The sequence below is a fragment of the Acinetobacter sp. YH01020 genome (assembly GCF_013420275.1).
In the GTDB taxonomy this organism is placed as follows: Bacteria; Pseudomonadota; Gammaproteobacteria; order Pseudomonadales; family Moraxellaceae; genus Acinetobacter; species Acinetobacter amyesii.
This window is the reverse complement of the sequence record NZ_VOYN01000003.1, coordinates 57,672-115,342: the sequence shown is the minus strand read 5'-3', so window position 1 is coordinate 115,342 and position 57,671 is coordinate 57,672. Positions and strand designations below refer to the sequence as shown.

The following is a 57,671-nucleotide window of genomic DNA, read 5'->3' as shown; positions in this document are numbered from 1 at the left end:
ATCAAACGGAAGTTATATTTTGTTTGCTGTGCAACATACTGAAAACTATATTATTGCTTTAGACCGAGATAATGAGTTGGAATTAGCAACACTAGATAATTTGAGGTAAGGATGCCACAAAATAATCAATCAAAATACAATGCTGTTTTGAGTTTTGATCAACCCTTAAAAGTTTCATCAAAATATAATATTGTTCTGAGTTTTGATGAAAAAGGCTCCGGTGAACAACAAAACATAGGCGGTATAGGGTCGGTTCTTTTTGCATCAGGTCAACCTAACATTTACAATAGGAATAGTACAATTTCACCAACAGGTTGGTGGTCCAATGCGTTTGGTTCCCCCAATTTAAAGCTGTTCCATAAGTTTGTTAAGCCTGGCGGATTGAATGCCACGCGTTATGGCCAATTCACCATTATCAACAAAAACCGTTATGTACGGCCTGGTGGGTATGCTGCAACATTATATGGTAAGCCGTTAGTCGATAACCGTTTAAACTATATTCGACTATCTGGCATCAATAGTTTTGTGTCAGGTGAAGCGAAGGCAGCAAACCTACGTCGTTATGTTGCACCACAGGGTTTGGGTCAGACAGCATTTGGCTCAATTAAGATTGAGAACAAACTACGTTACTTGCGCACTACTGGTCGGGATAGTCTGGTATTTGGTCAGTTAAAGATCCAGAGCCTACGCACATATATCCCTACAGCTGGTTTGGGGAGCTTTGCTGCAGGTCGTGCTCGTATCAGCTTTAACCTGCAAAAAGCAACCGTGAAGCAGGAGAATGTATCAACCCTTTGGGGTGCTAAAACCTTTGTTGCTTTCGGCTTACGTTATGTAGAAGCCAATAGCACTTTTGATATGGCCAGATATGGTAAAGCCTGGATTGAATATAATCCGCGCTATATTGAGCCACGCGGTCTATTTCAGCAATTCCCATCCAATCACCAGATCGGCATGTCACGTTCTGTCGGTATGCTCGGGCATGATTCAGCGAGATTTGGTAGCCGGATTATTCCTGAAAATCAAACCTTACTTCCGTCAGGATTCAGCACTATTTTCGGTGAAACCGAAATTTATAACTTTGTGCAGCATATCTATCTGAAAGGATTTCTAACTGCAGGTGAAACGCACGATCAGCGTTGGGGTCGGCAAAAGGTATTTAATAGTACACAGTACCTTGCACCATTCCATTACGATCAGGACAAGACTACTGGTAAGTGGCAATATGAGGACTACACCACTAAAGAACCGTTACAGATATTTAATCGCAATCGCAGGGTACCGACTTTTGGTACCTTGATGCAGAAATTTGGTTATGCAGATATTGTTAATGGTGCACGTACTATACATCCGGTAGGTTTAGCATCACCGATTGAGGTTGAAGTAACTAAAACCATGGTGGCCGATGGTATTCGTCCATTCAGAATACCAAGCATTGAGCCGCCACATTTCAGCAACAACCATATTGTCTGGCTCAGTGGGAAGCGGTATAGCATTTCTGGCAGCCTATTTGAGCTATTTGGTATACCGCATGTCGAGAACACACGTCGCATCTATCGCTTTATTAGCCTGGGGCAGCAGTCCTTATTTGGCCTACCTATGGTATCCCATGCAATACGCAATATCCGTATCCCGGCAGATTACTCGATTGCAGCACCGGTAATCCCGATGCCAGAGGTTAAACACGGCATTCGATATGTTGAAGCACATGGAATTGATAGTGTGCGCTATGGTGCGGCATTTATTGAGGAACGCTTTACCAAAATATACCCACGCTGGATTGCGGTGGATCGTGTCGGTGAACCGCAGATACGAAATAAAACGCCACAGCTGAGGGCGCGTGGTATTGCTATGGACGAATACGGACAGGCATATATCGGTCTGTACACCCGGCCCTTATATGTTAATGGGCTGAATGCTCAGATTTTTGGCCGTACTACGGTTGCAGATCGAAAACAAATAGTAGATTTTAGAAATTATGGTGTGGCCATCCCTGAATTTACCAAGACACATAAAATTGAGGAAATCGGTGCAGGGAATTATCTACCTAAACGAATTTCACCCGATGGTATGTGGACTGATAACTTCCCAAAAAAAGGTGCTGAGAAACGGCACACAGTACGTCAAAACGTACTGTCACCTATTCACGAAAAACCAATGACGCTATATGGTACCGCAGTCGTGACGGCCAACACTATTCGCGTTGAGCCAGGATATTATGACCGCTTATATGGCAATCCACGTGTCGAGCATAAGAATCGCCGCGTGTATGTCGAAGAATGGAAAGAAAATTTAGTACCACCAAAACCACGTACTTCACCATTGACTATTTGGGTCACGGATAAACCACCGGAACAGGCAATTAGAAACCATCCACCACAGCAACTACCGTTACATCACATTGATGGTTATAGAGTGCCAGGTAAGGATAGACCAGGTATTGCTTTGGGTGTGCCAAGGATTAGCCATTATCACCAACGTGTATCTGCAGCGTTTGGTAGTCAGTTAAAGATAGGGGAGCATCGCGTATGGCTGCAAAGCAGCTTTATCCTTCCTAAGGGATTTAACAATATGCGTATGGGGCAATTGGGGCCGATTGGTACGCAGTACGTTTCCTTTATACGACCACCATTATTCACATTGTTTGGATCGGCAGAAATTGAACATATCGAGCCGCGCATTATGCCGCAACCAAAAGGGTTTAATTTATCTGAATTGGGCAAGCCTGCTATTGATCACTTCCATCGTGAAATCAAAATGCCTGGCTTGCTGTCACAGTCTATGGGTACACGATTAAATGGCGATACACCGTATATGTGGAAAGGCTTACGTGTCGGTGCGCATGTGCCTTTTGTTATGGGTGGCGGTGTGATGAGCCGTTACGGTAGCGCATGGATCAGTGATCGGGTGCGTGAAATACGCCCTGTAGGTTTAGACAGTGCATTGGTGGCTATTTATGATCGGGATAACTTTCAGGGTCGCTTACAAGTCTGGATGCGAAAATTTGAACCAGCCATCCCTAAACAGACAGTTCATGTCAGTGGATTGAGTTCGCTTGCGATTGGCATACCAGATATTAAACCTGCCGTACATTACATCCGGCCAGATGGTAATAGTGACAACTTCCGTAAAGGAGGCGGTCTTTTTTAAATAGTTGTGAGCAAAGAACATGCACGAACCAAAATCCTATGGCCTGTTTAGCTATGGTGAACCTTTAACGGATCAGGACCAGGCTTTTATTGACCACTGCGCCAAAAAGCTCACAAACTTTAAGTCCATATCCAATCTGGAAAGCCTGAAATATACCAGGATTCTACCGGATGGCGGCAGCGTCATCCTGACGGATAGTGGTGGTGTTTTTCGAGCCATAGCATTTAAACCAAGTACAAGGACCACAGCCACACAAGAGGACGGCTTCACGCACCTGGAAATCCCTTTTCTGTTTTCCGGTATTGTGCTGAACGCTATTTCTCAAGACGATTCTGGTATCGGCATTCGATTCAGTAATGAAACACGGCGCAGAATGACCAACTATGAAGGTATGGGGCCAGATTATCTGGATATGCAGCGATTCCGTTGTACCTATGCACCTGATTTTCAAATGTTCATTCCTGAAATACTGCGTAATCGACCCGGACGAACAGAACACAGTCAGTATCAACAGCAACACGCAACCTGGTATAGCGGCAGTATGGCCCAGGTAATACAGATTGTTGGAGCATACGGCCGTCAGGATTTCGAGAAGCTACCACAAGAGGATCTATACGAGCAGCTGCGTTATACCTTGCCTTTTGAAGTGAGCGAAAAGATCCTGCCAGAAATCGAAAACTGCTGCTTGCCTGGATACACTGGCCGAGCACCGATCAATGGACAGTATCAATACAACTTTCAATTTAATGATACCGACCTGGTAGCATTTGATGAGAAGCGTGAGCCATGGTTAATCAAGATTAATAATGTCGGGATATGGGCAATGCCTTTGCCATTGGTACCAGCAACGACGACTACAGCCTTCCGTGAGTATATTGAAACTATTGGGGATAATGAGATTGAGAAAATCCTGAATCGCTTTGGCGGTATGCCAAGCGGTGAGGGCTTTCCGTTGGGTGCAGAGTTTTATCGGTGGGTACGTGCCGGTGCGATTATCCGTTTAGGTGATACAGGTAAATTCTTTCAATATTCAGCTTATTCCTCCGCATGTGGCTGGAGTAGTAATCTGGATTGTACCGAAGCGATAAACACCTGTTTTGACTATTCAGATGATGGTTTCTGCTATGGCTATACTTTTATGATTCGCTTTCAGATGCTTTCGGCTGAGAATCGTGGCTGGGCCAAAAGTAAGCAGGTATCACAAGATTGGTCCACGTATGAACGCAACTTATTAAGTGAATATCTATCTAAGCTATTCAACGCATTAAAAGAAAGCACTGAACCTGGTCAACTTGTATCGATCCGTTACAAACTCAGACGTGTCGATGAATCTGAAATTATGGACCGGGCGCGTAGTCAAGATGGTGCGGCTGATATTGAGTATTGGGATAACTTGCACCTTGATCCAATCGCTCAGGGTAAAGCGAACCTAGCCATCACCAATGATGGTTACTTGCATGAAGGACGGCGCATAAAACTGCCTGAACCATTTGAAGGTGGCTGTGTTTCCATGAACTTTAAGCCTTTAGGTGATAAAGATACCTACCCATATATTGATACCATAATTTTTGCCTATTACATTGGTGACACCTTAAAGGTGATTAAGAACTATCGGGATGACCGCAAGTTTACAGAGAAAACGATTTCCAATTTTGAAGAAAGCATGATTGTTGGTAATTGGGAAGAAAAACGCCTGACAGGTGGTGTTTATAATGGCGGTGATTATTACTCCACAGATTTTGACGATCGCAAAGAGATTCCAACATATGTGCACACTACGACGATTGAAGGTAAAGATCAGGGGTGGGGTAAACCTTTTGCTAACTTTGGTTTTTACGGATCTACCGAAGGTATATTGACACGTAGACGCTATTACACCCATAAGCGCACAGAGCAAAGCACCGGCAATATTGGGATGCGTCAGGGCTTTATCATTCCCTATCTTAACCGCAATATAAGCTTTTACGGCCATCAGGAATGGCATGATCAAGGATCTTATCGGGAAACACTGCGCCAATATGGAATAACTGATCCCAATTCCTATGGCTTCTGGACCTATGATTTTTCCTGGCATTGGGTCACGATTGAACGCACCATGCCGCGTAATGGTAGACCGTGGCCGGTAGATAGTTTTCCGGTCTGGGCCGAAATCTATTATTACAAAACAGCGGAAAATTCAGACTTTGCCGATTATGGTGATTGGATCGGTGGATTACCTGCAGACGTATCCAATATCGTACACCCTCCAAATGGAATCAACCTTATTTCCTATGGGGGCGAACCTCCACCAGTAGAGGAATACACTATCAACAAGGACGGTGGCCGAGAAAACTTTTATAACATGGGGTGTTCGGTGATGGATCGTGCGGTGAAACTACATGATCAACCGCATACCGCTGATTTCTATTCACTCTCTCCTAATCCAAATGGAACAGTGGTTTATCAGGATGCTTGTAAGGTTGTCTTTGGTGATGCTGAATATGCCAATATCTCTTTAAAGAATCTGGCTGGCCAAAACTATCGCTTTGGTTACACCAGATTAAATGAAACTCATATATCCAAGGCTTTTATTGGTGTGATTAACGAATAGGGGGCCGTATGGCTACAAAAAAAATACCGGCCTTTCTTGGAATCAATAACGTCAAGGAAGATGCTGCACTTGAAATCAAGGGTGATTCACCTGGCTTGTTTGTCCGCGACGCGGTGAATATTAGTTTTAGTGATACTGGTCGGGCAGAACTAGCCAAAACTATGCAGCTGCAAAGCAGCAAGGCTATCCGTGATTTGTGGCAGTCACCCTTACACAAGGAGTGTTTTGCGGCTCTGGATAATCAGTGGGTTAAGGTTAATCCTGATACCTGGGAAACACAGCCATTAACTGAATGTGGTCAAGGGTCCTTGTTTCATATTGTTTTGAATAAACTGGTATGTATGGCTTGTGATAATGGACTTTTCACTTACGATGGTCAGACTGCCAAAAGCCTGACCATTGATACACCAGCTAGACCACAAGTAACGCAGGTCGCTGGGTATAGCTTAGATCAAGGGGATTATAGTTTTGCCATTTCCTGGCTGGTCAATGGGCTTGAATCCGCCTTATCAGAAATTGAAAAAGTGAAGCTGCTAGATAAGAGTGGTGTGCAACTGCAATTGCCGATGTGTCTGGACAGTAATGTAACGCATGTGCGGATCTATATGACCGATCCTGGTGGCGGTGAACTGCGACAGGCGTTTGAATTGCCGATTGACACCATGAGTGTTGATATTCCGGCTTTACCTGAATTGGGCCGGGTTGCGACTTTTCAGTACCTATCTCCAATGAAAAGCGGTAATTTCCTACGTTTATGGCGTGGTCGTTTATGGGTAGTGCGTTCCAATGTGCTGTATTTTTCCGAAGCCATGACTTACCACTTAACAGACGATAGATATAACTTTATCCAGTTTCCGCAGCGAATCCGTTTTATTGAACCTGTAGATGGTGGTATATGGGTGGGTCAGGCTGACCATGTAGTTTTCTTGCGTGGTCAGGACGTGCGCAACATGGCGATAGAGCAAAAGGCGTCACGTGCACCAGTCTATGCAAGCAGTGCCATGTTGCATAGTGATATGGTTAAGTCACTTTCTCAGGGTGGTACATGGTGTGCAGTGTGGCTGGCTGAGAATGGTTTTGTAGTAGGTACCTCAGAAGGACAGTTGGTTGAAATACAGTCTGATGCGATTTGTGGAATTACTGCAAATTCTTGTAGGCTTGTAGGGTTTGATAACCGATTAGTGGCAGTTGTAAATTAGGTTTTATTTACAATACAGGCCATAGCTATGGATGCAAAACTACAGCGCGCTTTAATGAAAGACGCACTCAATGAGAATTTTGACGAAACTAAAGAGGGTATTTTCTTCCCGAAGCATGGCTTTATGCTTTCAGGTGAATACATGGATCGGGTCAATGGTGGCGAAGCGACCTTTACAAAAAACCTGATTCCGAAAGAAGCCTTAATCCATGTGTTAAACGTGGCGATTGGATCTAAAGCAAAACCGGCAGGCTCATATCTAGCATTGTTTAACGGTGCTACTGCGCCGGCAGACAACTGGACAGCTGCCAACTTTGCTGCAACAGCCGGTGAAATCGTTTCACTGACTGAGGGTTATACCAACGCGACACGTCCTCAATTCATTCCTTCCGATTCAACCGATCAAAAATATATCGATAACTTTGGCAGTGTGGCCAGTGTGAATATTGCAACAACTTCACAGGTCAATGTCACTGGTGTGGCTTTACTGACTAATAACCAGCGTGGTGGCACAACCGGTGTGCTTCTTTCAGCCACCAAGTACCCGGCAGCGCGTGTATTCCAGAACGGTGATGTGTTTGAAATCGGTTATCGCATTACTGCAACCTCTTAAAACTTAAAGCACTGGTGAGTTGTCATCAGTGCTTTTTATGGAGCACAGCATGGCGATATATCGTGACGATGCACTTGAAGGCATGGTCTTCTCAGATAGTACTTGGCTGCGGTTAAGGGTTATCGCAGAGGATCGAATTGTTTTTTCAGATTCTAATCTTTCCAGGATCAAGGCTCATTTTGAAGATTCCTTTAGTCTGGCTGATGAAATCACGCAGACCGGTGCCATCTCCACCGCTGTAGATGGGTTTAGCCTATTCGATCAGATCACCGGACAACGTATTGCACGTGGCCTGGTATCCGATCAAGTGAAGCTATTTGATGCAGCCTATCGTTTTACAGCTGAAAATATTGAAGATCAGTTCACCCTAGATGATTTCACCCTGTCCACAACACTGGCATTGAGTACCGATTCCATTCACTTTGTGGAGTCTATTTCTGGTCAGCGATATTCAAGAATCCTGAGCAATGATCAATTTAAACTGACAGATCTGGCAAATACAGTCGCATCTGAGCAGGTCGTTGATAGCATTCTTTTAAGTAACTTCACTCAAGACAAGCTACGTGCTCAAAGTTATTTAATCGATTCGATTAGCTTTGGTGATCAGGATCTATCTAGTGTACAGCTGCACAGTCATGCTATCGATAGCTTACAACTTGGCGACAGCACACAATCCAAACTGACTGGTCAGACAAATAGCAATGATTACTTCTCTATTTATGATGAATTGAAAGACAGTAAAGCATATGGCCAAGCATGGACAGCTAATACAGATACTTGGGCCATGAGCCGCTACATGCCATTTTCTTTTGATGGCTTGACTGTCATTAACGACAAGCTATATGGATGGAATGACAAAGGTGTATTCCTGATGGATAAGCCTGATCATTTAATTCATGGCTTAATCGAAACTGGCAAGTTAGATTTTGGTGATAGTCTGGTACATCCTACAGCGGCTTATCTTGAATATGAAATGAGTGGTAAGGACAAGCAGCTGAGTATTGCTGTTACCTCTACCCAAAGCGGAAATCCTGCAACCTACACCTATATGCTGCCGAATGAGGAAGCTGATCACCTGACCAATGGACGAGTGTTGTTTGGCCGTGGATTACGAGGTCGTCATTTCTCCTTTGCCATTTCTATTGCTGCAACTTCTGCGCAGATTAATGCCCTATCCATGGACTTCACCAAAACGACTAGGAGAATATAATGAGTACCGATTCAAGAGTTGAGCCGGATGGGGTGATGGATGCAGCCATTACCACTGTAATGGATCAGATGGATAAGTTGGACAGTGTGGCCGGACGCTATCGCAATGAACTTTCACAATCCCTAGCAGGGATCAAAGAAGTTACTGTTACTCAGGTAGATCCACCGACACGAATGTCAGTACCAGAAACACCGGTACCAAATATAGACCTAACAGATGCTCCCCAATTTACAGCCATTGCACTCGAAAAACCTGCATTGCCTGAATTTCAAAGCATTGAAAATTTACTCAATGAGTTAAATTTAGATGATTTGAATATGCCGGAAGCACCCGTCATGCCAACCATGGAATTGCCAAGTGCACCAGGTATGGCAGAAATTCGGATACCTGATCGTCCTGAGATAGACACGGATATTCAACTACCTGAACCGCCAACCTTAGAACTCCCAGAAATGGATGATCTTAAGGAAATTGATATTCCAGTCTTTAAATTTCCTGAATTACCGGACTTTGATGGTGAGCCACCAAGCATTAGTGAAATTACGGTACCAGATGTTTTTATCGAATGGGATGAGCCGGAATATAAGTCCGAGATTCTGGATGAATTAACGGATTATATTAAGAAGGGGATTACTGAAGGCGGTACCGGTTTACCTGCTCCAATAGAAGAAGCCTTATTCAACCGGGCACGTTCACGTGAAAGCAAGGAAACTTCACGTGCAGTTCAGGAAGCCGTCAACGATTGGTCCACACGTAATTTTTCTATGCCGCCTGGCATGTTGGTAAAACAGGTTGCAACAATCCGGGAGCAGGGACAGTTAAGAGCCAGTGAATTAAACCGCGATATTCTGATTGAAGCCTCAAAAATGGAAATCGATCAGCTGCGCTTCTTGGTACAGCAAGGCATGTCACTGGAGCAGCTGACCACCAATATTTTCAACAACGTCACCAATCGGCTATTTGAGATTGCGCGGTACAACGCTGAAAGCCAAATCAATGTATTCAATGCACAGATTTCTTTTTTTAATGCACAGAATGAAGCATTTAGCGTATTGTCTGGCGTGTATAAGACCAAGCTAGATGGCGCATTAGCCAAACTGAGTGCGTATAAAACTGCAGTTGATGCACAGGTGGCGATTGGCCAAGTTAATGAGCAGTACGTCCAGGTCTACAGGGCCAAGATGGATGCGGTATTGTCCAACGTAGAAGTGTATAAGGCATTGGTACAAGGCGCATCGGTACGTGCTGACGTGATCAAAAATCAGTTTGATTCCTATCGTGCCGATGTTCAAGCCTATAGTGAACAGATCAATGCTGAAAAGGTCAAGGTCGAAGCCTATGAAGCACAGATTCGGGGAGAATCAACCAAGGCTACTTTATTTGATACCCAAGCACGTGCTTATGCGTCCACGATTCAGGGTGTACAGGCAAAAGCTGATGTGAAAGGCAAGCAGATCCAGTTAAAAATGGAGGCTGCCCGGGTCTGGATTGGTAAGTATCAAGCTGATCTGGAAGCATATAAGGCCGAACTGCAAGCCAACCTTTCCGAAGTACAGCAAAATACCGCAGCCTTTTCTGCAGAAGTCGAAGCATGGCGAGCATCAGCTGGCATGGAAGTCAGTCAGGCTGAAATGCAATCACGTTATGCTGACATGAATACTCGGACCAATATTGCTTATGCTGAAATGCAGCTTAAGGAATATGAAGCCAAAATGCAGAAGGCGATCCAGGAAGCCAATATTGCACTGGAATCTGCTAAAGCTATGGGGCAATACACGGCACAACTGGCAGCCGGTGCCATGAGTGCAGCGCATGTATCAGCCAGTATTAGTGGTAGTGGTTCAGCGAGTACATCCAGCTCACGTAGTAAAAGCGAGAGTTTCAGCGAAAGCCACAACTATAATTATTAACCCTGTAAGGCTAACGCCTATAGCTTAGATTGATTAACCATACATGATATTTATATTGGAATAAGTGTCATGTACGGCTTAAAAAAACGTTCAAAGCAAGATGAAAATGGACTAATTCAAGGTGCAGGTACCGGCACTTCTGATGATATTAAAAAAAATGTTCCAGCAGGTAGCTATATTATGCCTGCTGATTCTACCAAGCAGATTGGTACCAATAATTTAAAAAATATGGGTAGCCCCACGCCAGTTAATCTCAGTAACGGTGAGTTCCAACTCTCGCCTGACCAAGTTCATTCGGTTGGTGTGCAAACACTTGATGCCATGAAAAATCAAACACATGTACCTATTGATCAACCTCAATTGGGTTTCAAGCCTGGTCAAAATAAACCTGAGTTATTTTTTGCAAATGGTGGACTGGTACCAAGTGCCTACCCAAGTGCAGATGATATTCGTCGTGCACAACAAAATAGAATTGGTGGACCACAAATGCGTGATGTATCTGGTATCACTCGTGATGTGAATAGATCTTTACCAAGCACAACAGTAAATACACCATCAACAACCAGCTCACCATCAGCAAGTCCAAGCAATCCAGCACCAACACAAGGTGGGGGCTTTGGCGCAAGGTTTAATTCATTGCGTCAAGGTATTAATCGTGCTGCAAATACTGGACTGGGTAAATTAGGTACAGTGGGTACATTAGCAAGCACAGGTTTTGCAGTTGCAGATACACCAACGGAGCAGTATCGTGAGCGTTTTGGGTTGGGTGATTACAATCCTGAAGATTCCAACGAAATGCTTTTTGCTAAAGATTTAGGTGTTCGCGCATTGGGTGCTGCATCAGATTTAGGAAATGCAATGACACTGGGACAAGCTGGGCGTTTCTATGCAGATAAACAACGTATTGCAAACGAAGCAAAGGCAGCTCAACCTGAATTTAATGCTAAACAAGATGGCGGTCAATCCACGGATCCATTTATTGATAAGCCTGTTACAGCACCACAGGATAAGCAGCAACCACAGGATAAGCAGCAACCACAGGATAAGCAGCAAAATTCTACACAAAATGACCCTTATGCTATTCAGCAAAAAGGAAACAGCTTTAGCTATGTTAATCCTGGTGCAGCAGCTCAAGCACGAGCAGGTGGTATTCGAGAAGGCGAAGGGCTAGGACTCAAAGTAAGACCAGCGAATGACCCTCGTGGGGTAGCAAATTTATTTGCCAATACTCAAGAAATGGGACCGACTGAACAACAGATTCAAAATGCAATTGCTCAACGTGAAATGAATTTAGGCTTGGGTATGCGAGGTTATGGTAATAATCCTGTACAAGCACCTCAACGTAATGATGCACAGGAAGCTGAACGTCAAGCTGTAATTCGTGCAGCAAGTACACCGATTGCAGGGGCAAGAGGATTAACTGCGAATCAAGTTCGTACTTTGTCTGATTTACAGCAAGGTGAGGATAATCGTGCCAACCAACGCTATACCACCGATGCAAACAATCTTGCCGCTTTACAGCGTGAAGCCATGGGGCAAGCTGGACAGAACTATCGTACAGAACTAAGTGAGCAAGGTACTAATAACCGATTTAATGCAAATTTAGGCTTTGATGCACAAAAATTCCAAGCTACCAATGATTTAGCTAATCGAGAATTTAATCTTAATGCCACTGAAAAAGGTTTTGGCATTCGTAACTCAGCACGATTAGAGAAATTGTATGAACAATATGATTCTGCGAAATCGGATGAAGATCGTAAATCAATTCAGGAAAAAATTAATCGTTATGCAGGTAATAAAGCAGATACTGGTAAAGACCGTTATATGACTGTGGGTGGTGGTCAGGAATGGAACAATGAAGCTATGGCAATGGTTAATCGCCCGCAACAATTATTTGATACTCAGACACAGCAGTTCGTTAATACACCAACTCCATCATCAACTAATTTGCCAAATGGAATGACACGCCAAGTTGGTACAAGCAATGGGAAGCCTGTTTATGAGGATGCTCAAGGTAATCGCTTTATAGGTGATTAATTAGAATAGCCACTTTCGAGTGGCTATTTTTTTATACCCCATTTTTCCCAGTCACGATAGCCTGTTAATCCATGGTTCAAAATTTTTATAGATGGGTCTTTTTCCATTATTTCTAAGTTTTGTTTATATTGACTTGAAAATTTAAAATATTCAAAAGTTTGGTGTCCTCTTATCACATATTCAATGTGATAATTTCCATATCCCTTAACTGTTAAATATGGGTGCGTAACTCTTTGCAGTTGATTTCTAACTAAATCAAAATTACTTGGTTGATTACGACGATCAAACCAAAAAACGATATAAAAAATTACAATCAGTGTGCTAAGAACGCCTAAGTTACATAAAAAGTCATGCACTGTGACACCCCCCTATAAGGTTCGACCTTTTTCAACCCTTTATACATGCTATGCACATACCAATAGGAGTGCATCATGTCAGAATCTACCTTAAAACCTTTCACTGGTAAACTCGATGATAATACTGATAAAAAACAACAGCCAACATTAAAGCCATTTACAGGCGCACTTGATGGTGAAGATAAGGGTTTTCTTGGCCAAGCAAAAGATCATGCAGTCTCCTTTCTCGGCAAGGGTACGGTAGGTGTAGGTGAGGTAGCAGTCGGTTTAAGCAACATTATGTCCGATGGTGCTACAGGTAAAATACTCTCTGAAAAACTTGGGTACGACCCAAAAGCAGCCAAAAATGTAATGACAGGCTGGCAGTCTGAACAATACCAACAACAATTAAAAGATTCTGCAAATATTGGCAATCGAAAAATTGAGGAAGGTGACGACTTCGCAACAAAGGTTGGTAAAAAATTCGACAATGCGGTTGATATAACAAAAAATGCCATCAGCAACCCATCACTTATCACAAATACCGTTGCTGAATCTCTCCCTTCAATGTTAGCTGGTGCCGTATTAGGTCGTGTTTCTGGTATAGCCAATCCTGTTGTGGCTGGTTCTGTTGGCGAAGCTGCGGTGATGGCAGGTAGCCAAGCTGAACAAATTCGCCAAGAAACTGTAGATGGACGATTAACCGCAGATCAGTCTCTAGCAAGTGTGGCTACTGGTGCCATTGGTGGCTTGTTTAGCTATGTTGGTGGTCGCCTTGCTCAGAAAATGGGCTTATCAGATGTTGATACAGCCATGCAAACAGGGCGTTTAACCACGCAACAAGTGGGTGAAGAAATTGCTAAGACACCGATGAGGGCAATTCCAACTGCTGTGATCAAAGGTGCAATTTCAGAAGGCTTCTTAGAGGAATTACCTCAATCCGTTTCAGAGCAAATTTTACAAAACTTGGCATTAGATAAGCCTTGGCATGATGGTGTTGAAAATGCAGCAGTCATGGGTACTTTGGCTGGTATGGCAATGGGCGGTACAGTCAGTGGCGTGGGTAAAACTGGTGATTGGTGGAATAGTCGATCTGACACAGGACCTCAAGACAACCAACAGCAATCAGGCTCACCTAATCTACCATCGGCACCTCCACAATTAGGCTCAAGTCCAGATAGTTCTTTAACTGGCGAATATATCCCACGTGAAGATGTGTCACAGGGGGGTAACCAAGGTCGCACAGCTTTTGTTTATGATCAACCATCAATGAATGCTGATAATTTATTAAACAATAATGGCTTTGATTATGGCAGTGCAGCAACTGGTAATCCAGTCAGCCCAGATACACCACCAGCACCGAATGGTAATTATTTTGATGGTGATTATGGCAGTGAAGCAGCCTTTGATGATTTGTTGAATTCTGTACCACCATCCAGCCAAACACCTTCACAGCAAATGGGGATTAATCCCAATGATGGGCCTATGTCATCTGCAGCAGCTTTGGCCGTGGATACTGGTGTATCTTCACAGATGCAGCAAGCGGCTGCAGCAGCGGCACAGAATGAAAATAATAATTCACCTTTAACGACAGCAGCAGGTCTACTTAATGCGCCAAACGAAAATAGCTCAAGCAATGAATCGGGTACCGGATCTTCAAGTAATGGACCTCTTGGAGAAACAAGCAATTCGCAGCTTCGAGAAACATCAGGATCTATTTCCACCGTTGCAAACAGTAACGCAGATGACAGCAAAGACAACAACCTTGAGCGGCCAGGAGATACAGCACTCCTTTCAAACACTATCGGAAATGATGGAAAAGATACGTCAGGAAGAAACGATAGTGTCAATTCAGTTTCAGGAATTGGTGAGCCTTCACAAGCAGCACCAGGGCAACCAGATCGTAATAACCTCAACACCGTCGGGAATAACTCCGTTTTATCAGGCGAAAATGAAGCAGCAGCGACAAGCAGTTCTACTATCGGAACAACTACAGGTGATTCACAAAATCGAACTGTAGAGCCTATTCTAGGTGCCGACGGTAAAAATAAATGGTTTGGCAACCAGGATAAAGCCAATGCTTTTCTTGAAAAGAAAAATCTAGGCAATGATTACCAGGTGGTCCAAGACGGCAAGCGTTTTGAAATTCAGCCTAAAGTCCAAGCTCCGGTGCAAGATAAAACAGCTCCGGTACAAGCTCCGGTGCAAGCGAAAATTTCAGACCTGGAACAGCAGCTTGCCAATGAAAAGAGCGTGATTAAAAAGGTCCGTTTGCGTAAACAGATTACAGAGTTGCAAAACGGTTTGACAGAACAGGCGCAAAGCAGTGTAAGTTTGAATCAACCACAAAAGACTACTGTAGAAAATCTGAGTAGCGAATTTAAGAAAATTGAAGACGCTACCACACGGGTTAATGCAGTACGTCAACGTATACGTGAAGCAAATCCTGAAATTTTCACCGCTGAAAATGATCGTGTTCGTGAAACACATGGTTTAACCAATGCGCGTGTTACGATGATTGCTGACGAAATTGAAACTTCAGGCAGCTATGAATTGTCTGATCGTGAATATTACAAGGTTAAGAACAATCCAAATTATAAGATCAACTACAACCCGAAAACCTTTATTGGCAAAGTTACAGCCGTTAAGGACCCACATAGCGGCGAATGGGTAGGTCAGTCTGACAATACGCCGGTATCAGCAAACCCACAAAAAGATATTGAGCAGTTCATCACTGAGAACAAGTCTGCTTTCCCTAACAATTGGCAACGTGACGGCCAATGGTCAGCACAAGCACGTGCATCGATTGAGAATAAGTTAGATGAAATCTTGCCTAGCAATATTGATACTGCAGATTTTCAAAAGCAGGTTGATCAGGCTGTGGAATTTGCCAAAAAACAATATCCAACACTTGAACAGCAGCATGAGCAGAATCAACACCCGATAGACAAGTGGAAAGAGGAAATGAACAAGGCTTTAGAAAAAGCTGATTCTGAGCATCCACTTTTTAAAAAACTACAAGCTAGTGCTAAGAATGGATTGCGCTCTGTTTCAGATCGAGCGGTGGCATTACGTCAGGCACGTGAGATTGAGAAGAAATTAGAAGCACCTAAAGCTGAGCCTAAAAATCCTAAAGCATCTACAAACACTATTTTCACCGAAGATGCAGCAGAAAAAGCACGTGCATTATTGCGTAAAAAATTAGGTCAATTGAATGCTGGTATTGACCCTGAAATTTTACAAGCTGGTATCACTCTTGCTGGTTATCACATTGAAAAAGGTGCTCGTAGTTTTGCCGCATATGCCAAAGCAATGACCGAAGATATGGGTGATATGGTTAAGCCGTATTTGAAGTCTTGGTATATGGGTGTAAAGTTTGACCCACGTGCAGCTGACTTTGATGGCATGAGCACATCGGCAGAGGTCGAAAATTTTGATCTGAATGGAGATAACAATGAACAACCTGCAAGCAATACAAGCAATCCGCAAGGAACGTCAGCAGTACGAGGAGGACGAGGACGTACTTCACAATCGAATGCTCCACAAGCAAATAATCCAAATGTGGAAACAAGAGTATCCACAGGAAGTGGAACGTCTAACCAAAATCAATCTATTGGACGATCTCGCATACGTGACACAGGAACGGATGTGGAGAACGATGGACGAGTATCTGGACGCGGGATGGAATCCAGCAGACGCAAGGATGCAAGCGGAACTGGACAACTATCAGTTGATCAACCCACAAGATTAGAATCGCCAGCAGCAGTAGCCAATACTGCGACTGATTTCTACATGGCTGACCCAGATATTATTTTCGGTGGTAGCCAGAAACAGCGTTTTGATAAGAATAAAAAAGCACTCGAGCTATTAGAAGAACTCAATGCAGAAGGCCGTCAAGCAACAGCAGAAGAACAAGTGGTGTTAGCAAGTTACACCGGTTGGGGTTCGTTTGGCCAAGACCTATTCCAAGGTACATGGAACACGCCAGTTTTTAAAGATGGCTGGAAAGATGAAAACCTTTGGCTGCGTGAAAAATTAGGTAAAGAGTCTTGGGAGTCAGCAAAGGATTCCGTTCTGAATGCTTTCTTCACTGATCCATACACCGTCCAAGCAATGTGGTCTATGGCTGAAAAGATGGGCTTTACTGGTGGGCGTGTTCTTGAACCGGCGGTAGGTACTGGTAACTTTATCAGTTTAATGCCGATGCACATTAAACAGCGTAGCCAGGTGACAGCGATTGACCTGGACATTACCACCGCTGCGATTGCAAAACAGTTATTCCCTGAAAGCAATGTGCAGAACATGCCATACCAGAAGTCTAAAACACCAGACAACTTTTATGACTTGGTGATTTCTAACGTGCCTTTCTCGAATGATGTGAAGATTGCAGACCGTCGTTATAACCAATTCAATCCAAACTTACACGATTACTACTTCCTAAAAATGCTAGACCAGGTGCGTCCAGGTGGTATCGTGATGGCGATTACTTCATCCGGTACGATGGACAAACAATCCGAAGTGATTCGTCGTGAGATGGGCAAGCAATCTGAACTGATTACATCGATCCGTTTACCTGCAGGTGCGTTTAAAGATTTTGCCGGCACTAATGTTGTAACCGATATTATTGTGCTGCGTAAACGTACTGAACCTTTGACCATGACACCGGATGCAGATTGGATCGGATTATCCGAAGTTAAAACGTCAACTAAGCCAGTGAAGGTCAATAGCTTTTACGCCAATAACCTACGTAATGTTTTAGGGACTATTGATTATAAAGGCGGTGATCCACGTTTTGCCGGCATGACGGTACTTAGTAATGGTGAAGCCTGGCTGAAAAAGGAACTTAGCCAATTGTCTGATCTGGTGAGTGAAAACACATTATTGCCACGTCATAACGATGATTACCTGACTTACTATGCAAACAAGGCCGGTGAGCGCACCAACACATTAACCATGAGTAATGGCGAATTGATGTTTGTCTATGGCGACCAAATGGTTAAAGCTACCGATCTTTTTGAATACAAAATCAAGGATGCCAAGAAAACCGCACAACGTCAGAAATCAATTGAGGACCTGGTAGCGATTCGTAAAGCCTACATAGATTTGACCGATGCAGAACGCATCGAACAGGACAATGTAGAGCAGCTGCGAAAAACCTTGAATAAACTTTACCAAGCATACACCAAAGAGCATGGTCCATTGGCTGATTCTTTTGGTTTGCAATACTTCCGTAAACTAAGCGATGCGTATTACTACAGCCTAGCGGCTTTAGAGGTGAACGGTAAACCGGCTGAGATTTTAAAGCGAAGTGTTGTTCGTGGAGCCGCTGCTCTTGAGAACCCAACAGTATCGGATGCCTTTGTAGTGGAACGGAATAAATCCGCTGCGCCTAGTCTGGCCAACATTGCAAAAATGGCTCAGGTATCAGAGGATCAGGCACGTGCTGAACTACTAGAAAAGGGTGCGGTATATGTATTGCCGAATGGCGATATTATGCCAAGCGATATGTACCTATCTGGAAATGTTCGCCAAAAATTAGAAGAAGCACAAAACGCAGTTGCAGAAGGCAATACTGACCTGCAGCGTAACGTCGATGCACTCAAAGAGATCATTCCAGAGGACATTCCATACTTCAACATTGAAGCTAAAATGGGTGCAACATGGGTGCCATTGTCGGATTATGAAAAATACATTGCACACATGCTCGGTATGACCGATAGCAACGGCATTACTGTGACATTCCCATCAGGTAAGTGGAAGGTCAAACTTGATCCTATTGCAGCACGTCGTACCGAAGCCACGACCAACTATGGCTCTAAATACAAGTCATTCCAAACGGTGGTATCTGCTGCACTGTCTAACCAGAACATTACTGTGAAGTATAAAAATGCTGATGGTTCTGAAAGTGTAGATGTGCAAGCCACGGAAGAAGTGAACGAGAAAATTTCCAAGATTAAGGAGGATTTTGCAACCTGGTTATGGTCCGATCCTGAACGCCGTGTGCAATTAGAGAAGGAATATAACCATGCATTCAATGCTTGGGCGACACCTAAATATGATGGTTCGTTCATGTCGATGCAGGGTATGGCGTTAAGCCTTGGTAATGGTCCGTTTAACTTGCGTCAGCACCAACAGAATGCAATCTGGCGAGCGATTGTCAATCGTCGTTCCATTAATGCGCATGAAGTGGGTACCGGTAAAACCTTTACCATGGGTGGTATTGCACTTGAATCACGCCGCTATGGTATTGCTAAAAAGCCATTGATCTTAGCCCACAATGCCAACAGCGCAGCCGTAGCCAAAGAAATTCAGATGATGTATCCATCGGCGCGTGTACTGTTTATCAGTGAATTAGGTAAAGCAGTCCGTCAGATCCGTATGCGTCAAATTGCCAATGATGATTGGGATGTGGTGGTGATGCCACACTCGATGATTGATAAGCTCACTTTGTCTGAAGAAACCTTGATGGCTATGGCTGCTGATGATATTGCAGCACTAGAAGCAGAGCTTGAAGAAGCACTGGCCGAAGAAGGTGGCGCAACTTTAGATGAAGTCTTGGCGATGGATAGCGAAACCGTCAATAAAAAAATGGGCTTTAAAAACCCGACTGCCAAACAGCTTGCAAAACAACGTCTGAAACTTTTGGAGGACATTCAAAAGCAAGCCATGGATTCAAGTAAAGCCGATGCGGTGAACTTTGAAGAACTTGGTGTAGACATGATCATGGTGGATGAGGTGCATGAGTTTAAAAAACCAAGCATTGCCACACGTATGAACATGAAAGGTTTAAACACAAGTAGCAATAAACGCTCAGTGAATTTGCAGTTGCTCACTCGTTATGTGCGCCGTATGAATAATGGCGGTAACGTGCATACCTTTACCGGTACACCGATCACCAACACCCTGACTGAAATCTACCATCAGATGCGTTATGTGATGGAAGAAGAAATGCAGAAACTCAATGTCGCGGCCTGGGATGGTTGGTTTGGTAGCTTTGCAACAGACATTACTGATATTGAATTATCTGCAACCGGTGAATATCAATTGGTCACTCGTTTGGCCGGATTTGTAAACGTACCTGAACTGCGCAAAATGATCGGGCAGTTTATGGATATTGTTTTTGCCAACGACATGCCAGAAATGCAGCCACGTAAAACCAAAACCGGCAAAGTATTGTCAGATGAAGGTTTAACTGAAGCAGAAAAAGCCGAGTTGCTAAATGGCCGTACCGAAGGTGCCAAAGATCGTCCGTATAAAAAAGTGATTAACGTCACCACGGAAATGTCGCCGAAACAAGAGAAAGCCCTAGAGCGTATTCAAGGACTAGCTAAGGAATGGGAACAAGCTACCGGTAAACAAAAACGTGAATGGATGCGTGACGGTGATCCACGTGCACCACTTTCAATCAGTACCGCTGCGAAGAAAGCCAGTTATGACGCACGTATTGGCGATCATGATTTCATTGGCCAGGAAGGGAAAACCGAAGATTTTGAAATGTCGAAGGCATCCCAGGTCGTAAAAAACGTGATGGAGGTATATCACTCACACCCACTTGCAAGCCAGGTCATTTTTGCAGATACCGGTTATAACACTACAACCGAACGTAGCACCGGCCAGAAAGATGACAAAGGTAAAACGATTCGTGAGCGAGTTAAAGTCTTTTCACCGATCAAGGATATTGTAGAACGCCTGGTTCAATCGGGTATCCCACGTGAACAAATTGCCATTGTCGATGGTTCAGTCAAAGCCGAAGCACGTAAAGCGATTGCCGACAAGGTGAATACTGGTGAGATCCGTGTGGTGATTGGCTTAACTCAAACGCTCGGGGTAGGTGTGAATATGCAGCGTAACTTACGCGCCATGCACCACCTGGACGCGCCATGGATGCCGGGTGAACTTGAACAGCGTAATGGTCGCGGTTTGCGTCAGGGCAACCAATGGAACACGGTACTTGAGTATCGTTACATCACCGATAAGTTAGACGGTAAATCATGGCAAGTCTTGGCCATTAAGGACCGTTTTATCAATGCCTTTATGAAAGCCGATGGTAATGTTCGTTCGATTGAAGGTGATGCTGCTGCGGATAACGGTGAAGATAATGCAGGGGATATTATGTCCTCATTCTCAGAAGCCTCCGGCGACCCACGTGTACTGCAACGGATCAAGATGAAAGAAAAACTTGAGAAGCTGCAACGAAAAGAGCGTTTGCATACACAGGGTATAGCGGATATGAAGCGTACCATTGGCAACACGCAACGTCGTATTGCTCGTTTTGATGAGCAAATTGCCGAGTATGAAAACAATGCTGTTTTGGATCGTATTCAAAAACTAATGCAGTCACAGTCTGAAAACTTCTCCGCAGAGGTGGACGGCAAGAAATACGACAAGCACAAGGAAGCATCGGACGCGATTCAACAATTCATTGCCGACCATGTACGTACTGGCTCATCACGAATCACATTAGGCAAGTACGGCAATGTCACTATGTCGGTTGAATGGGATAGCCTGCAACCACAAGCAACATTATCGATGAAGATTGGGCCGATTGAATTTAAGGGTAATACCTTACGTGGCATCGAGGGTAAGTTACGTGGTGTTAGCCAAGATATTCAAGCTATTGAAGATGCAAAAGCATCGGCGCAACAGACCATTGATAGCCTGTCAAAAGCAGTCGAGCAGCCGTTTGGACAATCTGATCAATTGGCACGTACTCAAAAGCAGCTTGAAAATATTGAGCAAGACTTGGAAAGCAACCCGGTAGCACCGCCGATCTGGTTACGCCGTGGTACGCCAATTGATTCAGAAGTGTATTACAAAGGCAAACTGTTTATCGTGTCTGGGCACCGTTATACCAATGACGGTTGGTTTGTATCAGCAGATGATGCGAAAGGGACCATTGAGATTCCGTACCTGGAAGCAACCGACAGTGTAGGTATGCCGATTTATGAGGAAAGAGAATTTGAAGCGCCAAATATTAATGACAAAACAAAGGCAGACAATGATGTAAAAAATGAAATTAATGACTATAGCCGTGACAAATTAAAACCTGATAACGAGCGTAGAGGTACTTCACCTTTATCAACTTCATTTTTGCCGCTTTCTAAAAATCGGGCGGATCGTCTTGTAGTGGATATACTCTCTAGGATTTCTAAAGGGGACACGCCAAATAAATCTAAAAGTGGAATCAGCGGGATAGTACAACCCAAATTTCCGTTTGTTGTAGTTGAATCGTTTGAGGCTTTGCCAAAAACGATACAGCAAGAAAATTACTATCAAGGTGAGCAAGGAGAAACCAAGCGGTATGATGTAATGGCTGTTTGGCATAAAGGCACACTTTATATTAATGCTGGAGATATCCGAGGAAATCATAATACACAACAAACTACTTATGAAGCATATGAGGAGGTTTTAATACATGAAGTAGTTGGACACTTTGGAGTTCAGCAATTATTTGGTCAAGAGTATAAGACAAAATTTCAGCAGCTTTTTAATGCACTTGGTGGCATAGAGGGTATTCGTAAAATAGCCAAAGATAATGGCGTTGATATGAATCAATTTGATAATGCCTATATTAAGCCATTTAAAAAAGGTGTTGAGGAAGGTTACTATGATCCACTGGATGCTCAGCAAGCAACCGTAAGTGAACTATTTGCTTTTGTTGCACAAAATGCTGAGTCGCGTCCTTTTGTACGTCAAAAATTAAAAGAAGTCATTGGTTATATTCGTCAATGGTTCCGTGATCGTGGCTTTGATAAATTTCTTTCACGTTACAATGACGCTGATTTAATGATGTTTTTATCAGAAGCTCGTAAGGCTGTAGTTGATCGAAGCTATTTTGGTAAATATAAAAATCAAGAATTTTCATCTAAGAACAATTCTGATACTCCACTTTATAGCCGTCGCACTAAAAGTAATTCAGGCTCTACAACTCAACAAGTACGAGACGTGTTGATTGATCGTTTTGGTAAAGAGACCATTGATGAGCTTGAACGACAAGGTAAGCTTGAGATTATTCAGGATTATCAGGTTGAAGGTGTTGAGGGCTTCTATTACAACGGTAAAGCGGTACTCGTTGCATCGAATCTGACTGCTGAAAGCACAGTGCCAACATTCTTACATGAGTTGGGTGGTCATGCTGGTTTTCAGAATATGATGAACCAGAAACAATATAATGAATTGATGAATCAATTTAATAAATTGGTTGAGCAGGGTAATCCTGTTGCTTTAGCTGCAAAGATGCTTGCAGAACGTGAACAAGGCTCTGAACGTCAGCAGCTTGAATATTTACCATATTTATTAACCCTTTCATCTACTATGCAACAACGTAATGTGATTCAACGGAATGCACTGCAAAAGTTGATTAACAATATTGTTTCGTATGTAAAAGCATGGGTATTTGATAATTTTGGAATCAATCTTAATTTGAATCCTGATGATATGCTTGCATTATCAGAGCGTATGATTGGGCAAATTAAACATCAATCATCATTGGATTTAATTCGTCAAAAATATCATGGTACAAATCAATGGATGACAGCACCAAACGGTGCAAAGACACATCTTTCAGAACAACAATGGTTACAAGTCCGCACACCAGAATTTAAGAAATGGTTTGGTGATTGGGAAAATGATGCAGCAAATGCTTCACAGGTATTAGATGAAAATGGAGAACCTAAAGTTGTATATCATGGTACAGCATCTGAGTTTAATGAATTTAAACAAGGCCATGGCATATTAGGTGATGGTATTTACTTAACTGATAGTTTTGATACAGCAGATGTATACGCCAATATCCGTGGGGAAAATGGCTTTGTACTTCCATTATTTGTAAACATTCGGAATGCGTTCAAAACTACAGGTAATGTTTCACGTGATGAAGTTGTAGAAGCGACAACTTCTGGGAAATATCAGGGAATTGTTCATCAGTTTGAAAATCAAGAATATATTGTTGCCTTAGAGCCTAATCAAGTAAAAATGGCTGAGGGTAATAAAGGCACATTTAATAGTGAAAGTTCAGATATTAGATTTAGCCGATCTTCAAATGATGTTGCTGATCGCCTAAGTGAAAATATTAAAAAATTGTACAGTGGCAACTTTAAACTACCAAGTATGGCTGATGCAATGAAATATGGTTTGATGTTTCTGAGTCGTATGCAGATCACAGATATTTATAAAAAAATTCTACCTCAGTTATCTGTATATAATGACTTGGTGCATCAGATGGATGCTGATAAAAATGATATAGCTGCTCATGCAGATAATATTGTGCGTGAGTGGGCTAAGTTAAATAAAAGAATCGATAAGAATGACCCTAACTCTAAAACAGAAGAAGAAGCATTGGCTGACTTAATGCATGAAGCTACTTTGGCTCAGATCGACCCAGCCAAGCCATACCAGTCAGGTGATGATAAAATTAAGTATCAGCAATTATATAAAGCTTACAACGCTTTATCTCCTGAAGCTCGAACAATGTATAAAAAAGCACGTGATGCTTATAGTGGGCATTATGCCAAAGTACGTGAGGCGGTCAGGGAGCGTATTTTAAGGTCTGCTTTGAGTAGTGAGAGAAAAGCTGATTTATTGAAAAAAATCGAAGGTTCTTTTGGTCAAATTAAAGGTGTTTATTTTCCATTGGCTCGTTTTGGTCAATATGTCGTTGTGGCACGTAATCAGAATGGTGATGTGGAGAGCATTAGTCGTGCTGAAACTGAAAATGAGGCGAAGGCTTTACGTGAGCAATTGATAGAAAAATATCCTCAATTAAAAGTGGATTCTGCTATCCGTGATCAAGAGTATAACGCCTTACGTGATAAGGTTGGGCGTGGCTTCATGTCAGACCTGTTTGATGAGGTGGGTAATCTTGGCTTAGATGCAAAAAAACAAGCTGAATTTGAAGATACATTGGGGCAGCTATATTTATCTTCCATGCCTGATTTAAGTTGGGCAAAACATGGTATTCACCGTAAAGGAACTGCGGGATTTAGTAATAATGCTAGACGTGCTTTTGCGCAAAATATGTCAAGTGGGGCAAGTTATTTGGCTAAGTTGCGCTATGGTGATCAACTTACAGCACAGCTAGATGAAATGGAAGAATATGCTAAGGCTCAAATCAAAAAGGATCCTGGTTATAAGCAGCCTTTAGCATCCGCGGTCATCGATGAGATGAATGCACGTCATGAAAATCTAATGAATGCAAAAGGGAATGCAGTATCTTCACTTTTAACCAGTATGGGGTTTATCTATTTTCTTGGGTTGTCACCAGCAGCTGCAATGGTGAATATTATGCAGACCCCACTTGTTGCATATCCAATTATGGGAGCAAAATTTGGATTTGATAAAGCAGGTATAGCACTTTTAAAAGCGTCTAGCGATTATGCTAAAGGTGTTGGGTTTGAGATGCCTGATTTTACGGACTTGGAGAGTTTCAGAAATAGTCTTAGTGATTCAATTGATCCAGATATAGCAAAAGTATTAAAAGAACATGAAAAGCAGGCTTATGAAAAAGCTGTTTCTGCTGGTGTAATTGATGTAACACAGGCACATGATTTAGCAGGGATTGCTCAGGGTGAAGATAGTGGCGTGATGTGGAAGATGAGACCTATCATGCGCGCGGCATCTCTTATGTTTCATCATGCTGAACGTTTTAACCGTGAAGTGACTTTTATCGCTGCGTATCGATTATCTAAAGAAAGCGGTATGGCAGATCATGATGCATATAAACAAGCAGTAAAGATGACTTACGATGGGCATTTTGATTATTCAGCTTCTAACCGTGCCAGATTTATGCAGGGTAACGTAGCCAAAGTCATTTTTTTGTTCAAGCAATTTGGACAGAATATGATCTATACCATTGCACGTCAGTCTTACATCGCTCTAATTGGTAAAAACCACACTAAAGAGGAAAGAATAGAAGCTGCAAGGGCGATCAGTGCAATACTTGTAACTCACGCTTTGGCAGCAGGTGTTCTTGGTTTGCCAATGGTAACTACGTTATTAGCTGTAGCATCCATGTTTGGTGGTGGAGATGATGATCCATGGGATGCAGAGGTTGCTTTACGCAATGGTTTAGCTGATATGACGAGTCCGAATTTCTCAAATTTGGTGATGAAAGGATTATCACGTGGTACATCAGCAGATCTGTCTGGTCGAGTTGGTTTAGATAGTATGTTTTTAGCTAGAGCACCCGATGGTTTAGAGGGGCAAAAGCTTTATGAACAGTTAATATTAGGCAATATGGGTGCAACAGTCGGAATGGGGGCGAATATTGCAAAAGGTATACAAGAGCTTGGTCAAGGGAATTATGCACGCGCACTAGAAGAAATGTTACCTACTTTTGCTAAAAATCCTTTTAAGGCATATCGCTATGCGACTGAAGGTGTACAGGACAAAACAGGTGTGGATATTTTGGATGGTCATCCAGTATCAGGTGCAGGAATATTCAGCCAGACAATTGGTTTCTCACCAAGTCAGGTGCGTACAGCATATGAAGGTAAATCAGCGATCTATCAACAACAACAAGCTCTGCAAAAACGTAAATCCAAATTAACAGCAAATTGGGTCCGAGCTAAACGCAATGATGATCAAGAGGGCATGGACTCTGCATGGAAAGATATTCAGGAATTTAATGAGGTTAATCCTAAGTTACGGATTAACCGTATAAATTTAATGCAAAGTTATCATCAAAATGCCAAACGTATTCGTGATGCTGAAAATGGCGTTTATCTTTCTAAGAAGTATCGTGATATTGGTGATTATGGACGATTTGCTGAAACGGATTAGTAAAAACTACAAAGCGACTGACTAGGTCGCTTTGTTCATTTTATATATTGAATAAAAATTTAAACTAGTGAAAAATTAAACTCACTTTATAAACAGATGAAATAATTATGATTAATTATGATTTAATTTTTGAAGAACTTCAGGCTATGCATCCAAAAGGTGTAAAATTTTTCAAAGATCATACATCCCAAGAGTTTGAAGAGTTGAATGACTTTTTAGAAGATAATAAATTTGAACTAGGTATTGAGATAAAGCCTCATCGGGAAAGTCAAACAGGGCATAGATCAATAGATGCAATTATGGTTAAAAAACTATAATCTTCTTGTACTTAAACTAGCTGAAAAGCTACCTGATGACGATCCATCGAAAAGCAAAATGTTAGAATTAATTAATCAATTGAATTAAAAAAGCCGACATTAAGTCGGCTTTTTCGTTGTAATTTATATAAGTATTTGTTTAAAAAAAAGTTGCAGGATCTTTAAATTGCATCCACGATTGGATACAAAAACGGTCAGTACTTGAGCAGGATTGTTCATCAAACTCCTCAAGCGTGATTACTGTACAGTACTTTCCTGATGGTATTTTTAGATTTTTTTCATCTTTAGAAACAATATTCTCTACATTATAATTAACTTTAAGTTGATTCGTAGAAGCTGAGCCATCGCCATTGAAGTTAGGAAAATACTCTCCTATAACGTAGCCATTCAAACTAGATCCTGAATAAGATTCAGACACAGCATACAAACGAATACGCAATGAACCTGAATATGAATCATTTTGCAAATTTGAATCTGCGTATTTAATTCCCCATGTTACTTGGGTTTTTACTGGATTGTTGTCAGATAGTTTGTAGCTTATAGGTCCATAAAACTCCAGCCCTTTGGGTGATGAGCCTGAGTTTTCTCCACAAGTTAATGAAGAAGATGGAGGGGTAATTATTCCATTATCCCAATCAACATCATTTTTTTGTTCTGATATTTGTTGATTTGGTAGTGATTGAATAATTGAAGAACTAACAACCATTAAAACGGTAAATGATATAAATAAAATAACCGTTGCACTAGATAAAGGGGTAAGCCAAGATTTCTTTTGATATTTATCATTTAAATTTTCTTTTACATATTTTGGTTGTTTTCTTGCATAGGCAAAATACCAAATAATGATATACCAAAAGCCTAAACCTCTTGAAATGATCGTTACTTTTTCAATATCATCCCAAATAAAAGGTGTAGCGAAATTTATAAACAAAATAAAAATAATGGTAAAAATTATCCAGTTTTTAGCAGTATTTGCATCTTCTAGCTTTCCAAGAGCTTGCCAGTTCTTCATCTGCAAATATGAACCGAAAATTGGCGTAAACAATAAGCTCCAATTAGCAGCAGCATTAGGATTCCAGAGTTCAACGCGTTTTTTTATTGGTCGTGGAGAGTCAGTTTTTTCTAGTTGCGGTGGTGCATGTGAAGCTTGAATATTTTGAATCTCTAATTTATTGCCACAATTACTACAAAATCTCGCACTATCTACATTCTGTTGTCCGCATTGATTGCAAAACATATCCCCACCAAAACTTTAATAATTATCTGAAATCACGATAGTTTAATTTTACAGCAGTATCAACCCCCTGTAAGGTTCGCTAAATAACCGCCTTTAAATAAAACTCTACGAAATAAAGTAGAGTTTTATTTCGGGGCAAGTTATGCAAGAAAACACAATTCCATGGATCATCAAAGTTGTGCCTGCCGTAGTGGGGGCTATTCTTGCCCTGGTATTAAGTGGTGACATTGATAAAAACGGAAAAATTCAAGTTTCTTTGGGTGTTATAGGCAAGTTTTTATTCAGCGTTTCAGTCAGCCTTTATGGCGGTTCAGCATTTATTGAATATTACGAATTATCAAAATATTCTCACATGGCTCAAGGCTTTGTGATGCTTATGTTTGCAGTTTTTGGATTATTAGGGATAGGCATTCTTTATCAGTCCATTGCACTGATGCAGGGTAAGCCTTTATCCGAGGTTATTAGTGAGGTCAAAGCTGCCTTTATTTCAATACTTAGTAATGGTAAAGGTGATAAACAATGAGCGCAGATCAATCACAACAAGTTGCTCAGGTATATTCATGGCTTCGTGCTATGTCTGGTGGCAAATTAAGTCAATCTCAGGTTGTAGCTGGTGATCAGATTATTGAGAAAAATGGCTTAAATGTTTTTGCAAAACTTATTGGCTTTGAAATACCTACACCTTTAGTAAATGGACAGCGAGATATTTCTGAGAATGGTTATGCAATTATTAGAGATGCTGAGGGGTTTCGTTCAACAGCTTATTTAGATACAGGAGGTGTTTGGACTATTGGCTTTGGTACCATTAAATACCCAAATGGCACATCAGTTAAAAAAGGCGATACTTGCACGAGAAATGAAGCTGAACAATGGCTTAAAAACGATTGTGTATGGGTTGATGCTTGTCTTGATAAAAATGTCAAAGTCAATCTTAATCAAAACCAATTTGATGCATTGGCTTCTTTTGTCTACAACATAGGCGAAACCGCATTTGTAAAAAGCACAATGCTTACTCTTATTAATCAAAACAGTTTGACCTCGGCTGCAAGTCAATTTGATCGTTGGGTGTTTGATAATGGAAAGCGTATTCAAGGCTTAGTCAATCGTCGAGCAAAAGAAAAATCATTATTCCTAAAGGTGGCTTAAATGATTGATGCTGTGTTAGGTAAATTTTACAAATACATTATTTTAGGCTTGATGATATTTATCTTTGGATATGTTTTTTATGCCAATTCTCTTGCTGGAAAATTGGCAAATGCTGAAAAAGTTAAAACTAAAGCAGTAGCTGATGCTATTAAGCCTTATCAAGATGCAATTGATCAGGCTCAAGAGGAAAAAGCCGCCATTATGCAAACATGGTCAGCTAAAATTATAGAGGTAGAACAAAATGCGATTAAAAAAATACAAGATGCGAATGCTGCCGCTCGTAGTGCTGACTTGGCTGCTAGTGGGTTGTCAAAGCAACTCAGTGAAGCCAACAAACGTTTGTCCAGTGCTCCCAAGCAAACCATCATTAACTACACCATTGCCAACTCAGAGCTACTCGAAAGTTGCACAGCAGAATATCGAAGCTTGGCAGAAAAAGCTGATGGACATTCACTGGACGCAATGAGGTTATACGATAGTTGGCCAGTTAAGTGAGGGCTTTGCTGTTTCAAGATACTATAAATTCTGCTAAAACCCGATATAATCATTGTGTCAGGTGAATTTAGATAAAAATAGACTAAAATCATAGTGTGTCAGTTTTTGTGTCAATGCTACTTAATTCATTGATATTTATAAAATGTTATCCACCTTGACATCGTAGAGGTCTCCAGTTCGAGTCTGGATATACCTACCAAATTCAAAAAGCAGAATCAGAATGATTCTGCTTTTTTTATCTGAAATTATTAGGGTCTGTTGACATTTACTGTTCATAATTAACCCTATAAAGGTAGCCATAAAAATATACAGGCTAAAGCAACAGAACTTTGATAATTCCTTTTGAGCTTGTCATATCGAGTAGCTATTCCTCTAAACTCCTTTAATCTGCAAAACATATTTTCAACTAAATGCCTGATTTTATATAAATACCAGTCCATATGGTCATTGTTCGATTTGCTATTCGTTTTCCTTGGTATATTCGCTTTGGTGCTTGTTTTCCTGATCTGTTCACGCAGTGGTTCTGAATCATAGCCTTTATCTGCGCATACGACTTATGTCTCTTTTAAATCTAATGTTGATATTAAATCAGGTGCAACTTTAACATCATGTGTGGTTCCATCGGTAATCATGAAATCAATAGGATTGCCATGTGCATCAACAATCAAATGTATTTTTGAGGAGTTTCCTCCTACACTTTTAGAAATAGATTGATTCGATATGCCGGCAGAATGTTGATGAGCACGTACATGAGAGCCATCAATAAAAATCCACTCCATATCGGGGCATGAGGCTAGTAATTTGAATAATCTAAGTAACTTACCGCTGCTTGACCAACGATTAAAACGTTTGAAAATAGAGTTTGAATGACCAAAACAAGAAGGAATATCTCGCCACGGACAGCCTGTTCTAATTCTATAGAGAATAGCTTCAATAAAATTGCGTAAATTTGAGTTGTGGTGAATGGATAAATTACGCAGAATAACTTTCAACTTTTGCCAGTGTTGATCTGTCAGCCTGGTACGAGGCATAGCGAATAGTAAAATTGGGTTTGGCGATTTGATTTTACTACTTCGCTATTTTTTTAAGCTAAAAGTGTCAACACACCCTAATTAAAGTGTTATTAAGACTATAGTTAAATCAAATCTACTTATATGTAAGGTGTTCTTCGCAATCGTTTTCAATCGTATTTGGCTTGAATAGATTCATATGGATTGAGTCGTAAAATCATCATGAGATGGAATTGGGTGTAAATACATCAATTTGGATATTGATTGTTTAAGTGATTAAGCCAAACTTCTTTGGCTCATATTTCTGCGTTTATGACTATATAGCAGTGCTTTATACAATGTATGCTATAGCGGATTATTTGAAACAAAAAAGCCGCATTCTATGCGGCTCTTAATTGAACAAATAAATTATGCATCTTCAGTTTCTAAAATTTCGAAGTCATGGGTAATTTCTACACCACCATCCATCAGCATTTTACTAGCAGAACAGTATTTTTCAGCAGAAAGTTCAACCGCTTTTGCAACTTGCTTTTCCTTCACGCCATGACCAGTGACTACAAAGTGCAAATGAATTTTAGTGAATACAGCAGGAATAGTGTCGGCACGTTCTGCATTTAATTCACAACGAACATCAGTAATGTCTTGGCGTGCTTTCTTTAAAATCGTCACAATATCGAAAGATGCACAACCACCAAGTCCTGTTAAAATCAGTTCCATTGGGCGCGGACCACGGTTTTCACCGCCATATTCTTGTGATCCATCCATCATAACAGTGTGACCACTTTGAGTTTTTGCTTCAAAAGCAACATTCTCTAGCCAATGAACACTAGTTTGCATTGCAAGTCCCTAAAAAAAGCTATAAATTTACGCAGTACCTGTACACTAACATAAATTGAGTTGATAAGGAATTTCAACTCTTACGTGTGACAAGTTCACTTTAGGTCTTGTGCGATCTATAAATTATCCATATTCGGAAACTGTTAGCATGACTTCAAACTTTTCACAACTTAGCACAGATGCGCTATCTCCGGGGCAGTTACCTGAGTCGGTGAAGGCATTATTAAAACGTGCATATATTAATCGTTACCCAAAACGTACAACAATCATTGATGCGGGCTCAGAATCTAAATCTTTGTATTTAATTCTTAAGGGTTCAGTATCTATCATTTTACGCGAAGATGATGAGCGTGAAATTGTGGTTGCGTACTTAAATGCGGGTGACTTTTTTGGGGAAATGGGTCTATTCGAAGCAAATGCACAACGTACTGCAGAAGTACGTACGCGAGATGTATGTGAAATTGCTGAGATTACCTATGAAAACTTTCATGAATTAAGTAAACAATACCCAGACTTAAGTTATGCGGTATTTGCACAGCTTGTACGCCGTCTTAAAAATACGACGCGTAAAGTAACTGACCTTGCGTTTATAGACGTGTCAGGTCGAATTGCACGTTGCTTAATTGATTTATCTTCACAACCAGAAGCAATGATTTTGCCGAATGGTCGTCAGATTCGTATTACTCGTCAAGAGATTGGTCGTATTGTGGGTTGTTCCCGTGAAATGGTTGGTCGTGTTCTAAAAACACTTGAAGAGCAAGGCATGATTGAAACTGATGGTAAAGCGATTCTAATTTTTGATGCATCGCTTGAAGAGAAAAGCCAATTGGCTTCAGATGATTTCGACGACGAAGAATAATCAGTCTTCCGAATCTAAAAAAGCAAACTCAGGGGTTTGCTTTTTTTATGTCTATTCATTTCTCACTATTATAGCGGAAGCAACCTTTCGCACATTTTTTGACAAATAAACAGAAAATTATGATTTAAACAAAGCCGATATCTTAGGTAAGCTACTTCGTGACTTATATATTGATATTTAAAATAAAGAGGGAATTTGTGGCATGCAATTTAAACCATTGGCACATAGCGGAATTTTAGTTCCAGAAATTTGTTTAGGCACTATGACGTTTGGTGAACAAAACACCCAAGCAGAAGCTTTCGAGCAACTGGATTATGCTTTAGAGCGTGGTCTTAACTTTTGGGATACTGCAGAAATGTATCCTGTCCCACCGAAACCTGAAACCCAAGGTTCAACTGAAACTATTATTGGTAACTGGATTGCAGCTCGCGGTGGACGTGATAAATTAATCTTAGCTTCAAAAATTGCAGGGCCGTCACAAGGCGGTAGTCATATTCGTGACGGGCAAACTAAATTTATTGCTTCGGAAATTGAGTCTGCACTGGATCATTCTCTTCAGCGCTTACAAACAGATTATCTTGACTTATACCAGTTGCATTGGCCGCAACGTCCAACCAACTTTTTCGGTAAATTGGGTTATGGCAATGCCGAAGCAAACAGTACGCAAACTATTACCAATTTAGAAGAAACATTAGTTGCTTTAAGTCATGAGGTGAAAAAAGGTCGAATTCGCTCAATTGGACTATCTAATGAAACGCCATGGGGAACGTTAAAATTCCTACAACTTGCAGAAAAGCATGGTTTAGAAAAAATTGTCAGTGTGCAAAATCCATATAGTTTGTTGAATCGTACTTATGAAATCGGTTTATCTGAAATTGCACACTACGAAGGCGTGGGCTTATTGGCATATTCACCTTTAGCATTTGGTTATCTAACAGGTAAATTCCGTCATGGTGCACGTCCTGCCAATGCTCGAGTGACACTATTTTCACGCTTCAGCCGCTATTCAAATGCGGAGAGTGAATGGGCAACAGAACAATATGCACAATTGGCTGAACAGCATGGTTTAACGTTGACACAGTTAGCACTAGCATTTATTAAGCAGCAATTTTTTGTCACCAGTACAATTATTGGTGCGACAAATCTAGATCAGTTGAAAGAAAATATTGATGCGTTTGATGTGAATTTATCAGAAGACATTTTAAAAGGAATTGAAGATATTCATCGCCAACAGCCAAATCCTGCACCTTAAGCTGAACTTTTCAGTGGATTATGTAAAAGCCTGCATGTAAATGTGGGCTTTTTGGCATTTATGTGATTTAAGCTAGTGGAAAATCATTGAATTTTTTCTCAGAAAGTCAGTTGAGTTGACAAGAAAATTGTTTAAAAAAACATATGTATTTAAACAACATAATAAAGTACTAAATTCTGCAATAAATGACTTGAAAACTATTCTATTTATGCCAATATTATAATTGAGATTTATCTATATCTTAAAATTAACTCATTGAAAAATATTTAAAAAATGTATTTGAAATTTTAAATATGACTCCCATATATGCTTCAAGTACAGAATTTGTTGTGAGGTATAACAAGAATGCGATTTGAAAAATTCACAAACCGTTTGCAGCAAGCATTATCCGATGCACAATCATTAGCAATGGGGAAAGACCATACAGCCATTGAAGGAATCCATATTCTTTCGACATTGCTTGAGGAGCCTTCGAACCAAAGCTTGTTACAACAGGCAGGTGCTAATCTTCCTGAGTTAAAAACCAAACTTCAGCAAGCCCTACAGGATACTGCCACCATTGCGACGCCTACAGGGGACATCAACCTAAATCCTGAAGCAGTCAAGGCGCTGAATTTAGCCGACAGTTTTGCTCAAAAAGCTGGTGATGAGTTTCTTTCTACAGATTGGGTGATTCTCGGTTTAGCTGAAACGGGTAAAACCAAAACCTTATTAAATAGTGTAGGCGTAACGACAGATAAATTACGAAAAGCGATTGAACAAATACGAGGCGGTGAACAAGTCATGAGTAATAACCACGAAGATCAACGTGATTCACTCAACAAATATACCTTAGACCTCAATGCACGTGCATTAGAAGGTAAGTTAGATCCAGTTATTGGTCGTGACGAAGAGATTCGCCGTACCATTCAGGTTTTATCACGCCGTAGCAAAAACAACCCAGTACTGATTGGTGAGCCGGGTGTGGGTAAAACTGCGATTGTAGAAGGTTTGGCACAGCGTATTGTCAATGGCGAAGTTCCTGAAAGTCTGAAAGGTAAACGTGTACTTTCACTCGACCTTGGTTCATTGCTTGCGGGTGCAAAATACCGTGGTGAATTTGAAGAACGACTGAAAGCAGTTCTAAAAGATTTAGCCAAATATGATGGCGAGATTATTCTTTTCATTGACGAACTACATACGCTTGTTGGCGCAGGTAAAGGCGATGGTGCAATGGATGCTGGTAACATGCTTAAACCTGCATTAGCGCGTGGTGAGCTACGCTGTGTAGGTGCGACAACACTTGATGAATATCGTCAATATATCGAAAAAGATGCGGCATTAGAACGTCGTTTCCAAAAAGTGATCGTTGATGAACCGAGTGTGGAAGACACCATTGCGATTTTACGTGGTCTAAAAGACAAATATGCAACCCATCATGGTGTGCAAATTTTAGACTCAGCGATTATTGCTGCGGCAAAAATGTCGCATCGTTACATCACAGACCGTCAGTTGCCAGACAAAGCCATTGATTTGATTGATGAAGCAGCATCACGAATCAAAATGGAAATTGACTCAAAACCTGAGCCACTTGACCGTTTAGACCGCCGTTTAATTCAATTGAAAATGCAACTTGAAGCCGTGAAAAAAGATGCAGATTCAGTCTCAAAAGCTGAAGTTGAGCACCTAGAGAAACAAATTGCTGAAGTTCAAAAAGAATATAGTGATTTGGAAGAAGTGTGGATTGCGGAAAAACGTTTGGTTGACGGCACGAATCAGGCTCAAATTGAGCTAGATAAAGCACGTACTGCCTTTGAAAAAGCACAACGTGAAGGTGATTTAGCAGAAGCTAGCCGTTTGCAATATGGTGTTATTCCTGAGTTGCAAAAACGCTTGAATGAAGAAGAAGTTGCCGAGGTGAATGAAGAACCGAAACTGATTCGTACCAAAGTCACTGAAAATGAAATCGCTGAAGTGGTAAGTGCGGCTACAGGTATTCCTGTTGCGAAAATGCTGCAAGGTGAACGTGAAAAACTCTTACACATGGAGGAGTTCTTACATAACCGTGTAGTGGGTCAAGATGAAGCTGTCGTAGCAGTGTCGAATGCGGTGCGTCGTTCTCGTGCAGGATTATCCGATCCAAACCGCCCAAGTGGTTCATTCTTATTCCTTGGGCCTACAGGTGTAGGTAAAACTGAGTTAACCAAAGCTTTAGGTAATTTCTTATTTGACAGTGATGATGCGATTATTCGTATCGACATGTCAGAGTTTATGGAAAAGCATTCGGTGAGCCGTTTAGTAGGTGCGCCTCCGGGCTATGTGGGTTATGAAGAAGGTGGTGTGTTAACCGAGGCTGTTCGTCGTAAACCTTATAGTGTAGTGTTGTTTGATGAGGTTGAAAAAGCACATCCAGATGTATTTAACATCTTACTTCAAGTGTTGGATGATGGTCGATTAACAGACTCACAAGGACGTGTGATTGATTTCAAAAACACCGTGATCGTGATGACCTCGAACTTAGGTTCAACCGATGTTCGTGAATTAGGTGAAAACCCGTCGAAAGACGAAGTTCGCGCTGTGGTTATGGCTGCGGTATCTGAACATTTCCGACCTGAATTTGTGAACCGTATTGATGAGTTGGTGGTTTTCCACTCTTTACAAAAAGCGCAAATTCGTGGCATTGCGGATATTCAGTTGGATCGCTTACGTTCTCGTTTGGCAGATAAAGACATGAGTCTGGCGGTTGAAGATAGTGCCTTTGAATTACTTATCGATGCTGGTTTTGACCCTGTGTATGGCGCACGTCCTCTGAAACGTGCTATCCAACAACAAGTTGAAAATACATTGGCACAGAAAATCTTATCAGGTGCCTTCCAACCGGGCGATACGATTGTCGTTCAAGCGGAAGGAGATCACCTAACTTTTGAAAAGTTAAAACTCAACTAAAAAGCACAAATCTGCTACATCCAGTTGTAAAAACAGAAACCCGGTTTAGGCCGGGTTTTTTAATTTTACGCTTGTCGTAATTTTCGTTTAAATACGTAAAGTTCATTGCATTTCATCATTTTCACCCACTAATATGACGTCCGCACACATCCAACGAGATGACTGTGTTCTGTAAAACAAAAACAATATCGCTCGTTCATCATGAATGAATGGCAACAGGGAATTATGATTATGATGGAATTTAAACTGCTTAGGCAGATCAAAAAAGAACCTTATAGTTTATATAAACGTACAGATGACATCACTGTTCAAGAACTCAAACGCATGTATGGTATTTACCAAAAATATTATGCCAATACCCGTTATGAAATTTTTGAACGCGACTTCTTAGAAAAAACCGGTGTTTTTTTCATTATTGAACCGAAAAATAATCAAATTGTCGGATTCTCGACGGTTATGGAGCGTGACTTTATTGTTGATGGTAAAGCCCGACATGCTTTTTTCAGTGGTGATACCATTATTGAGAAAGAGTATTGGGGGAATCGTGCATTAACTCGAGCAATGTTCCGTTATATTATTAGTTTTAAATTTCGTCATCCAAGAACCCCTGTATATTGGATTTTAATCTCTAAAGGCTTTAAAACTTATCTGCTCTTAGCCAATAACTACTACAGCTACTATCCACATTATGGTGAGAAAAATGCTCATCTCAAAGACTTTGTCGAATCGTACTGTAAAGAATATTTCTCAGAATACTATAACCATGAAACAGGTCTGCTGAATTTTGGCGAAGACTACCAGCCACTCAAAGCAGATGTTGCGCCTATCACCCATGAGATGCGCGAAAACAATACCAAGATTGCTTTCTTTGAAGGTAAGAACCCAACGTGGGTCGATGGAACTGAACTACCGTGCATTGGTGAATTACGTTGGAGCGATTTATACCGTTATGTAAATCGATTCTTAACCAAGACCACCAGTGTAAGTAAACATGACAGCAAGTTACGTTATAAGTCACGTACATTGCATATTGCGACAGGTTCAGACTCGAAGGTGGCCTAATGGGATTGCTTCTCACCACTGCACATCAAGTTTTGAATATTGCCTGCCGTAAAGCATTTCAATGCTATACACAGCAGGCAAATCAGCTGGAAAATGTGCAACGTAAAAAATTAAGTCATTTTTTAAAGCAGCACATTTCGCAAAATCTAAGCTATGAGCAATTTTCCAAAAAATATCCGCTTTCGCGTTATAGCAATTGGAAAAGCCAAATTGAACAATCCAGACAAAGTGGCAAAAATTGTTTGGGGCCTGAAAAAATTGTCCGTTTTCAACCGACCAGTGGGTCGAGTGAAGCAATTAAATTCATTCCCTATACTCAGGCTTTTTTAGATGAATTGGATGAAGCTATTGGGTTATGGCTCACCAATTTATACCGAACTCATCCACAACTTAAAAATTCAACGCATTATTGGTCGGTTTCATGGTTGCCTGAAAGCCAGCGAAAGCTTTTAGAAAATAGTAATTTGAATGATGACAGTGCGCTGCTTAATCTGTCGAAGCGAGTGTTGAGTAAAATTACCCAGTCGGTACCGACTGAAATTGCGATGGCGAATTCAGCCGAAGATGCCATGTTTGCAACCGCGGTGTATCTCGTTGCAGATAAGCATTTAGGCATGATTTCGGTATGGAGTCCTACATTTGCATTGCAATTGCTGGATATTATTCAAGAACATCAAGCTGAAATTGTACAGGTCTTAAAAACTGGACAATGGCAACGTGATGGTTTGAGTTTTCTGCAAGTTCCTAAATCTTGTCAACAATGCTATCGCTTACAAGACTTGGATTTAACCCAAGCAACGGCGTGGAAAAAACTGTGGCCTAAACTCAGTCTGGTTTCGAGTTGGGATACAGCGAGCGCAGAGCAATGGGCAGTACAGCTACAGCAACGAATTGCAGGGGTGGCATTTGAGGGTAAAGGTTTATGGGCAACTGAAGGCGTAGTGACGATTCCATTTGCAAACCGTTTTACCTTAAGTTATCAGTCACATTTTTATGAATTTATTTTGCAAGACAGCCAAAAAGTGGTGCCATCTTGGCAACTGAAAATAGGCGATATCGTTAGTCCTGTGATTACTACAGGTTCAGGATTAATTCGTTATGTGATTGATGATGAATTAGAAGTCACCGACTTTTATCAGCAAGTGCCATGTTTTAAATTTTTAGGTCGAAAAATGACGGTTGATTTGGTCGGAGAAAAGCTCGACCACAATGCAGCAGTTAAAGTCCTTGCAGAGTTTAAACAAGTGGATTATTTACCAATTAGTATCTTGGGTATCGAACAATGTTCGGTTAAAAAACCGCATTATGTTTTACTCAGTGAAGGCAATGTAGACAAACAACCGTCTGCTCAAGCGCTAGATCGGTTACTAAAACATAATTTTCATTATGAATTGGCACGGGATTTGGGACAACTTGATGAACCAGAAGTGGTTCATGTGCAAGATGCATGGGATTACTACAAAACATTAGCCATGAATAATGGCATGATTGAAGGGAATATTAAGCCTGAACCACTTAAAAAAATGAAAACAAAAATAATTGAGTATTAATATGGATATCGATGTGTTAGATGCACCGTTCGACGAAACGGTGCTATATCATTCAAAGAACGAGACTAAGTTTGCGGTTCGAAACGCGACGGTAGAAGATGATGTGCAACTAATGAAAATTAGTGCAGAGACTATGCCAAGCAATGGCATCACATTATCTTATGCGCGTCACCCCAGTTATTTTGATGCCAGCCACGCACAGTATAATCGTCCAGATTTAAAAGTGGTTGTCCCTGTGGAAGATCCATCTATCGTGATTGCGATGATGAATTTGGGATGGCGTTATTGTTATATCAATGGTCAGCCTGACCTGATGCGTTATGTCGCCGATTTAAGAATGAATCCAGCGTATCGTGGTGCTAAAGTCATGCGCTTATTGATGGACTATCTCCATGATGAAATACCACAAGACACGATTTTTGAAAGTGTGGTTTTAAACGACAATATTGTCGCTGCCAGTATTTTACATCATGAAAGATCTGGATTTCCGCTGCCATATTTTTATGATGAAATTCGAACCTTTACCGTTTCACAGGCAGTGAAACCAAAAACTTTCAATCAATATCAATTTAAAACCCTGACTGCTGAACGTGTAGATGAAGCGAATGATTTCATTTTAAAAATGAAAGACCATTATAATTTTTTACCTAGCTATGATTTTAATGCTTTGGTAGATGGTCAAAATCCATTTTGGGCATGCTTAAATCTAGATGACTTCTATTTGATTTACGATCAGCACAATCAGTTGGTTGGACTTTATGGCTTATGGAATCAAAAAAGTTTTAAACAAACTCGAGTGATCGATTATTCAAGGTCATTAAAGTTGATGAAACCTTTTTATAATGCCTATGCCAGTGTGCGTGGTGTTTTATCACTGCCAAAAATTCATGGAACCTTTGATTATTTAATGTTGCATAGTCCGCTATGTCATCCTGAACATCTGGACGTATTTGCAAGTTTGATTTTTCATGCAAAACAGCAGACAAAGCAACGTGGTAAAGAAACCTATTGTATTACTTTGGCAGAGAAGGACCCGCGTATTGAGTGGATGAAAAATACGACCTCACATGTGTTAAAAGCCAAGCACTATTTTCATAGTTTTAAAGCCAATCCATACGCTGCTTTTGATCGTAAACGTATTAGTTATTTTGAAGTTGGGCGTATATAGAGGAAGTGATAACGATCAAAAAATCAATTAAAACTGCCAAATCAATCATTTAAAATCATTCTAATTGTGTACTTATGTAACTGAGTTCTTCAGTATACTGCGCAAAGAATAATCAGAATGAGAAAGACATGTCGAAGTTGATGTGGGGAATTGGCAGTTTAGCGGTGCTTTCAGCAGCAGTGGTGGGAGGGAATTTATATGCAGATAAATCTCTTGCCCAATTTTATACACAGAATAATTGGCCCGCAGCTGTACAAGATGTTGATGTAAAGTACAGCAATTATCAGATGGGCTTGATGGGTGGAACAGTCGATTGGGTATTAACCCTGAAAACAGACCCGTGTAAACCGAAAGAAGTGATCGTGTTGAAGGGTACCGATCAGATTCAACGTGGGTTGAAAGGCTATAACATCAACTCGAATTTTAAGATTGTTCAACAACAAAGTACGTCTGAATATGCCAAGCTTTTTGGTTCGGATTTAACGGCAAAAACCTTGGTCAATTGGATTGGTCAAAGTAAAACAGATTTACAGATTCCTGCATTTAAAACGACTGCACAAGGTGCAACGGTACAAGCTGATGCCAGCCAATTGCAAATTCGAATCAATAGTTTACCGGGGCAAGCCACTAAGGTATCTGAGCTTTCAATCCATTTACCTGTGGTTCGGTTGAGTGAAGGTCCAATGCAAACCATGGTGCAAAATTTTTCGATGAAGACCAATCAAGGTTTAAATCAGGAAAATCTTGAAAATGGTTTTCTTGAAATCCAAGCGGGTTCTATCAAACGTTTAGATCAAAAGTTCTCAGGCGGCATGCGTGGTATGCAACTGCGTTGGGAGACCGAGCTAAATGAACATGATGTGGACTTTGAAGGCTATTTAAAAGCAGATGAGATGGATTTCCCAGGTTCACCGGTCACCAAAGATTTCGCACTGAATTTGGCATTGCATAAAGTCAATTTGGATAAAGTTCGAGCATTTAGTGAACTTTGGCATCAAGTGGAAAACTCATGCGATGCAGTGGGTGAATCAAGTGAAGAAATGACTCAAGCTTTCTTAGCAATCGCAAGTCAAGGTTTTGATTTTGAGTCTAAAGATAACTCGATCAGTATTGGTGGAGGTACAGCCTCTGCAAATGTCGTGGGGAAAGTCATGCCGGGTCACCATGCTTCAATGGAGTCTTTTATCAAAATGGTGCCAAGCTTACTGGATTTTCAAGCAGACTTAAGTTTTGATAAAAATATGATGACTGCAATCATGAATAACTTTTTGCAATTACAGGGCAAAAGTTTGTCAGGACAGGAAGCTGAAGCCATGTTTGCTGGTTTTGAAACATCAGGGCAAGGCAAGCGCGATGGCAATAACATGGTCATGAGTATGCAATATAAGTTTGGTCAAAAGCTTTTTGGTCAAGCCATACAAAAGAAATAAGCAACCAGTCGTTAGTCGTTTAGTTTGAAAATATAAAACCGTCATAGATTGGCGGTTTTATATTTTTGGCTACAGAATTATGATTTTCAGTTTATCGGAACACAGCGGCCTAGCCATTGTTGAACAGTTGAAAAGTTGCTAGCGTCAATGGGCAACTAGCCAATGAAAACAACAATAGGAAAGACACCATGTCACACGATTATTTTTTTAGACGGAAACTTGTTCATTCATCCATGCCTAAATGTTCTTGGGTAAAACACAGTCTTGTTAGTAGCATTTTTTTAATCGCTGTTCAGTCTATGGCTTTTGCGGGGGCGTCAATTTCAGATCAACGCTTGTCGAATGAAACGCAAGGGAAAAAAAGTTTAGTGAAGAAACCTTAGATATTATTGAGAGTGAGGCAGCTAAACCCAAAGAAGAGCAGCAGAAAAATTCAAATCATAAATCTAATCGTAATAATAAGATCATTCAAGAGACGCAGCTTGAAGGCTCAACCATGAGTGATTATTTGCTTCAAAAGAAAAGGGCAGCGGATCAGGTCGGGTTAATACAATCTCAAGAAGTCGCACCGATTAACCGTATTGTGCTGCAAGAGCGACACGAAAATATTCGAGTAACGTATCCAGATGGCGTCGTGGTTGAAATGAAGCACTGACGTGCTTCATTTCATAGATCAGGAATTTCTAAAGTCAAACCTTAGATTTGTGGATGAGTGATTTTCCATGCACGGTGAATTTTGGTATTACGTTTAAAGTCTAGGCCAATGGTTTCATTGCTGATTTCTTCAACGTCAAACATTACCATGATCACATCGTCCATCTCAAAACCACGGTAGTTGTTTGAGAAGTAAAGCGTTCCGTCAGTGGTTAAACGGTTCATGGCACGTTTAAGCAAAGACATATGGTCGCGTTGGACATCAAACGTACCATAGAACTTTTTAGAGTTAGAGAATGTTGGTGGGTCAATAAAGATCAGGTCATATTGCTCGTGACCTTCTTTTAACCATTCAAAACAGTCGCTAGAGAAGAACTGATGTTGTTCATCTGCATGATCTACAGTCAAACCATTCAGTACAAAGTTCTCTTTAGACCAGTTTAGGTAGGTATTTGATAAATCGACACTGGTCGTACTTGCTGCACCGCCAAGCGCCGCATGTAAGCTCGCTGTAGAGGTATAGCTGTATAAGTTTAGGAAGTGTTTGCCTTTGGCTTCTTTGGCAATGCGTAGACGCATTTGACGATGGTCAAGGAACAAACCTGTATCGAGGTAATCTGTTAAGTTCACCAAAATCTTAGCTTTGCCTTCTTGAACGATAAAACGTTTAGACGCAGTACTTTGTTTGGTGTACTGATTTTTACCTTCTTGGCGCGCACGTGTTTTAATGAAAATCGCATCACGACCTAAGCCTGTCACTGCACGAATCGCTTGAAGTGCTAAGTTAAAGCGTTTTTTGGCTTTTTCAGGGTCAATTTTTTTCGGTGGTGCATATTCTTGTACGTGTAAACGATCACCATACAAATCTACCGCGACATTAAAGTCAGGCAAATCGGCATCATATAAACGTAGGCAGAAAATATTTTCTTTGACTGCCCATTTTTTAAGATTCTGCATGTTTTTTTGCAGACGGTTAGTAAAGTCTTCTGCACCTTCAATTTTTTCAAATTGTTGCGGTTCCCAATGCTCTAGGAAAGGCTTTTGAACTGCCGCAGGTTTAACTGTACCAAAACGGACGTAAATTGGCAGCTTACCATTCATCAAACGCAAAATTTGCGGATCATTAAAGGCAAGGACATCGGCCTGTTCAACTTGTGCTGCAATAATCGCAGCAGGCTGGTTCGGGAAGTTCTTTTGTAACAGTGCCGATAGACCTAAATACAGTGCGCGGTTAGAGGCTTTATCACCTAAACGCTCGCCGTATGGCGGGTTAGTGACAACAAAGCTTTTCTTACCTGTTGCTTGGAAATCTGGCCAGTCTGCAAGTGTACGTTCTTCAATCTTAATTTGATCAAGTACAGATTCGAAACCTGCCGCGATAATATTTTGTTTAGTCGCTTTTACCGCTTCCCAGTCGGCATCAAATGCATAGAATTGTGGGAGAGGGTTTTCAAGTGCAGCTTTATGACGTTCAGCAGCTTCGCCTTTGATCGACATCCAAAGTTCATGGTCATGACCATTCCAACCATTAAAACCAAAACGACGAAGAAGGCCTGGCGCGCGGTCAGTCAAAATCATTAAAGATTCAATGATAAATGTCCCTGAACCACACATTGGGTCCAAGATAATATCGGGTTGATGCTGTTTAAGTTTTGCTTTCTGTAAGATGGCAGCCGCTAAGTTTTCTTTAATCGGTGCATCTGTCATGTAGCGACGGTAGCCGCGTTTATGCAGAGAGTCACCTGATAAATCTAAGCAATAAGTATGTTCAGTTTTGCCAGCTAATACATACAATGTAATTTCAGGTTGCTTAATGTCAATGCTAGGACGTTTGCCCACAGCTTCCATAAAGGAATCGACCACACCATCTTTGACACGTAAAGTTGCGAACTGAGAATTGACTTTAATGTCACGTTCGATGTGTAAACGAACAGCAAATGTACTTTGTGGTGCAAAAATAAGTGACCAGTCAAAGTTTATTGCACCTTCATAGAGCTCTTCCGCTACATCACGTGCATCATGCGTGAACTCTAATTCATGTGTATGAATCGGGGTGAGTACACGAGAAGCCAAACGTGACCACATGCAAATACGGTACGCATCTTCAAGTGTGCCTTTGAATACAAGACGACCCGGGAACTGTTCAATATTTTGAACACCTAAACCTTCAATTTCCTCGCGGAGTAAGGTTTCCAGTCCATCTGCACAGGTAACCCAATATGTAGAAAGACGCGGTTTCGAATTCATGTAAATTTCCAAAGGCAAAAAAGCAATCGCATATTTTAACGTATTTTCGTGGATTTGGGCGGACGATATTGCGCTGAAACTGGAGAAATATCGGTAGATTTGAATGACTTTATCAAATTTATTCTGTGTACATTGTGAGAAATATCACTTAATGGTACAAAAATTGCTATAACTCTGATCAAAATTCGATCTTTATAATTTTGATATCATTAGGGGTATTTATGACAGGGCTGGCAATCAATAGTCAATCAAACGCATTTTCAATTGCAACTTTAATCTATGCACGCTTACGTCGTGTATCAGGTCGAGTTATTGACGCATTATATGTGGTTGAGAATGTCGAATATGCACGCTTTGTTTCTAATTTGGCTTTGGAAACGGCTGATCCTGAATTATCTCGTTTAGTTGCACGTTTATATAGTGAGTTGAATTTGCATGAAGTTGCAGTTACAGCACCAGAAGAACCAATAGTTAGCTCAGTTCAATCTGAAACAGCAGAAATATTAATGAGCTAACCGACTGCGGAAGACATCTGTAAAGCACAGGTTGCACATCGTTATATTGGCGCATTGCGTTAATTCAATCCCGCTGTGAGCAGCAGCATAAATTTCCTGCTGCACGCAGCCTGACGTATCAACTCTCTTTCTTTATTTCACAAGTTATTTAACTGCGCAGAAGGCGGCTGTTTATAGCTGAACTTTATCTGTTTGAAAGTATCCAATTCAATCAAAAATAAGGACAGATGAAAGCCCTATTTGAAGGCTTTTTGAAAGGGGAAAGGTGAAGTTTAATTTAAAACGTTTAATTTATCTAATTGAAATGATAGATAGGAATTTGAAAATTCATTTTGAATAACATCATGAGTTTGCATTGAACGTTGAAAACTTCAACTGCCATTTGCCAAGATTCTCTGTATAATGCGTTAACTTAACGATAAGGAATCTCTCATGCACTTGGCGGCATTGCATACACCGAGCCAGATTCAACTCAACCAAGATGGTAACTTAAAACATTTCCTCACCATCGAAGGCCTTTCTAAAGAAACTCTCACAAAAATATTGGACACTGCACAGTCCTTTTTTAATGACCAAAATCAGCTGATTACCAACAACCTTTTAGAAGGCCGTACGGTGATGAACCTGTTTTTTGAAAATTCAACACGTACCCGAACTACTTTTGAAGCGGCAGCAAAACGTCTGTCTGCAAACGTATTGAACATTGATATTGCACGTTCAAGTACATCAAAAGGCGAGACACTGCGTGATACCTTGTGGAATTTAGAAGCGATGGCGACCGACATTTTTGTGGTTCGTCATTCATCGTCAGGCGCGCCGCACTTTATTGCCAAAGATGTTTGTCCGCATGTGGCAATCATCAATGCAGGCGATGGTCGTCATGCGCATCCTACGCAAGCCATGCTGGATATGTTGACGATTCGCCGTGAAACCAAAAAGAATTTTGAAGACATTTCCATTGCCATTATTGGCGATATTAAGCATTCGCGTGTTGCCCGTTCAGATGTCGCTGCATTGCAAACATTGGGCTGTAAAGATATTCGTGTCATTGCGCCAAATACTTTGCTGCCTTACGGTTTTGATGATTATGGCGAAGGCATTCGTTTGTTCAACAATATGGAAGACGGCATTCAAGACTGCGACGTGATTATTACTTTACGTATTCAAAATGAACGTATTGATTCTCCTGCGCTGTCATCTCAAGCCGAATTCTACAAAATGTACGGTTTGAATAAAGAACGCTTGGCTTTGGCAAAACCTGACTGCATCGTGATGCATCCAGGACCAATGAACCGCGGTGTTGAAATTGACTCGAGTATTGCCGATGGTGCTCAGTCCGTGATTTTACATCAGGTGACCAACGGTATTGCGGTGCGTATGGCGGTACTGGCTTTGGCGATGCAAGGTCAGCTGCAAGAAAAAGGTTTAATTGAAGCGATTGCGGTTTAAGGGATAGTCATGAGTATTGTTAAAGTTGAAAATGTACGTGTCTTAGATCCAATCAATCAAACTGACAGCGTACAGACGGTTTATATTGAAAATGGCCGATTGGTTGCCGAAAGCAATGCCGCTGAAACCATTGATGGTCAAGGCAAATGGCTGATGCCAAGTATGGTTGATCTCTGTGCGCGTTTGCGTGAGCCGGGTCAGCAGCAGCATGGCACTTTAAAGTCAGAAGGTAAGGCTGCGCGTGCGAATGGTATTTTGCATGTGTTTACCCCGCCAGACTCTAAACCGATTGTGCAGGACAATGGCGCATTGATTCATGGCCTAGTGGAAAAAGCCATGCTGGACGGCGGCATTTATCTGCAGGTGATTGGCGCGCAGACTCAAGGCTTGTTAGGCAAGCAGCCTGCGAATATGGCAGGTTTGAAAAAAGGCGGCTGTACTGCGGTATCGAATGCCAATGCGCCATTTATGGACGATGATGTGGTGATTCGTACTTTGGAATATGCTGCGGGTCTAAACATGACCGTTGTGTTCTATGCTGAAGAACCGCAGATTGCTAAAGATGGCTGTGTGCATGAAGGTTTTGTCGCATCTCGTCAAGGTTTGCCGATGATTCCTGCATTGGCGGAAACCGTAGCCATTGCAAAATATTTACTGATGATTGAAGCCACTAAAGTGCGTGCGCACTTTGGTCTGTTGTCATCAGGCGCATCTGTTGAATTGATTAAACATGCCAAAGCAAAGGGCTTACCGGTGACTTGTGATGTAGCCATGCACCAATTGCATTTAACGGATCAGTTGATCGACGGCTTTAATTCACTTGCACATGTGCGTCCGCCGCTACGTTCTGAGCAAGATAGAGACTTGCTCCGCCAAGCGATAAAAGACGGTGTGATTGACGCGATCTGTACACATCATGAGCCACTGAGCAGCTCTGCGAAAATGGCGCCTTTTGCTGAAACACTGCCCGGTTTTACTGCATTTGATACCTATGTACCTTTTGGTATTCAACTGATTCAAGAAGGCCTATTAAGCCCACTGGAATGGGTTGAGAAAGTCACACTCGCACCTGCTAAAGTAGCCAATATCCAACAACGTTGGGCAGATGAAGCGGGTTGGGTACTTGTTGATCCAGAGCTTGAATGGACCATCAATAAAGACACGATTGTGTCAAATGGTAAGAACACACCATTAATTCAGCACACCGTTAAAGGTAAAGTGCTTCAAGCTTTTTATGCCGTTTAAGCTGAAGCTCAATATGGAAAATGTTGAGTCCTAGCATTTTAATTTGATATCTAAAAGTCAGCTTCGGCTGGCTTTTTTTATGAGGATTGAAATTAATAGATTGAAAATAGAAAAGATATTAACGCGCTGACAAGTCCGAACAAATTATTACATTTGATCAAAAAATAAGCATATAAACTAAAGTACACATGAAAATAATGACAACTGCATGGAGTAAAAATATGAATATAGACTTATTAGCGCTGATTAAGCAGCACGTCTCCTCGATTGTGCTGGACGGTGATACACAACACTTAAATGAAAAAAATTCAGCCATTATCCAGTTTATTCCATTCCTGTTAAATATTTTTCGATCCAAACCTGAATTTATTGATGCCTTTCAAAAACAGTTAAACCCTCGTATTAGTGATATATTTTCAGCAAATCCCACATTAAAAGATCAATTTTTGCAACATCTCGGTGGCGGTACGGCCACAACGTCAGAAATAGAGCAAACCTTAAACCACTCTATAGCTCCAACTTTAGGGGCACTTGAAAATGAAGCGGGTTCATCTGATCCCGTCGCAATCACGCATTTACTTGATAATCATGCAGATAGCATTTTGGCGGCACTACCACAATGGGCAGTGCCTTTACTCGCAGGTTTAGGGGTCAACACTGCAGCTGGCCGTACGTTACACCAAGCGCCTGTTGTTGAACCAACACCTGTTATCGTTGAAGAAAAACGCTCGAATTGGTTATTGCCAATTATTGCGCTGCTTATATTATTGGGTCTGATCGCATTTTGGTTTAAGTCTTGTACTAATAAAGAAGAACCAACCACCTCTGCAACAACGGTTGCACAGCCTGCTGCATCTCAGCCAGCACATTTGCAATTTAGCACCGGTACAGATGGGCAGTTAACCAACTGTCAAATTCAAACTGGTGATTCAAATTATCTTGAAATTTTGCAGCAACAAGTCAAACAGATCTTTAACTTTAATACGGGCTGTGGTGCAACATCCGATACCAGTTACCATACTCAATTTATTGATCAAGATACCATTCCAACGGTTCTGCAAAAACTTAAAGGTGTGCCAAATACCACTTTAACCTGGACAGAAAATCAGTTATCGATTTTGTCGCAAAATCCTGCGGATGCTCAAAACCTTGCCAATCAAATTAAGCCTTTAGCAAAAAATATGACGGTATTGGTTCAAGAAGGTGTGAGTGAACAAACTGCAGTAGATAACAGTATTACTGATGCACAAAAAGCATTAGCGAGTATTAACCCTGAACAAGTTCGTGCTCTAGATGTTGCGACTGCGCTGAACTTACAAATTATTAATTTTGCGACAGGTTCATCTGATATTCCTGACGTGAATAAATCGATTTTGGATCAAGCGGCAGCGTTAATGCAGCGCGCTACAGAAGTACATCTGACTGTACAAGGTCATACCGATGCTGTGGGTAATGCGGAAGCGAATAAAGCGTTATCGCAAGAGCGTGCACAAACTGTGGTGGATTATTTGGTGTCGAAAGGCGTTGATCCTGCACAGCTTCAAGCGGTGGGTTATGGTCAAGAAAAACCGGTAGCAGAAAACAGCACCAAAGAAGGTCAATTCAAAAACCGTCGTATTGAGTTTGAAGTTTTAAATACTGAGAATGGCAAAGTACGAGATGTTACCAGTGAAGGCGTGACTGAAAAGACCAACTAAAACCACACCAAATTAAATGAGATGTAAAAAATCCCTGCACATGCGGGGATTTTTCTCGTCAAAGCGCTGTAATTTTGAGTAAAATACGCCCGAAGAATAAAATCATAATGGTACTTATACAATGAAAAAAATAGTCATCACGAGCCTCATGTTGTCTGCGGCATTAATTTCCGGCTGTGATAATTTTAAAAATAAAAAAGATACAGAAGCCAAAGCGGAAGCGCCTGCTTTGGAAGATTGGAGTTGTACTGCACAAGCCAATATTGACCAATTGCAAGATCATTTAAAAAAAGAATATCTCAAAGAATTAAACAAAGAAATACGTCAGTCAGATTATGAAGCCGATCAGCAACTCATGGATCTGATTGTAAAAAATCTAAAATTTAACATTCAAAATGTCACGACTTTAACTGAAGACCCTAATAAAGCCAAAACATTGGAATGTAGCAGTCAATTGTTGGTGGTTTTCCCGAAAGGATTACAAAAGCGTGCTGAAAACGCCTTTGCTGAACGACCATGTGATGAAGGCTGTGAAGAACGTGGTAATTATACTTTGAATGATTCACTCGAAGATGGTGAGTCAGGCTTAAGCATGGACAATGATCAGCTTAAAGGGAACTTTAGCTATAGCATCACTAAAACGGACAAAGATGGTTTAAGTTTAAGTGTCCCAAGTCAAAATGACGTAATTGATAGCGTTGTAACAGTGACACGTCATGCGGTGCTATATGCGGCATATAGTGCTCAAAATAAGCGAAACGAAGAATCCTATCAGCAAGGGATGGAGAGTCAATCTCAACAAATGAGCCTTGCACAAAAGGCAATGGATATTCGAAAAAAAGAGCTAGATCAGGATAATGCCAAAGTGGTGGATCGTCTCAATCAGACTTGGGATCGTTTTAGTGATGAACAAAAGGCGCAGTTACAGCAAGATCAAGCAGACTGGTTTGAAAAGCGTGATATCGATTGTAAAGTGCTTGCACAAAAAAGTGTTTATTCATTAAATGAAAGTGAAAAAGAGACTTATCAAAAGCATTCGCAATACTGGGATGATGCGATGAATACGCAAAATCAAGAGTTGCAATATACCAAATGTTTTAATCAGAAAACTACAGAACGAATTGTGTATTTAAATAACGTGTTTAATTGATCTAAAAGAAGAAAAGCCCTCAATTGAGGGCTTTTCTTTGAATCTTAGTTTATTGCTTGATGATCAAAACAGGAATTGGGCACTGCGTTAAAATATTTTGTGCCACGCTGCCTAGCATGGCTTTTTTCAAACCTGTGCGTCCATGTGAACCCATGATGATTAAATCCGCAGAGATTTCATCAGCCACTTGTAAAATCCCTTCAGTTGGCGATACACCATGAATCAAACGAGTTTTAACCTCGATACCATCACGTACAAAGGTTTGTTTGATATCTTCTAAACGCAGCTGAGCACTTTTTTCAGCCTGCATAAAATATTCAGTGATTGCAGGTGCAACAGCATAGAAATCGACACCAACGAATGGATCAACAGCAACAACACTAACAATGGTCACTTGTGCATTTTGACTTTTAGCCAAGCTGAGCGCATGTTCAACAGCAGAATATGAAATTGGAGATTCATCCACAGGGACTAAAATTTGTTGATATTGACTCATATCTGCTTCCTTAATATTTTAAATGTTATCAATCTAATCTTGCTCTATTCACGATATTGTATGAATTAGACAAAAGGGTAAGCCTATGGGTGAAGGGTGTGCTGAATAGAAAAAAGCCCACATTGTGTGGGCTTAGTCATCTTAAGCTTTTACAACCAACACGGGTAATTCAGTATTGCTGAGTACATCTTGCGCGAAACTACCGAGTAGCATTTTCTTAAATCCTTTGCGATCATGTGAACCCATCACGATCAAATCGGCTTTCACTTCATTGGCTGCTTCTACGACACCTTCAGCAGAAACTTGACCTTTAATAATCTTACTTTGTGCATCTATACCAACTTCAGTCGTGATTTGCACAGCTTCTTTTAATGCAGATTCTGCATTTGCGTAAGCTTGTACGAAATATTCTTTCATGATTGATGAAGAATAATAAAAGTCTGCATCGGTAAATGGGTCTTCAGCAACAAGGCTGATTAAAGTGAGTTGGCTGTTAAACGCCTTGGCAATAATTGCAGCTTTTTTAACTGCAGAAAACGAGATTTCTGAACCATCGACAGGTACTAAAATGTTTTGATATGACATGGAACAATCTCCTGTAATTTTGATTTTAAACCCTATAGATTATTGATAACACATTGTCGTGCATGGTTCAATTTATTAATCTGAAAAATATTGTAAATTCATAAAATTACATAAATTAATGTCGATAAATCGTCAAATAAATCTGAGCAAAAAACTCGGACTTTGCTCAAAAAATATTAAAATAAAATCGACTAATTTTCTCGGATTTTGAGCTTAAAAGATCAATTTGAACTTTATGAAAATAAGCCTAAACTATATACAATTTTAAATCTAAGATTTATAACAGAATTGATGTGATTGGATAGTTAGATATGTCATATAAATTAGGGTTGGTTGTACTCAGCATGTGTTCAGTGTTGCATTTGTCTGGTTGTCAAAACACGCAAAGCAGTACCAAAGTGATTGCAGGCGCATTTAACTTATCGACACAAGTCCAAAAGACCTTTATCAACTTATATGCGCCTGACAATGTTATTGTGCAGTCAAATATTCAATATCTACAAAATCCAAATTTAAACTTGGATATCTATCAACCTGAAACAAGTATGGCGATTGCACCAAGACCAACGATTGTTTGGATCCACGGTGGCGGTTGGGTCTCAGGTTCAAAAGAGCATGCAGGTGGATATTTTAAACGGCTCGCAGCCCAAGGCTATAATGTGGTTTCTGTTCAATATCAGTTTGCACCTGAAGCCATTTATCCCACACAGCTCAACCAAATAGATGCAGCACTGACGTTTTTGAATCTACATGCGGCACAATATGGCATTGATTCTCAAAATATGTATTTGGCAGGGGATTCTGCCGGTGCAAATATGGCCAGTCATTATGCCGCCTTGGTTACGAATCCAGATTTTGCGCAAGCGTCAAAGATTCAACCTGTATTAAAGCCTTCACAGCTTAAAGGGCTGATTTTGCATTGTGGTATTTATGATTTAAACAGCTTTGTAAATACTGCACCCGCAGAGATTGGACTGATCGAGTGGGGCGTCTATAACTTAGTTCAGGCGTATACCGGAGACAAAAAAGATGATGCCGAGTTTTTAACGCGTATTTCAACGGCCTCAAATATTAATTCAAAATATCCGCCTGTATTTATCAGCGGTGGTAATAAAGATTTTTTAACCAAAACGCAATCTGAGCCTTATGTAGAAAAATTGCTGGAAAATAATGTACCTGTGACAGCGGTTTTTTATCCAGATTCGAAAGAATTTTTGGTACATGAATATCAATTTATGATGAGTAAAAAGGCCAGCCAGCAGACCTTTGATCGCACTTTAGAATTTTTGCAACAACACACACAGACCGTCAAAAATTAAAAACAGACTTAAAAGGCTTGCAGAATAATCTTTAACTTAATAACATACCTACCAGTTGGTATGTTTATTTTGGAATGATTAATGAATTCGGTAACATTGGCCTATGGCTTACTGTCATTGGCGATTATCTCAGAAGTAATTGGTTCGACATTTTTGGTGAAGTCAGAAGGGTTTACCAAACTTGCGCCTTCATTGGCTGTCGCAGTTTTATTCTGTTTGGCATTTTATTTATTGTCTCAGGTGATTAAAGTCATACCACTTGGTATTGCTTATGCCATTTGGGCAGGTGTTGGTATTGTTTTAACTGCACTAATTGGCTACTTTATCTTTCGTCAAAGTTTAGACCTCCCAGCCATGTTAGGGATAGGCCTGATTGTTTCAGGTGTGGTCGTGATCAACCTGTTTTCAACTTCAGCTGGACACTAATATGGATAATCCGCATCAGCGTAAGAAAGAGCCTCAACTGATACGCCAAAGTATTTTGCAGCATGCAATCCGTCTTGCTGCTGATAAAGGTGTTAATGGGGTGTCGATTCAAGCCGTTGCGGATTTAGTTGGGGTTACAAAAGGTGGTGTATTTCATCATTTTTCAAATAAGCAAAAGCTCTTAGAGTCCATGATTGTGATGCTTTTGGCTCAATTAGACGAGGTCGTTGACCGATTAATTGACGAAGACCCTGAGCCATACGGTCGTTTTACCCGAGCCTATATTGAAATTACTTTAGAAAAACAAATCATGGGTTTGCAACAGTCTTGGTCCGCGATTTCGATGACCATGCTGACCGATAAAACTTTTAATGAATTTTGGATCGAATGGATGAAATCACGTTTAGAGCGACATCATCAGACCGATTCAGATATAGAACTGAAAATTGTACGTTATGCAGCTGATGGTATTTGGCTCACCGCTTTTACAGAAGTGGAAGACGAAAGCGAAACCCAATTATTAAAACAAGAACTGATCGCCCGAACGTATCGAGCGAAATAGACTAAAGAACGCTGTTTGTAAATGTGCGCTTAATTTCTTTTATATTTGAAAATAGCATGTACGACTAAACCAAAGACCAACCCCCAAAACGCGGAACCAATACCAAAAAATTGTACGCCCGATGCACTAAACAAGAAGGTGAGTAGAGCAGCGTCACGTTCACTCGCTTCTTGGAAAGCAATGACGATGTTGTGTCCAATGGTGCCTAGTAGGGCAATGCCTGCTAAAGCGGTAATAAATATCAATGGGAAAGCGGTTAAGAAACTCACCAAAGTGGCTGCAAACAGGCCCATCAAAATATAAAAGAAGCCACAGGTCATACCTGCGATATAGCGCTTTTTCTCATCGGGGTGGGCTTGGTCATCTAGACTGATGGCAGCACTAATCGCAGCAATATTGACACTAAAACATCCAAATGGCGCGAGTAGCGTTTGGGCTGTCCCAGTCCAACCAATCAGTTGATTGACGTGGGGTTGATAACCATAACTTTTAATCATGGCTAAACCTGGTAAGTACTGAGAGGCCATATTGATTACAAAGAGTGGTAGCGCCAAACCCAGTATTGCTGAGATCGAAAATTCAGGTTTGACCCAAACCGGCTGTGCGAGTTCTAAATTAAGCGCCGGTAATTGAAAGCCAAGTAATAATGGACAAAGCATAATGCCAATGATTACTGTAATGACAATGCTATAACGTGGTAACAGCCGTTTACTGAGGACATAGGCAGCCAGTAAACCCAGAACGAATGCCCATTCATTTTGTAAACTGACAAATAGCTCAATACCAAATTTTAGAAGTACGCCCGCCAACATTGCACTGGTGAGACTTTGCGGGATATAGCGCAGTATTTTTTCAAAAATGCCTAAAAATCCGAGTACTGCTGTCAATAGGCCACAGACCAAGAAAGCACCTAGGGCGGCATTCATGCTGTAACCATTCGCAGTCGCTAAAATCAGTGCCAGTCCTGCAGTGGACCATGAAGTCGCAACGGGATATTTAAATTTCCAAGACAGAATCAGCCCGCTTAAGCCGATACCCAAACCTAGAGCCCAAAACCAAGAGGTTATTTCTGCAGTGTTGGCACCGAGCATTTGTGCAGATTGGATCACCAAAACAGCCGAGACACTGATCCCGACTAAGAACGTAATAAAACCTGCAAAAGCAGCTGGAATGGAGAAGTCTTGGAGTAGTTTTTGCATAATGATCGAGCTATGACTATTGTTGGCGCAGATTTAAGATGACATTTTTCAGGATGATACGCTCAAGTCCTGTACAGTAAAAGTGCTCATCGAGATATTATGGAAATACTTTATTTATTCACAAATGACACTTTAACAAACGGCACTTTAATAGAACGAATCGACAACCTACATTGAGGATGTTTCAACCATTCAAAAGTTTAAAGGCATATAGATTTTTAAGTAAAAAAAACAGAAATACTTTGCCCATGTCGGTTACATGGTAGATGTCGCAAGCTTTAGACCAAATCCACAAAATAGAAGACCAACTGCTGCTACACAGCATGCCGTAAATTTATAACGATGGCTAAAATAGGTGGCCAGTTTTGCACCCGAAAAGATCAAAATCGTTAAATAGCTCATACTGATAATTTGCAATACGATCGCGAGTACGGTAAATGTAATCGCAGGATATGGATATGCAGGATCAACGAATTGCACAAAGAACGATAAGTAAAAAAGAATGGCTTTAGGGTTTAAAATACTGATGGTTAATGCAGTCTTAAACGGTTTCAATTCATTCAAACTCAGTTGCTTGGTGTCGAGTTGTTCTGGCATCTGAACGGCATTCCATGTTTGGTAGGCAGCCTTGAAAAGTTTGATACCTAGATAACTTAAATACAGCGCACCGACAATTTTTAATAATAAGAATAACCAAGGGAAGGCGTGAAGTAAGGATGCAGCCCCGAGAGCGGTGAGTAAGATTAAGATTAAATCGCCAGTATAGACACCAAAAGCGCCTAAATAGCCGACCTTAATGCCATAGCGAGAAGCAACAGACATGACATAAAGTGAATTTGGTCCGGGTAAAATCACAATTAATATCGTACCAATAATAAAGGTCGTTAAGTCTGTGATTCCAAACACTGAAGACACTCAAATAAAAAACCGAAGCTGTAGTATACAACTTCGGTTCTAGAGGAAACTGAAAATTTCTAAGCTTTTATTTCAGCATCTAAGCCAAAAGTTTGACGCAGTAAGTTACTTAATTGCTCACGAGCTTTAATAAAACCATTAATACCGCCTTGTAATAGTTGGAAAGACATTAAGTCTTTTTCAACTTCAGCTTTGAAAGTTTGCTTGTCGAGCACTTGTACATCGTGTTGACAGTGTGCATGTGCATGATGATTAGACAATTGCACTTCAACGGTACGCTGATCTTTTTCCAGTTCTGCCAATAAATTTGGTGAAACTGTCAATAAATCACATCCTGCTAAGCCGAGCACTTGATCAATACTACGGAAGCTAGCACCCATAATTTCAGTTTTGATGTCATGTTGTTTGTAGTAGTGGTAAATCTGCTTCACTGATAACACGCCCGGATCTTTCTCAATCGGGTAGCTATCCACATTTTCAGCTTTTTTGTACCAATCTAAAATACGACCGACAAATGGCGAAATCAGCGTGACTTGAGCATCTGCACAGGCTTGAGCTTGATGTAAGCCAAACAATAAAGTCAGATTACAGTGAATGCCTTCGGCTTCAAGGGCTTTAGCGGCTTGAATGCCTTCCCATGTTGAGGCAATTTTAATTAAGATACGGTTTTGATCGATACCATACTGTGCATATAAAGCCAATAACTCTTTAGCTTTTGCAATGGTGGCATCAGTATCATAAGACAAGGCTGCATCGACTTCTGTAGATACACGTCCTTCGATCAATTTTAAAATTTCAACACCAAATTTGACCGTAAGAATATCGATGGTGCGCTCAACCAGCTCATCGTTTTGATAACCTTCTTTACGCGCTTGTTCAAAAGCACTTTCAATCAGTTCTTTATTTTCAGGTTGATTTGCCGCTGCTGTAATTAAAGATGGATTTGTAGTCGCATCCAATGGACGGAATGTATTAATCGCAGCTAAATCACTGCTGTCAGCAACAATCGTTGTTAGGCTTTTTAATTGGTTTAACGCATTTTGAGTCATTTGAAATCTAGTTCTTAATGTTCTTGGTGTACATACTTTTATAACACAATCTG

Annotated in this window: 37 protein-coding genes and 2 pseudogenes (1 of these 39 only partly in view); 29 read left to right on the top strand and 10 right to left on the bottom strand. The window is 40.9% G+C overall.

Features of this window, described 5'->3' with window-relative positions; all coding sequences use genetic code 11:
• The 8 genes from FTT85_RS02305 to FTT85_RS02270 form a co-directional block, all read left to right on the top strand.
• On the top strand, positions 1–109 hold the 3' end of the coding sequence (locus FTT85_RS02305) for a hypothetical protein (protein ID WP_180182740.1). 146 nt of this gene lie to the left of the window's left edge; only the last 109 of its 255 coding nucleotides appear in the window; its start codon lies beyond the left edge, outside the window; its stop codon occupies positions 107–109.
• A gap of 2 nt (positions 110–111) precedes the next feature.
• Positions 112–3,150, top strand: coding sequence for a hypothetical protein (locus tag FTT85_RS02300; protein WP_180182739.1), 3,039 nt, complete (start codon positions 112–114; stop codon positions 3,148–3,150).
• A 19-nt stretch (positions 3,151–3,169) separates the two neighbouring features.
• Positions 3,170–5,740 (top strand): hypothetical protein, encoded by a 2,571-nt coding sequence (locus FTT85_RS02295; RefSeq protein ID WP_180182738.1) that lies wholly within the window; start codon positions 3,170–3,172, stop codon positions 5,738–5,740.
• A 95-nt stretch (positions 5,741–5,835) separates the two neighbouring features.
• Complete coding sequence (locus FTT85_RS02290) at positions 5,836–6,939, top strand: hypothetical protein (protein WP_257232056.1); 1,104 nt, start codon at positions 5,836–5,838, stop codon at positions 6,937–6,939.
• A gap of 27 nt (positions 6,940–6,966) precedes the next feature.
• Positions 6,967–7,551, top strand: coding sequence for a hypothetical protein (locus tag FTT85_RS02285; protein ID WP_180182736.1), 585 nt, complete (start codon positions 6,967–6,969; stop codon positions 7,549–7,551).
• A 49-nt stretch (positions 7,552–7,600) separates the two neighbouring features.
• Positions 7,601–8,761, top strand: coding sequence for a hypothetical protein (locus FTT85_RS02280; protein ID WP_180182735.1), 1,161 nt, complete (start codon positions 7,601–7,603; stop codon positions 8,759–8,761).
• Positions 8,761–10,671, top strand: a complete 1,911-nt coding sequence (locus FTT85_RS02275) for a hypothetical protein (RefSeq protein WP_180182734.1) — start codon at positions 8,761–8,763, stop codon at positions 10,669–10,671. The genes FTT85_RS02280 and FTT85_RS02275 overlap by 1 nt, the downstream gene beginning before the upstream one ends.
• Before the next feature lie 69 nt (positions 10,672–10,740).
• Positions 10,741–12,708: a hypothetical protein gene (locus FTT85_RS02270; RefSeq protein WP_180182733.1), complete on the top strand. Its 1,968-nt coding sequence runs from the start codon at positions 10,741–10,743 to the stop codon at positions 12,706–12,708.
• A 23-nt stretch (positions 12,709–12,731) separates the two neighbouring features.
• On the opposite strand, the gene FTT85_RS02265 is transcribed toward FTT85_RS02270, so the two are convergent.
• Positions 12,732–13,064, bottom strand: a complete 333-nt coding sequence (locus FTT85_RS02265; protein WP_180182732.1) for a hypothetical protein — start codon at positions 13,062–13,064, stop codon at positions 12,732–12,734.
• Between the two features lie 75 nt (positions 13,065–13,139).
• Between FTT85_RS02265 and FTT85_RS02260 the strand changes: the two genes are divergently transcribed.
• Positions 13,140–26,822 carry a PLxRFG domain-containing protein gene (locus FTT85_RS02260; protein ID WP_180182731.1) on the top strand — a complete coding sequence of 4,561 codons (13,683 nt, stop codon included), beginning with the start codon at positions 13,140–13,142 and terminating at the stop codon, positions 26,820–26,822.
• 107 nt (positions 26,823–26,929) lie between these two features.
• Complete coding sequence (locus tag FTT85_RS02255; RefSeq protein WP_010112791.1) at positions 26,930–27,139, top strand: hypothetical protein; 210 nt, start codon at positions 26,930–26,932, stop codon at positions 27,137–27,139.
• A gap of 139 nt (positions 27,140–27,278) precedes the next feature.
• Here FTT85_RS02255 and FTT85_RS02250 read toward each other — a convergent pair whose 3' ends face one another.
• Positions 27,279–28,376 (bottom strand): zinc ribbon domain-containing protein, encoded by a 1,098-nt coding sequence (locus FTT85_RS02250; protein WP_180182730.1) that lies wholly within the window; start codon positions 28,374–28,376, stop codon positions 27,279–27,281.
• 142 nt (positions 28,377–28,518) lie between these two features.
• Here FTT85_RS02250 and FTT85_RS02245 point away from each other — a divergent pair, with 142 nt between their 5' ends.
• The 3 genes from FTT85_RS02245 to FTT85_RS02235 are packed head-to-tail and all read left to right on the top strand — an operon-like array spanning position 28,519 to position 30,017.
• Positions 28,519–28,899, top strand: coding sequence for a hypothetical protein (locus tag FTT85_RS02245; protein ID WP_004761334.1), 381 nt, complete (start codon positions 28,519–28,521; stop codon positions 28,897–28,899).
• Positions 28,896–29,522, top strand: coding sequence for a lysozyme (locus FTT85_RS02240; RefSeq protein ID WP_180182729.1), 627 nt, complete (start codon positions 28,896–28,898; stop codon positions 29,520–29,522). Before FTT85_RS02245 ends, FTT85_RS02240 begins: the two co-directional genes overlap by 4 nt.
• On the top strand, positions 29,523–30,017 hold the full coding sequence (locus tag FTT85_RS02235; protein ID WP_180182728.1) for a hypothetical protein: 495 nt from the start codon (positions 29,523–29,525) through the stop codon (positions 30,015–30,017).
• Between the two features lie 284 nt (positions 30,018–30,301).
• Here the strand turns inward: FTT85_RS02235 and FTT85_RS02230 are convergent.
• A pseudogene (locus FTT85_RS02230) lies at positions 30,302–31,048 on the bottom strand (IS5 family transposase).
• Positions 31,049–31,435: 387 nt separating this feature from the next.
• Entirely contained in the window at positions 31,436–31,864 is a 429-nt protein-coding gene (locus tag FTT85_RS02225; RefSeq protein WP_078191820.1) for an OsmC family protein, read from the bottom strand.
• Between the two features lie 148 nt (positions 31,865–32,012).
• Here FTT85_RS02225 and crp point away from each other — a divergent pair, with 148 nt between their 5' ends.
• The 8 genes from crp to FTT85_RS02185 all read left to right on the top strand — a co-directional run bounded on the left by crp (position 32,013) and on the right by FTT85_RS02185 (position 42,765).
• Positions 32,013–32,723: a cAMP-activated global transcriptional regulator CRP gene (crp, locus tag FTT85_RS02220; RefSeq protein ID WP_078191819.1), complete on the top strand. Its 711-nt coding sequence runs from the start codon at positions 32,013–32,015 to the stop codon at positions 32,721–32,723.
• Between the two features lie 202 nt (positions 32,724–32,925).
• A complete protein-coding gene (locus tag FTT85_RS02215; RefSeq protein WP_180182727.1) occupies positions 32,926–33,975 on the top strand; it encodes an NADP(H)-dependent aldo-keto reductase in 1,050 nt (349 codons plus the stop codon).
• 345 nt (positions 33,976–34,320) lie between these two features.
• Positions 34,321–36,900 (top strand): ATP-dependent chaperone ClpB, encoded by a 2,580-nt coding sequence (clpB, locus tag FTT85_RS02210; RefSeq protein WP_180065479.1) that lies wholly within the window; start codon positions 34,321–34,323, stop codon positions 36,898–36,900.
• A 225-nt stretch (positions 36,901–37,125) separates the two neighbouring features.
• Positions 37,126–37,962 (top strand): hypothetical protein, encoded by an 837-nt coding sequence (locus FTT85_RS02205; protein ID WP_306674414.1) that lies wholly within the window; start codon positions 37,126–37,128, stop codon positions 37,960–37,962.
• Positions 37,962–39,512: a GH3 auxin-responsive promoter family protein gene (locus FTT85_RS02200; protein WP_180182725.1), complete on the top strand. Its 1,551-nt coding sequence runs from the start codon at positions 37,962–37,964 to the stop codon at positions 39,510–39,512. Before FTT85_RS02205 ends, FTT85_RS02200 begins: the two co-directional genes overlap by 1 nt.
• Position 39,513: 1 nt before the next feature.
• Entirely contained in the window at positions 39,514–40,680 is a 1,167-nt protein-coding gene (locus FTT85_RS02195; RefSeq protein ID WP_180065483.1) for a GNAT family N-acetyltransferase, read from the top strand.
• Positions 40,681–40,808: 128 nt separating this feature from the next.
• On the top strand, positions 40,809–42,110 hold the full coding sequence (locus FTT85_RS02190) for a DUF945 family protein (protein ID WP_180182724.1): 1,302 nt from the start codon (positions 40,809–40,811) through the stop codon (positions 42,108–42,110).
• A 496-nt stretch (positions 42,111–42,606) separates the two neighbouring features.
• Positions 42,607–42,765 (top strand): hypothetical protein, encoded by a 159-nt coding sequence (locus FTT85_RS02185; RefSeq protein WP_180182723.1) that lies wholly within the window; start codon positions 42,607–42,609, stop codon positions 42,763–42,765.
• A gap of 41 nt (positions 42,766–42,806) precedes the next feature.
• On the opposite strand, the gene rlmKL is transcribed toward FTT85_RS02185, so the two are convergent.
• The gene (rlmKL, locus tag FTT85_RS02180; protein ID WP_180182722.1) at positions 42,807–45,011 is read right to left on the bottom strand and encodes a bifunctional 23S rRNA (guanine(2069)-N(7))-methyltransferase RlmK/23S rRNA (guanine(2445)-N(2))-methyltransferase RlmL; all 2,205 of its coding nucleotides are present in this window, start codon (positions 45,009–45,011) and stop codon (positions 42,807–42,809) included.
• A 221-nt stretch (positions 45,012–45,232) separates the two neighbouring features.
• On the opposite strand from rlmKL, the pseudogene FTT85_RS02175 reads away from it, so the two are divergent.
• The 5 genes and pseudogenes from FTT85_RS02175 (at position 45,233) to FTT85_RS02155 (ending at position 51,067) form a co-directional block, all read left to right on the top strand.
• Positions 45,233–45,589 (top strand): annotated as a pseudogene (locus FTT85_RS02175) (hypothetical protein).
• 369 nt (positions 45,590–45,958) lie between these two features.
• Positions 45,959–46,975, top strand: a complete 1,017-nt coding sequence (locus FTT85_RS02170; RefSeq protein WP_180010388.1) for an aspartate carbamoyltransferase catalytic subunit — start codon at positions 45,959–45,961, stop codon at positions 46,973–46,975.
• 9 nt (positions 46,976–46,984) lie between these two features.
• The gene (locus tag FTT85_RS02165; protein ID WP_180182721.1) at positions 46,985–48,220 is read left to right on the top strand and encodes a dihydroorotase; all 1,236 of its coding nucleotides are present in this window, start codon (positions 46,985–46,987) and stop codon (positions 48,218–48,220) included.
• A gap of 221 nt (positions 48,221–48,441) precedes the next feature.
• Positions 48,442–49,917, top strand: coding sequence for an OmpA family protein (locus tag FTT85_RS02160; RefSeq protein ID WP_180182720.1), 1,476 nt, complete (start codon positions 48,442–48,444; stop codon positions 49,915–49,917).
• 121 nt (positions 49,918–50,038) lie between these two features.
• A complete protein-coding gene (locus tag FTT85_RS02155) occupies positions 50,039–51,067 on the top strand; it encodes a DUF1311 domain-containing protein (protein WP_180182719.1) in 1,029 nt (342 codons plus the stop codon).
• A 49-nt stretch (positions 51,068–51,116) separates the two neighbouring features.
• Here the strand turns inward: FTT85_RS02155 and FTT85_RS02150 are convergent, their stop codons facing one another.
• Positions 51,117–51,563 carry a universal stress protein gene (locus tag FTT85_RS02150; RefSeq protein WP_078188616.1) on the bottom strand — a complete coding sequence of 149 codons (447 nt, stop codon included), beginning with the start codon at positions 51,561–51,563 and terminating at the stop codon, positions 51,117–51,119.
• Between the two features lie 141 nt (positions 51,564–51,704).
• The gene (locus tag FTT85_RS02145; protein WP_180182718.1) at positions 51,705–52,148 is read right to left on the bottom strand and encodes a universal stress protein; all 444 of its coding nucleotides are present in this window, start codon (positions 52,146–52,148) and stop codon (positions 51,705–51,707) included.
• A gap of 311 nt (positions 52,149–52,459) precedes the next feature.
• Between FTT85_RS02145 and FTT85_RS02140 the strand changes: the two genes are divergently transcribed.
• From FTT85_RS02140 to FTT85_RS02130, 3 genes are all read left to right on the top strand, one after another.
• Positions 52,460–53,467 (top strand): alpha/beta hydrolase, encoded by a 1,008-nt coding sequence (locus FTT85_RS02140; RefSeq protein ID WP_180182717.1) that lies wholly within the window; start codon positions 52,460–52,462, stop codon positions 53,465–53,467.
• Positions 53,468–53,548: 81 nt separating this feature from the next.
• Positions 53,549–53,893, top strand: coding sequence for an SMR family transporter (locus tag FTT85_RS02135; protein WP_078188613.1), 345 nt, complete (start codon positions 53,549–53,551; stop codon positions 53,891–53,893).
• 1 nt (position 53,894) lies between these two features.
• Positions 53,895–54,455, top strand: coding sequence for a TetR/AcrR family transcriptional regulator (locus FTT85_RS02130; protein ID WP_180182716.1), 561 nt, complete (start codon positions 53,895–53,897; stop codon positions 54,453–54,455).
• Positions 54,456–54,484: 29 nt separating this feature from the next.
• On the opposite strand, the gene FTT85_RS02125 is transcribed toward FTT85_RS02130, so the two are convergent.
• The 3 genes from FTT85_RS02125 to tal form a co-directional block, all read right to left on the bottom strand.
• Positions 54,485–55,654 carry a benzoate/H(+) symporter BenE family transporter gene (locus FTT85_RS02125; protein WP_180182715.1) on the bottom strand — a complete coding sequence of 390 codons (1,170 nt, stop codon included), beginning with the start codon at positions 55,652–55,654 and terminating at the stop codon, positions 54,485–54,487.
• Positions 55,655–55,909: 255 nt separating this feature from the next.
• The gene (gene leuE / locus FTT85_RS02120; protein ID WP_180022039.1) at positions 55,910–56,560 is read right to left on the bottom strand and encodes a leucine efflux protein LeuE; all 651 of its coding nucleotides are present in this window, start codon (positions 56,558–56,560) and stop codon (positions 55,910–55,912) included.
• A gap of 68 nt (positions 56,561–56,628) precedes the next feature.
• The gene (gene tal / locus FTT85_RS02115) at positions 56,629–57,618 is read right to left on the bottom strand and encodes a transaldolase (protein WP_180182714.1); all 990 of its coding nucleotides are present in this window, start codon (positions 57,616–57,618) and stop codon (positions 56,629–56,631) included.
• Between the last annotated feature and the right edge of the window lie 53 nt (positions 57,619–57,671).

Excerpts from the sequence above, each read along its gene's own strand:
- FTT85_RS02300 (WP_180182739.1), top strand. The coding sequence starts at position 112 with ATGCCACAAAATAATCAATCAAAATACAATGCTGTTTTGAGTTTTGAT.
- FTT85_RS02295 (WP_180182738.1), top strand. The coding sequence starts at position 3,170 with ATGCACGAACCAAAATCCTATGGCCTGTTTAGCTATGGTGAACCTTTA.
- FTT85_RS02285 (WP_180182736.1), top strand. The coding sequence starts at position 6,967 with ATGGATGCAAAACTACAGCGCGCTTTAATGAAAGACGCACTCAATGAG.
- FTT85_RS02280 (WP_180182735.1), top strand. The coding sequence starts at position 7,601 with ATGGCGATATATCGTGACGATGCACTTGAAGGCATGGTCTTCTCAGAT.
- FTT85_RS02275 (WP_180182734.1), top strand. The coding sequence starts at position 8,761 with ATGAGTACCGATTCAAGAGTTGAGCCGGATGGGGTGATGGATGCAGCC.
- FTT85_RS02270 (WP_180182733.1), top strand. The coding sequence starts at position 10,741 with ATGTACGGCTTAAAAAAACGTTCAAAGCAAGATGAAAATGGACTAATT.
- FTT85_RS02260 (WP_180182731.1), top strand. The coding sequence starts at position 13,140 with ATGTCAGAATCTACCTTAAAACCTTTCACTGGTAAACTCGATGATAAT.
- FTT85_RS02255 (WP_010112791.1), top strand. The coding sequence starts at position 26,930 with ATGATTAATTATGATTTAATTTTTGAAGAACTTCAGGCTATGCATCCA.
- FTT85_RS02250 (WP_180182730.1), bottom strand. The coding sequence starts at position 28,376 with ATGTTTTGCAATCAATGCGGACAACAGAATGTAGATAGTGCGAGATTT.
- FTT85_RS02245 (WP_004761334.1), top strand. The coding sequence starts at position 28,519 with ATGCAAGAAAACACAATTCCATGGATCATCAAAGTTGTGCCTGCCGTA.
- FTT85_RS02240 (WP_180182729.1), top strand. The coding sequence starts at position 28,896 with ATGAGCGCAGATCAATCACAACAAGTTGCTCAGGTATATTCATGGCTT.
- FTT85_RS02235 (WP_180182728.1), top strand. The coding sequence starts at position 29,523 with ATGATTGATGCTGTGTTAGGTAAATTTTACAAATACATTATTTTAGGC.
- FTT85_RS02225 (WP_078191820.1), bottom strand. The coding sequence starts at position 31,864 with ATGCAAACTAGTGTTCATTGGCTAGAGAATGTTGCTTTTGAAGCAAAA.
- crp (WP_078191819.1), top strand. The coding sequence starts at position 32,013 with ATGACTTCAAACTTTTCACAACTTAGCACAGATGCGCTATCTCCGGGG.
- FTT85_RS02215 (WP_180182727.1), top strand. The coding sequence starts at position 32,926 with ATGCAATTTAAACCATTGGCACATAGCGGAATTTTAGTTCCAGAAATT.
- clpB (WP_180065479.1), top strand. The coding sequence starts at position 34,321 with ATGCGATTTGAAAAATTCACAAACCGTTTGCAGCAAGCATTATCCGAT.
- FTT85_RS02205 (WP_306674414.1), top strand. The coding sequence starts at position 37,126 with ATGATTATGATGGAATTTAAACTGCTTAGGCAGATCAAAAAAGAACCT.
- FTT85_RS02200 (WP_180182725.1), top strand. The coding sequence starts at position 37,962 with ATGGGATTGCTTCTCACCACTGCACATCAAGTTTTGAATATTGCCTGC.
- FTT85_RS02195 (WP_180065483.1), top strand. The coding sequence starts at position 39,514 with ATGGATATCGATGTGTTAGATGCACCGTTCGACGAAACGGTGCTATAT.
- FTT85_RS02190 (WP_180182724.1), top strand. The coding sequence starts at position 40,809 with ATGTCGAAGTTGATGTGGGGAATTGGCAGTTTAGCGGTGCTTTCAGCA.
- FTT85_RS02185 (WP_180182723.1), top strand. The coding sequence starts at position 42,607 with ATGAGTGATTATTTGCTTCAAAAGAAAAGGGCAGCGGATCAGGTCGGG.
- rlmKL (WP_180182722.1), bottom strand. The coding sequence starts at position 45,011 with ATGAATTCGAAACCGCGTCTTTCTACATATTGGGTTACCTGTGCAGAT.
- FTT85_RS02170 (WP_180010388.1), top strand. The coding sequence starts at position 45,959 with ATGCACTTGGCGGCATTGCATACACCGAGCCAGATTCAACTCAACCAA.
- FTT85_RS02165 (WP_180182721.1), top strand. The coding sequence starts at position 46,985 with ATGAGTATTGTTAAAGTTGAAAATGTACGTGTCTTAGATCCAATCAAT.
- FTT85_RS02160 (WP_180182720.1), top strand. The coding sequence starts at position 48,442 with ATGAATATAGACTTATTAGCGCTGATTAAGCAGCACGTCTCCTCGATT.
- FTT85_RS02155 (WP_180182719.1), top strand. The coding sequence starts at position 50,039 with ATGAAAAAAATAGTCATCACGAGCCTCATGTTGTCTGCGGCATTAATT.
- FTT85_RS02150 (WP_078188616.1), bottom strand. The coding sequence starts at position 51,563 with ATGAGTCAATATCAACAAATTTTAGTCCCTGTGGATGAATCTCCAATT.
- FTT85_RS02145 (WP_180182718.1), bottom strand. The coding sequence starts at position 52,148 with ATGTCATATCAAAACATTTTAGTACCTGTCGATGGTTCAGAAATCTCG.
- FTT85_RS02140 (WP_180182717.1), top strand. The coding sequence starts at position 52,460 with ATGTCATATAAATTAGGGTTGGTTGTACTCAGCATGTGTTCAGTGTTG.
- FTT85_RS02135 (WP_078188613.1), top strand. The coding sequence starts at position 53,549 with ATGAATTCGGTAACATTGGCCTATGGCTTACTGTCATTGGCGATTATC.
- FTT85_RS02130 (WP_180182716.1), top strand. The coding sequence starts at position 53,895 with ATGGATAATCCGCATCAGCGTAAGAAAGAGCCTCAACTGATACGCCAA.
- FTT85_RS02125 (WP_180182715.1), bottom strand. The coding sequence starts at position 55,654 with ATGCAAAAACTACTCCAAGACTTCTCCATTCCAGCTGCTTTTGCAGGT.
- tal (WP_180182714.1), bottom strand. The coding sequence starts at position 57,618 with ATGACTCAAAATGCGTTAAACCAATTAAAAAGCCTAACAACGATTGTT.